Origin of the sequence: Chlorogloeopsis sp. ULAP02 (genome assembly GCF_038404745.2) — a bacterium.
Lineage (GTDB): Bacteria > Cyanobacteriota > Cyanobacteriia > Cyanobacteriales > Nostocaceae > Chlorogloeopsis.
This window is the reverse complement of sequence record NZ_JAYKTT020000075.1, coordinates 57,672-105,982: the sequence shown is the minus strand read 5'-3', so window position 1 is coordinate 105,982 and position 48,311 is coordinate 57,672. Positions and strand designations below refer to the sequence as shown.

Here is a 48,311-nt window from a genome sequence, read left to right as displayed (position 1 = left end):
AAACCAAGAATCCCCCTAATGGCCGCGAAGCGGAGTCGGGGGAGTGTCAATTAAACTAAAGCCTTTAACAATGCTTGAAGTTTCAGTTGTACTTCAATCAGTTCTTTATCTGGATCGGAACCTGCAACGATACCGGCACCGGCGTAAAGTCTGGCGCGATCGCCATCAATTAATGCTGAACGAATTCCTACTATAAATTCACAATTGCCATCTGCGTCTATCCATCCTAGTGGCGCAGCATATAAACCCCTCTCAAAGCTTTCGTAACGGCGAATTTCAGCACAGGCTACATCTGGTGCAGCCCCAGCAACGGCGGGTGTGGGATGCAGTTGTGAAACTATTTTCAAAGGATGGACTTGATCGGGAACTATGGCACTAATTGGTGTCCACAAATGCTGAATATTAGATAACTGTCGCAACCGAGGTGGTAAAACCTGCGGTAACAAACCAAGCTGTGATAGACGTTGAGTAATAAAATCAATTACCAGCAAATGCTCATGCCTTTCTTTTTCGCTATTGAGTAAGCGATCGGCATTGACAGCATCTTCAACAGGTGTTTTACCTCGTGGCGCACTTCCTGCTAAGGCATCTGTGATTAACTGCTGCTTATGAATACTGATTAAACGTTCTGGGCTAGCACCAATAAAGTTTTGTCCCTTACCATTACTTGTAGAAAAAATATAACAGTTTGGATGTAAATGCCGCAGGTTATTGAGAGAATTGAATAAGTTAAAAGTAGTTTTTGACTTAACATCCAGTATATCTGCAAGCACTATTTTACTCACATCTTTAGACTGGATTGTTTTTAATGCCGACAAAACTGAACGTTTAAATTTATCCGGTTGAGCAACAGATTTTTTATCAAATTTCGGTTTTTGGCAATCTAAATGGTAAGAATAGCATCCTAAAGAATGCAGTATTTCTATTTTTTCCCACAGAACATTTAATGTTCTCTTAATGCTGATATCAGCATTAATAATAGTATTAAAGACTAATATACAGCGGTCGCCTTTAACAGCAATTTGCCAACGGGGAAGAAAAACAGTAGCTGCTGAAAATGGATAATTTTCTTGGGAATTTATTTCAAAAAAACTAAAGCTACAAAAAAATATAGGTTTAGAGAAAGGTTCTTCTGTATGACCAAAATTAATAATATTGCTTAAACAATATTTGATAAATTCCTCAGACCTGGTAAATCGCTCATTGCCTTCTATTTGTATCTTTGCTACTGCGTCTATAGCAGCGATCGCTTCATTTTTACCCTTGTTCTCCCAATAAAAATTCAGTTGATTCGGGTGTGTCAGTTTATCGAGTACTAACAGCGGATCAACTGAGTCTATTTTCAGTGAAATAGTGGCTATTTGCGTGGAATTACTTTTTATACTTTTTTGCTGAACAGCAAAAAGGAAGTTGTACAGTTCTTTGTTATATACAAAGAAGTCTACGGTACATGGTGAAACTGTCATCACTAGCAGTTTAGTAAATTTTTGTGAATTTATCTTTATAAAGAATGGGAAATCATGGTCGTATTTCTACTAGGTAACATAAAGAGTCACAGTTTCACTAGCGTAGGAGAATTTGCAAGTGCGTAGTTTAGAAATACCCTGTTTATTCTTGAGCCTACTTTTGTCGAACTGTAAAAAGTTGTTAATTACCTCTTTGCAACTATACAAATCTATGTATGCAACTTTAACCTACTTGCTGTGATGATATGGAAATAGACTTAGCCAAAGCGAGGAAGACTAGCTAATCAAGGAGTTTTTGAGGGTTTCTTGGAGCAACAGCTTTTATCAAGATACTTGTAGATATGAGATGAGGGGTAAATGACAGGTAACTATACTCACATTTGGTGGAAGTATTTTGATTTATGAAGTAAGTAATATTTTAATAATTCGTAAAACACTATTTGTGTCTCCTTCCAAGCGTAGAATTATTCCATGAAGTTGATAGGTGGAATTGAATTAAGGTTGTTCAATGTCAGCAAATTTAATTAATATCACTAATAACAATCCAACTAATCGCAAATTATGGATGGCAGCGATTAAACCACCCATGTACAGTGTGGCTATGATGCCTATCTGGGTAGGAACTGCTGTAGCATTCACGGAAACTAAGATTTTTAATGTAGCAGTATTTTTTACTTTTTTAGCGGCAGCAATCTTAATTTTGGCCTGGGAAAACCTCAGTAATGATGTTTTTGATTCTGAAACGGGAATTGACAAAAATAAACATCATTCTTTAGTAAACTTGACCGGTAACAAGCTATTAATATTTTTGTTGGGTAATTTATTTTTATGTTTGGGCTTGTTCGGAATACTAGCGATCGCCTGGTGGCAACATGATCCAACAGTAATTGGATTAATTCTGGTTTGTTGTGTTTTGGGCTACCTTTACCAAGGGCCTCCATTTCGTTTAGGATATCAGGGTTTAGGTGAAATTCTCTGCTTTTTTGCTTTTGGCCCTTTAGCGGTGTCGGCAGCATATTACAGCCAAACGCAAACTTGGTCAATCCTCAATTTAGCAGCATCGGTGATAGTCGGCATTGCCACAACTTTAATTTTGTATTGTTCGCACTTTCACCAGGTTGAAGATGACTTAGCAGCAGGAAAGCGATCGCCGATTGTTCGGCTGGGTACGCAAAGAGGCGCACAAGTCTTGCATTGGTTTACTGGTAGCATTTACGTGCTCACTGTTTTGTTTGTAGTGTGGGGAATTTTTCCCGTGTGGACATTACTGAGTTGGGTGAGTTTACCCTTCGCGATTAAATTATGCCGTCACGTTCAAGAAAATCATTACCAGCCAGAAAAAGTCAGCAACTGTAAGTTCATTGCTGTCGCCGTGCATTTTTGGTGTTGTTTGCTGTTTGGTGCCGGATTTATGGTTTAAGACAGAAGACACAGAGCAGCGCGTTGCGGAGAGAAGCGCCGTGCGGGGGTTTCCCGGAGGCAAGCGTCTCCGGCTCCGCTCCGTTGTAGCGACTGCAAAGAGGGCAGACGGCAGAAGGGAAAAAAGTGAAGAATGCACTATAAATTCGAGTTTCGTCCTTACCAGCGGAAATTTGTGCGTGCAGTTGTCACCAACCATGGTATTTGGAAAATCCGTGAGGGTATTATTCTTCGCCTCACTGATGAATCTGGGAAAGTAGGTTGGGGAGAAATTGCCCCAATCGCCTGGTTTGGTTCCGAAACCCTAGAGCAAGCCTTAAATTTTTGTCAGCAACAATCGCCGCAAATCACAGAAGAGACAATTTTTTCTATCCCTGATGATTTACCTGCGTGTCAATTTGGCTTTGAATCGGCAGCTTGGGGAATAGAATACGGGGAAACGGGGACAAACAGACACGGAGACACAGAGACGCGGCGACGCGGCGACGCAGATTTTTCCTACTCTCACTATCCTCTTAATTACAGTGATTTGTTGCCTGCCGGAGAGGCTGCTTTGGAGGCATGGCAAAAGCTGTGGCAGCAGGGATATTCTACTTTTAAATGGAAAATTGCTGTTTATCCTACGGCTATTGAACTAAAAATCTTGGAATCACTTCTTCAAAGTTTACCAGTGTCTACAAAATTGCGTTTAGATGCCAACTGCGGATTGAGTTTTGAGGAAGCTAATTTATGGTTGGCAACTTGCGACAAAGTAAATGCTAATCATGAATCGCCAGTGAAAATTGAATTTATTGAACAACCCTTACCTGTGGATGAATTTTTGGCGATGTTGGAATTGAGTAGGCGATATCAGAGTGCGATCGCTTTAGATGAGTCAATCGCCACATTGAAACAACTTGAATACTGCTACAAAAATGGCTGGAGAGGAATTTTTGTAATCAAACCTGGAATAGTCGGTTCTCCTTCTCGTCTGCGTCAGTTTTGTCAACAGCATAAAATTGATGCTGTGTTTTCATCAGTGTTTGAAACAATAGTTGGTAGAAAAGCAGCGCTCCAACTGGCAGTAGAATTATCCCAACACAATCAGACAGTCGGTTTTGGCATAAACCACTACTTTGCTGAAGAGGATGCTGTTTGGCTGGAAAATCTATGGTAAAAACTTTAAAGCATCTTTTCGAGCAGGCATATTCCCTGCCTCATGATTGGTTAATTTGCGAACATAGCCATCAATTTCTACAGTTAACTGAAAAATTCTATTTAGAATTAAAGCAATTTTCGCATTGTCAAACACCACCAAAAATCATCTTAGCCGAACGCGAACCAGCACGGTTTCTAGCAGGCTTTCTTGCTGCTTGTGCAAGTAATAGTTCAGTTTTTCTTTGTAATCCCAATTGGGTAAAACATGAATGGCAACAAGTATTGGAACTTGTACAGCCAGATATTATTTGGGGAATAGAATTAAGAGGACACAGGGAGGTGGGGACGCGGGGAAGCGGGGAATTAAGAGGATGCGGGGAGAAGGAAACTCTTGGTAGATTCTCTGACTCTCCACAAATTATGATTCCTACTGGTGGTTCATCGGGAAAGATTAAATTTGCGATTCATACTTGGGATACACTGATAGCATCTGTACATGGATTTACAGAATATTTTCAGTTACACCAAGTCAATTCATTTTGCGTTTTGCCGTTATATCATGTCAGTGGTTTAATGCAATTTATGCGTTGTTTTATCACTAGTGGAAAACTAGTTATTTTGCCTTTTCAACAATTAGAATTTGGTCAATTAGTTAATATAAATCTATCAGATTTTTTCATATCTTTAGTACCAACTCAATTACAACGCCTGCTTCAAAACTTGGATTTAACTCAATGGCTTTCCCAATTTCAAACAGTTCTTTTGGGAGGCGCGCCAGCTTGGGATGAACTGTTAGAAAAAGCGAGATACTATCAAATTCACTTATCTCTTACCTACGGTATGACTGAAACTGCTTCTGGAATTGCCACTCTCAAACCTGATGATTTTCTTCATGGTAAAGTAAACTGTGGTCAAATTCTTCCCCATGCCAAAGTCACTATTTGTAGCGAACAAGGTGAAGTTTTACATACCAATCAGATTGGCAATATTGCTATTCAAGCTAAGTCTTTATACCTTGGTTACTATCCTTTAAATACTGCTTTTAGAGTAGCTAATTCTGGCTCAGTTTCTATTTTCAAAACAGATGATTTAGGATTCTTCGATAACGAAGGCTACTTAAATATTATTGGACGTAGTAGCAGCAAAATCATCACAGGTGGTGAAAATGTCTATCCCTTGGAAATTGAAGCAGCAATCAGAGCTACTGCGATGGTAACTGATATTTGTGTCATTGGAATACCAGATCAAGACTGGGGACAAGCTGTAACAGCCATTTATGTCCCCAAACATGAAAATACCTCTTTAGAGGAGATTCAAAATTTACTGAAAGATAAACTCAGTAAATTCAAAATTCCCAAATACTGGATTCCTGTACAATTTTTACCTCGTAATTCTCAAGGCAAAATTAATCGTCAACAGCTACAGCAAGAAGCCAGAGAATATCTAAAAATAAGGCAGAAGCCAGAGGAGCCACTGCGCCCTTGCGGGTTAAGCGCGTTGTAGCATGTGGCGTGACAGTAGGCAGAAGGATTTATGAAATTAAAGATTGTGTACTGTCTCTCGCCTCAAATCGCTTCTCTTGATTTTCTTCTTTCAGTGTTCTCTGCGTCTTTGCGGTTTATTTCCAACCATCTCATCACTGATTCAGGCAACTCTGTTCTATTTCTACTATTTGTCTCAATACAAACGTGTCTGGTTATAGCCTTAGAAACCATGACATCAGCAACTAAAATTTCGTAATTAATTTCAAATTTATCAACGCCTAGCTTTTGTGGCACTAAACTAATAGTTAACTTATCACCACAAAACATTGGTCTTAGAAAATCTACATTAGTATGAACAATGGGAAAAGCTAGAGAGGAATTACTAAAAAATTCTTTGAGATGAATACCTGATGCTTCTAAAGATTCTTCATACGCTTCATGACAAATACTTAAAACGTTGGCAAAGTAAACTACACCAGCGGCATCAGTATCTTGAAAGCGGACGGTGCGATGATAAGTAAAAGGCATGAGTCAATTTTCGCCAATTGTATAGATTTAATTTCTGAATATATCTGAATATAAAGCTCATAAACAAAATAGGGTATTAAAGATACTTTGGAATCAGGGGAAAGCAGAGTGAAACGGAATACTCTCAACCGCTTGATTTTGTTATTACTATCAACCCTGAGCGCAATTCTGTTCTCAACAACAGTCCTAGCGCAAACTGATATTAACATTAATAAAACTAATATTATACATTTTGGTAGTGATGTGATAGTTGCTCCTAAACAGACTGTGGAAAATGCTCTTGCCATCGGAGGGATGGTGACAATTCAAGAAGGAGCACGAGTCACCCAGACAGCGATCGCTGTTGATGGTGATGTGATTTTAGAAAAGGGTGCTCGTGTTGATGGCGATGTTTATACAGTGGGAGGATAAATTATTACAGTGGAGGGAGCCACCATCGGTGGTGCTTCAAGTACAGTTTTCGAGGATGGTAGATGGGGAATGCATGGTGTTCGGCAGGTGAATATTTTTGGCTTTGGTACAATACTGGCTTGGCTCTTGAGCAAACGGCGTTCGCGAGTCATTCAAGATGAACACCCATCATCCAATTAGGGGCGATCGCTATTTGAATATCCAAGGGCGCGATTACACGCCCGCAATGCATCTTCAGGTGTATCAACTCAAAGGATAATATATATCCTCAGAACAGGGATTGAGATAGGGACGCTGCAAATCAATGCCAAATTTAGCAAAATGTTTATAAATAGTTTGTATGCGTTCTTCAACAGAATTCTTGCCTTTTTGCCAAGCCTCCAATAAAGCGTTTGCAACGATTTGACAACGGTTTATACCAAAACTTTCTTCAGCAACAAACTTTTGGTTTGGTTCTTCGGCAAGACTTAGCCCAGGTGCTAAAAACTTTGTAAACAGGGGAGTTTCTGGATGAAAATGAGATTGGTGTTGTGCATATACGGCTTGTAAAACTCTCCTAACTGCGGGATAGTCGTGACGTTCAAAGTAAAGTACCCCTGAATCGTAACGTCCGTAAGCAGAGTAATTGTACGGAACTTGAAAACTAAAGGGAATAGATGCATCATTCAGTTCCAGTGTCAAGCTCTCCATCATCGCGATCGCTCCTGATGGAGTTAAATTCAAGTAAATTCGCCCTCTTCCCAAATCAGTGTCAAAGTTTGCTTGTACTTTTTGCCCAAGATTGCTGACTGCCACGTAGCAACCATATTGAAGTCGGTTCTTGGGCATCCAAATGTCAATAACATCTCCCACCTTGGCAGCTTGCATCGTTGGTTCTAAATGCCGAGCCTGCTTTGCAGGAGCTAGACTAACGCTTTCTATGTGCATCGTCAAGCCACCTTTAGTCACTGCTAAACTGCCATCAGGTTCTCGACGCAATACCTGCCAATCAGGATCAAAGTAACCAATGCCGTGATTGCTCTCGTGCAATTGCTCGTATAATTGCCTATCAATTCCCAAAATCGAGTTATTTTCTAAAGATTTATGTGGTAAATAATCTGTAGGCTCGGCTTTTAATGACAAGATACTTTGCAACGAACCGTTGTAATAAATACCGTAAATAAAATTTCGCAGTAGCAGAGTCAGATACTTATACTGTAGCTCTGTAGAATTTTTCTGAAATCTCTGTGCTAACTGACTTGGCAAGGCAAAGGGCTGATAATTGGGATGGCAAATGCAAAATTTAGATTCAATCTGGATATTGCTGGCAATATCGAGCAGTTCACGATCGCAAGAACCTAGCATGATTCAAACTTAAATACTTTGAGAGGAGCGTGGAAAAAGATGAAGTTAATTACGTTATACTCCACAGTTCCTACTTTATCCTGGACACTTAATACTTTTCTTAACACCCACGTAAACGGGTTTTGTTGTAAAAGACGCGAACTAAATTCTGTTCCTTGTTTGCTTGTGGATGTTTACTTAATTTTGTAAATGGTTTGACAATTTCTGATTCAGATAAACCAAAAACTGTCATTACAGATTCTTGGGGTTTCGTTAGTAAATCTTTGGCTACTTGGAGTATATAGACACTCATATTATCAAAGTGTCTGTCATCTTGAATACTGTCTTGAATATTTTGAATCAAAATTAAACCCGCAAATTGAACCACTCGCTGGATCAAGTCGTGCCGATACTCCAAAATCATGGGAAAAGCATTGAGATAAGCTTGGATTAATGCCAGTATAGAAGGCTGAAGAAATTCCAAAGGTGTAGCTGCTAGCTGTAGAGATTCTTCTAAGGTGAGCGAGGCATCTACGACTAGACTTTCTAGCCAAATTCTTAAATAACTTGCGACTAAAGTTCCTAAATCAAAGGCGGGTTCTCCCCAGGCACAAGCTTCCCAGTCAATTAGCCGCACCAGGCAGTTATCTAGTTGATTCCACCGAGAATGCACTAAAATATTTTCCAGTTTTAGATCGTTGTGAGTTAGACAACAAGGTTCCCATAAAGCTGCTAATTCTGCGATCGCTGCTTCTATGCTCTCGTAGCGTTGGTAAAGAGCATAAAATTTTAGTGCTTGGGTTGGAGCGTTACCGAAAATATCTAAATTAATTGACTCTATACCTTGAGCAGGATTGTAAAACTGATAGCGAAACTGCCCTTGAGGAGCAGTTGCCATAAAATCACGATACTCGCGGCGATTAAATGTGGCACGATGCAGCACACCCAAGCTACTACCAATAGCAGTAGCAATTTCTGAAGGGTAAATGTCGATTCTTTGATAAAAATCCCCAAGTTCTAAATATTCCGTTAGATAGTTGCGAATAAGGATAAAATTTTCCTCATCAAAATGCACAACTAACGACGCGATTTCTGCAATGTTTCCTAAAACTGGGAACTGCTGCAACAGTTGATGAAACAGCCATTCCTTGAAAAACTCTTGCGGAATGCGATGATCGTCAATCTGATGTTCCTGTTTGACTAGCAGTGTGCGATCGCCTTTGAGAGTCACCAGTAAGTTGGCATTTTTTTTGTTAGTCTCTGGCAAGTTTTTGGCTGATGCGCCATCTTCTAAGCTACACAGATCTGCTTTTTGCAAATACTGAATAACATTGTGAGAAGACAGTGTAAATATCATGTATATTTCCTAAATCGTAGAATTACTTAGAAAATTAGCAACGTTGTTATTAGCCTGATGTTACGCAGAGCTAAATAGCACAAACTTACAAGTATCATTAGTGATTGGTACTATCTATTAATATCCTATACCTTTAAGAAATACTTGCCAAAATGGCAATACAGCCTTTACTGTTACTTTAAATTTTTCTGTTGTATCTATTCAAATCTTTAAATACTTGAGTGAAATTACTGACGTATCTACAGGGTTTACAAATTGCGGTTTTTGATTTAGCGAAGTTGCACGAAGACAGTATGAACCATCACTACTAATTAAATTTAGCTGTAGAAATTTAGGTTAAATCTAATGATTTTTGACAACCTAAAAGCTTGAAAATAGTAGAGTAATTCACATCAAGACTTCTACCAAAAGCGTAGAGGCAAAGCCTCAAAACCCCAGTTACCAAAATCAACCTGGTAAAAAGACCTAGATACTCTACCCAGGGTGGAAGATATCAGGTAATCACTTATTTACTGCATCCTTCCCAAGCAATACTCATGCTTCTTCTTAAAAGAGCGATCGCAAATTTTTTCTGACTAACTCTCACACTGAAAAACATTTCTTGATCACCTCCATCAGTAGCAAAGAACTAAACAATAACTAGACAAAGCAAGTCGCTTGATAGTAAGCGTTTTTCTACACAAAAATATTAATTTACAAATAATAATTTCCGCAGTGTAGTAATTACTGATCCTGGACTCTAGGTCTCTAGAAATTTATGGAAATTTGTAAAATCAAAGAGAGTCAGATAGGTATAAATCAGCGTTGGGAACTGAATTCAACACTCTTTTTGAATTTATTGCAAAAAAGTGAAATCTATAAACTTAGTATAAATTAGCATAAGTAGTACAAAGACTACTTTGTGCCAATTGGAACAATATTCAGCAAAACAACCAATTTAAACGTAATATATGCCCTGTAAGATCCCCGACTTCTTAGAAAAGTCGGGAATCTGGGTTTTTAGTTTATTTAGAAAGCATAGTGCGGCTAATCACAGCCAATTTTGTTCAAAAAGCACTTTGATGTAATATAAATGTACTAATTATGAGTTTTGGAAAAGAGTTGCCATGAGAATTACACTATCTTCTGATTGCCACAAATTGGTGTACCATCACTGCCAGAGTTAACATACCCAAAATAATCATCAACCCAGCAGGCATAAACTTACGTGTTTTGGCTAATCTAAATGCAAAGACAACCAACAATACAGCAGTAACAATCGTTGCTAAAGTCAAACCCCAAGTTTGTCCTTGAAGCCGCATAAAAGCCGAGAAGATAAGTAGCAAGCCGCAGATGCTAGCACTAATCAGGGAAACATTGCTACTAGCATTGATGTAACCAATAATACCACCGATAATTGTGATGATACCGTAGATAAAGGCGGCAACAATATCTAAAGCCATTGTTAAAACCTATGTAGATTTTAATTTTACCGCAAGCGTCGGCAGACAATTTATCATAGCTATCTAGCTAAATAACTTAATCGATTGATGGATAATCAAGCAATCGCAAAGGTTCAATTCCTTCAGCGCCAAGCAGCATCCCTCTTACTCTACCAATCTGTTCTGCAAACAGAAGTGGGTGTAGCATTTGTAAATTTGTTGCAAACTATACGTTATACTGAGGCAGACGCGAGGAGTTGCTTACAAGCCTATGGTAATTACTTTAGATCCTTAGCAGCAATAAATCAAAATTGGGAGGAATATTTAGTAACTCAAATTCTCAAAGATGAGAATCCTTTTACAAAAAAAGCCCAACAGCAGAAATTTGCAAGTTTGCCTCCTGCTTTGGTAGCAGCAGTTAGACATGATTTACAAGCGCTGCAACATCTATATGAATGTAGCACTGCGACTTTGAGTGAGTGGGTGCAGTGTGTAGCGCATCTACCTGTGTCGCCAGTAGTGTGGTATAACGAGCAAAATGGGGTAGAAGCAATTGACGATTTACACTTAGTAGAAAAACTACAAAAGTTAGAAAATTGGACTGAGGCTGCACAAGACTTGGCAGATTATTATCACAAATTTGGCACAGGCTTATTTGCTGAGTTTAAAGCACTGCGGTGGCAATCTAGACAATTTATCGGTATACCCAATTCCGATCCTGTGAAATTGAGCGAACTAACAGGTTATGAGTCGCAAAAAGAAACTTTGTTAAAAAATACAAAGTTCTTATTATCAGGGCAAACAGCACTGCACATATTACTTTATGGTAGTCGCGGTTCTGGAAAATCTTCTTTAGTCAAAGCTCTGCTCAATGAGTATGGCGATCGCAACTTACGCTTGCTGGAAGTAGCAAAATCAGAACTGAAAGATTTACCGATAATTGTGGAACAGTTGCGAGGAGCGCTCCAGAAATTTATCATCTTTGTTGATGACCTTTCCTTTGAAGAGGATGATGATGCTTTTAAAGCATTAAAAGTAGTGTTAGAAGGTAATTTAACTGCACGTCCGCAAAACGTCGTGGTATATGCCACTTCTAACCGTCGCCATTTAGTGCGGGAGTTTTTTGCCGATCGCCCCGCTCCTAGAGATAACGATGAAGTTCACGCTTGGGATACCATGCAAGAGAAACTTTCGTTTAGCGATCGCTTTGGTTTAACTTTGACTTTTGAACCTGCCGATCAAAAAACTTATTTAAAAATTATCCGGCATCTTGCAGATTTAGCTGGAATTGATATTCCTGGTGAAGATTTAGAATACCAAGCTTTGCAATGGGCAACTCGTCACAACGGGCGCTCTGGCAGAACAGCAAAGCAATTTATAGACTTCTTAAAAGCAGATTTATCAATTTTTAATTCACGAGATAATTCACTTACAAACTAGTCATCTATTTTTCAGTCATCAATATAAATTCAATTTGTCAATCTAACTGATAACAAATGTGCATAAATAACAGTTCAAACTCTCCCTTACACTCAATCTATGCTCAAATCAAGCAATATGCAATCAGCAATGGTAAGCAATAGACTCATTTTAGGCATAGTTGCCTTCGGTATTAGTTTTGGTCTCAGCCTTGCTCTGACCTGGAATTTTGGTAAATCCTTAATTATCGGTTTAATCACCTTAATTGTGACTTATAGTGCCTTATTTGTAGAACAACAACAAAGAAATTATGAGATGCATGCTAGACGTGATTCGCTTCACAGGCGCATTCGAGAGCTTGAGGGATTAAAATCGCGTATGGTCGCAGAAATAAATCAACTTGAGTCACATCATGCTTTACTTTATCAAGAGTCAAACAAGTTCCAAAACCAAGTAGTAGAACGTCGAAATCAAAGAGATATTCTCAATCGGGAATTAAGCAGTTTTATTATCGAGAAAAAACAGCTAGAATCACAAATTAATTATTTGCAGGATGAAATTAGTAATCTGGAATCAACGAAACTAGAAATTAATAAATCTTTTTCCAATCTGAACGCGGAAAAAAGGCGTTTAGAGTTGAATTATAACGTATCTAAAGCCGAAATTAATCAGTTACAAACTCAAATTAGTGAACTTCAACAACATAAACAAGAGTTAGAAAGTAATTTAGTTTTACTTGGTAGGCTTAAACCTCAACTAGAAGAAAAGCTATACCAAATGAGAGTTAAAATTCATGAATTGGAAACAGAAGAAAAAAGACTGAACCAAGTCTTGCTAGATGCAAAAAGTGAAAAAGAAAATGTAGAATCTAATCTAAATTATTTACGTACACAAGTAACAGAGCAAGAAACTCAACTTCATCATTTACAAGAACAAGTCGTCTTGCTACAAGATGAACGAGATAATTTGCAAAGCCAAGTTTGGGAATTACTACAACAAACAGAAGTTCTGCACAACGACAACTTGCTTGAACAAGGACAAGAAGAAGAGGTAGATTTATTTCCTTTCGCTGAATTAATTGAACCAGTGGAAAATAGTAATTATTCTACTGAGATTGTGGAAATTATCCCAGAAGACTGGGTGAAATTTTTTCAGAAACTACCAAGTCATGAAATTCAAGTTCTCAAAGCGATTATAGAGCAGGAAAATCCTTATGCTGCTATTAAAAAAATTGCAGAAGATAACATCACAATGCCAAATTTATTAATAGATTCTATCAATGAGCGTGCCAATGATACTCTTGGTGAATTGATTATTGATCCAGATTCGGATACTCCACAAATTTATCCAGAGCATCAAAGCAACGTCGAAAGAGCGATCGCTGTCCATCAAGACATGATGGCGAGACTTACGTCATCAAATTAGAATTAACAGAATCACTAGTCACTGATTTAACCGTGAATTAGGGTATACCCTTCAAAGGGAGCGGCTTGAAAACTATACCTACCCTCAAGCTACAATAATGCGAAGTGAGGTGATCTACATGGCAAAGCTCAAAATCTCGAAAAAAGTATCTACTGCAATCATTAATTCTCTCAGTGCGGGAGTAGTGCCAAGAGTTGGGCTTGAACAAATAGCAGTTGGTAGAGAAAGAGAACTTAAAAGCCTGTTACAAAACCTCGATGACATCGCAGAAAGTATAGCAGCATTTCGCTTCATCATTGGCAACTATGGTTCGGGTAAGAGCTTCACACTACAACTGCTTCGTAATCGTGCTATAGAACAAGGTTTTGTAGTTGCTGATGCTGACTTATCTTCAGAACGCCGACTAGCAGGAACAAACAATGAAGGTTTGGCAACCTATCGAGAATTAATGAGCCACCTTGCCACAAAAACTCGTCCTGATGGTGGTGCTTTAGTCTCAATTTTAGAAGGATGGATTAATAAAATTCAGCAAGAAGTAGCCAAAGAAACTGGCATGCGCCCCAATGATAATGGCTTTGATGATCAAGTTGAAACCAAAATTAGAGAAGTCGTTCAATATATTGAAGATTTAGTTCACGGTTTTGATTTTGGTAACGTAATTATCGCTTATTGGCGTGGTTACCGCTTAGATGATGATGATTTAAAAAATGCAGCTTTGCGCTGGTTGCGAGGAGAATATAACACTAAAACTGAAGCAAAAGCAGCCCTGGGTGTGCGCATAATTATTGATGATGATAGTTGGTATGACTACATCAAATTATTAGCTAAGTTTGTAGCTGAAATTGGCTATAAAGGACTTTTAGTCTTGCTCGATGAAGCTGCACATATATATCAAATACCTACTACAGTTACACGCGAAAAGAATTACAACAGATTATTAGCAATATTTAATGACACCATGCAGTGTAAAGCAGAGCATCTTGGTGTTTTTATTGGTGGCACAACAAAATTTTTAGAAGATCCAAATCGTGGACTTTTTGCAGATGCAGCTTGGCGAAGACGCACCAAAGAAAGCCGTTTTTTAACTCAGGCTAACGTGCAAGAATTTTTAGGCCCAGTGATGAGACTTAACCCATTAACAGAAGAAGAAATCCTGACATTGTTGCAAAGATTGACTGAAATTCATGCGCTCAACTTTGGTTATGAGCAGACTTTAAAAACTCGCGATTTGAAAGACTTTATCCAAGAAATTGTCAATCGTTTGGGTGCAGAAGCATTACTAACTCCTGGCGAAATAGTACGAGACTTTATTAGCGTTTTGAATGTGCTTCACCAAAATTCGGGTATATCTTTTGGTGATTTAATTCATGGTACTAATTTTAAACCCACAGTCGCAGGTAAAGATTCAGATGTAGATGAAGATGATGTAGCAGAATTTAGTTTGTAAGAAGGCAGAAGGTAATCCCCACGAATAAATTTAATCGGGGGATTTAATAAAGTTACTTCGTTTTTCTTTTTCTCCATAAATAAATTTAAAAGGCAGTGCTCGACTAAGAAATTTGTGGATGCACATAAATGACTTCAACAACTTAGAAAACTGAGCGTCTCAACAATGGGGATAAGCAGAATTAGGAGATGCCAGACGCAATTGCAGAGGTTGTGATACTCATTCACGAGGTTTCAACACTCATTCACGAAGTTCCAACACTCATTCACGAAGTTCCAACACTCATTTACGAAGTTCCAACACTCATTTACGAGGTTCCAACACTCGTTCACGAGGTTCCAACACTCGTTCACGAAGTTCCAACACTCGTTCACGAAGTTCCAACACTCATTTACGAGGTTCCAACACTCATTTACGAGGTTCCAACACTCATTCACGAAGTTCCAACACTCATTTACGAGGTTCGTTAACGAATTACTGATAACCACAAATTGTAGGGTGAGCAATGCCCACTCCCTAATAGATTCGCCAACGCTATCATGATGCTGGGATGCTAGTTAAAACCCATTTAAACAAAGCTTCTGTCTTTAGATACTAATTATTCCAGGCAGAACTTAGTTAAATCAAAAAGATGCCGACATTAATAAGTATATAGTTAATGACTTTAAGTACTCAGTTAGATAATCTTCCATTCTTAGAGCACAAACCTTACAGCACATCCCCTTATTTGGGGTTAGTCTGCATAACCTTTTCTAAAGAGGTGCGCTATCGGACAATAACACGCACGCGTTACTTACAACTTAGTGAAGAACAACGCGCCAACACCCTCAAAGAACTTTATCGGGATAACTTGCAGCGTTTGGATAGGGCATTGACTTTTTGTCAACAGTACAAAATTCAACTCTATCGGATGCCTTCAGGTTTATTTCCGATGAGCGACATGGAAGACGAAATCGGCGCAAATATATTAGAGGAAATGAGTGCCGATTTAGCTAAGATTGGACAACGGGCAGAAAAGTTGAGGATCAGAATGGTGCTGCACCCAGATCAGTACGTAGTGTTGAGTTCTGATTCCAAAGAAGTAGTAGCAACAAGCATCAAGATTTTAGAACGCCACGCTCGCACGATGGATTTGATGAGTTTACCTCGTTCTGTTTGGTCTTTGATGAATATTCATGGCGGCAAATCTCAGCGATCCGAACAATTAGTGCGGGTTATTTTGGAACTACCAGAAAATGTTAAAAGCCGCTTGACTCTGGAAAATGATGAATATGCCTACAGTGCCAGTGAAATTTTAGCAGTCTGTAAAAGTGCTGGTGTGCCAATGGTGTTTGATGCCCATCACCATATTTGCCACGAAAATTTGGATAGTTACGATCATCCGAGTGTGGCAGAAATGCTTGCTGCCGCGCGAGAAACTTGGGCTAATCCACAGTGGCAGATGGTTCATATTTCTAATGGCGAGCAAGCTTTTAATGACAGAAAGCACAGTAACTTAATTACTGCCATGCCCAGTGTCTATTACCAAGCACCTTGGATCGAAGTGGAAGCTAAACAGAAAGAAGAAGCTGTTAACCATTTGCGATCGTGGTGGCTAATGCAGAATAATCTTTCATAGAGTAACTGTTTGCGTTTTTGCAATAAAAGCGCGAAATTTAAGATATGGCGATCGCAATCGATTTTGGTACAAGCAACACAGTTATTGCTCGTTGGAATCCTGTTACCCAAGAACCAGAAACTCTCAATTTAGCTGGTTTATCAGTTCAACAAAGTCTCAATCCGCCCCTAATTCCCAGTTTGCTGTATGTAGAAGATGCCGCCAAAGCAAAAGTTTTGGTAGGGCAACAAGTACGTGATCGCGGTTTAGATTTAAAAAACGATCCGCGATTTTTCCGTACTTTCAAGCGTGGTATTGGCACAGATATCCAAGGTTTTTTACCCGAATTAGATGGGCAAATAGTTACTTTTGAACAAGTCGGGCAATGGTTTCTCAACCGAGTGATTGAAGAATTAGCACCGATGCAAGGCGGTGTAGAATCTCTGATATTAACTGTACCTGTAGATAGTTTTGAAGCTTATCGTTACTGGTTGGGCAAAGTTTGCCAAGCACTACCTGTAGAGCAGGTGCGAATTCTGGATGAACCCACAGCCGCAGCTTTGGGTTACGGCATGGCAGATCGAGAAGTGTTATTGGTGGTTGACTTTGGTGGTGGAACGCTAGATTTCTCCCTAGTCAGGTTGGATCGCAACGTTCAAGTAGCCAGTAAACCTGTAGGATTTTTACTGAAATGGGGAAATAAATCTCTAGCTGAAACCTCTAAGCAAAAGGTAAAAACTGCTCGTGTGTTAGCAAAAGCCGGACAAAATTTAGGCGGTTGTGATATCGACAATTGGATTGTTGATTACTTTGCTCAAACTCAAGGTTTGACGGTAAGCCCCTTAACAATGCGGCTAGCAGAAAAAGTCAAAATTCAATTATCAAGCCAAACTCAAGCCAGTGAAGTTTATTTCAACGATGAGACTTTTGAAAGTTACGAATTAGAATTAAATCGCGATAATTTGGAGAGTATCCTCAAAGAACACTCGTTTTTTGAGCGACTTGATGACTCGATGACTCAGCTGTTGCAGCAAGCACGACGTCAAGGCATTGAAGTAGCAGATATTAATGCTGTGCTCTTAGTTGGTGGCACCGTACAAATACCAGCGGTGCAGACATGGATCAAGCAATATTTTGAACCAGACAAAATTCGCTGCGAACGCCCATTTGAAGCGATCGCCCAAGGTGCCTTACAGATAGTTCAAGGTGTAGAAATCAAAGATTTTCTCTACCACAGCTACGGTATCCGCTATTGGGATAAGCGTAATCATCGTCACAGTTGGCATCCGATTATTAAAGAGGGGCAGCCTTACCCGATGACTCAGCCAGTAGAGTTAGTCTTGGGTGCTTCTTTAGAAAATCAGCCCAGCATTGAATTAATTATGGGCGAATTGGGAGCAGATACAGGCAGTACGGAAGTTTATTTTGATGGCGATCGCCTAATTACTCGCCGTCTTGATAGTGGGGTTACTACCGTCAAACCCCTGAATGATCAAGATGGGGCAAGAACAATTGCTAAGTTAACACCACCAGGATTTCCGGGGAGCGATCGAATTAAAATTAGGTTTTTGGTTGACGATCAGCGCTTTTTGCGAATTACAGTCGAGGATTTATTGACAAATGAAACTCTACTGGAGAATCAATTGGTAGCGCAATTAAGTTAAGTTGAAGGCAGGGAGCAGAAGGAAAAAGTTTTTTTCATTCATGACGGCTACTTAGAAGATGTAAAGATACAAATCCCCGACTTTTTTGAAAAGTCGGGGATCTTGTTTGTCACTTTACTCCCTACCTACGCACCACTACCAAAGTACCAATCTCAGCCCAATTGAAAATTTTGCGAGCTTCCTTCACTGGTAGATTGACACAACCGTGGCTCACGGGAGTACCAAATCGGTTATGCCAAAAAGCACCATGAATAGCATAGCCTCGAAAAAAATACATAGTATAAGGAACATTAGGAATATCGTAGCCCGGCCCTCGCATTCTGGCAGAGCGGTATTTAGTGCTAATGAGAAAGTTACCTTTTTTTGTAGGAGTTGAGCGTTTACCAGTCGAAACTCTTATAGAATGAACAAGTTTATTGTCTTCCCATGCATCTAACCGTTGCTCGGATAAATCAATTACAATTTTCTTGCGGGGTTTTACTTGTTTTACTGTTTCGGGTTTGCTGAAGTAGTCAGGGTTGAATGAGCGATAGGAAAAGTGAGACACAGAAATGCGGGAATTCAAAATAGTAAAAGAAGTTCCCAATACTAACCCCGCAGACGCAAACAAAGCTCCTAACCAACCAACCCAACTGCTACCAACCAAGTTTGCCATTTGTGTATTACTTTCTAGCTTTTGTGCGATCGCAAACCAAGATTCAAACTATCTATGAACAACTACTGGTGTACCTATCGATGCCCAATTAAATAGCCATTTAGCGTGATTGGGTGCAACGTTTACACAGCCATGACTAACAGGTGTGCCAAATCTTCGATGCCAGTATGCTCCGTGAATGGCATAATTTCCTTGATAAAACATTGTATATGGAACGTTAGGAACGTCATAATCTCTACCGCGCATCCGAGTTTTCCTGAGTTTAGTTTGAATTTGAAAAACACCAGTACGAGTGGGAGTAGATTTTTTGCCTGTGGAGACAATGACTGCAAAAACAGGTTTTTTGCCTTCCCAAGCAATTAATTTTTGTTGTGAGAGGTTGATTTGTATCCAGCGTTTTTCAGTTTCTTGAAGATTGGCGATCGCTTGTCTAATCACCTGAGGTTTAGATTGCGCCCATATCTCCTGTGAACTGGTGCCAAAAATACTTATAGATAATGCCACACTCGCGAGGAGTGTTTTTGAGCAACGCACCCAATTCGGGGAAAGTAGATTTTTCATGACTGTTACACCAAGATGACAAATTTTTGGGAAAATTTTACTTTTCTCGCTCAGATTTTGACTCGATTGCTGCAACAGGCATGAGTTTTCTCATTTCATCCTATAGCAGTTGTCCAGATTCATAATTGTCAAAATGCACAGAATGGCTGCTTTATTCGTAGTAGCTCAAGTAGTAGTTTGGAATCTTTAAAGTCACTAACATGGTTTTCCCTCTATGAATGCACCAAGTACTCTTCATTCATAGAGTTCCCATTTTCAAGATCAAAAATAAAGCCCACCTCCGTGGGCTGAAATTCTTACAGGCTGAGGAGGCAGCCTTTGTACCCTACGGGTAGACACGTAGACGCGAAGCGGCTTCCGTTCAGCGAAGCTGTTCCCGTTCCCCGAAAGGGGTTCCCGCAGGGTAGGGTAGGTACGGCTTCCGTAGGTAGTGGCTTCTGTTTGCCGTAGGAGTTCCCGCAGGGTAAGTAGATATATAGCGACACCCTTCTAGGGTGTTGGATTTTAGTTACACCCTTAGTGAAGCCATCAAGATTTTCGCCTGCCTAGAAATTGCTTGCCAGTCTCCAACTTCTACAAACTGTTTGGGAAATAACTCACCGCTTAAACCCACAGCGATCGCTCCCGCTTGTAAAAATTCCCTTGCATTTTCTAATGTGACGCCGCCAGTAGGAATTAAAGGAATATGTCCTAATGGCCCTTGTAAACTTTTTATATACTTTGCCCCTCCTACTGCTTGCACGGGAAATACCTTGACGCAGGTTGCACCATCATTCCACGCACTTACAATTTCCGTAGGAGAAAGCGCCCCTGGGATAATAGGTAGATGTTGCTCAATGGCAACTTGAATCATAGCTCTGTCAACGTGAGGTGTAAATAGAAATTGTGCACCGGCGGAGATTGCTTGATGCATATGTTGCAAATTTAACAGTGTTCCTGTACCAATCACACAGTCAGGTAATTCTAAGCGGAGTTTACCGATTAACTCAGCGGCATTGGCACTATTCCAAGTAATTTCGATTAAATGCATTCCCCCAGATGCTACAGCCAAAGCCATGTGACGTCCAAGCTCTAGAGTTGAAGCGCGAATCACTGCGATCGCTCGGTATTTTTGCGCCAGGGTTAACCAAGGGTGATTTGACATTACTAAGTGTGAATTTAAAAAAATCAGTGACTGAAAATCTATATCAAAATTAATGTGGCGAAATGAGAGTGTGTAAACAATAAATACTTGAATCCTCTAACCACAGATAGATTTTATTAAAAAAAATGATTTTAATCAAAAAAAACAGTATCTAAGCGATTAATCGCGTCTGAAGGAGAGCTATTAGATCAAAACTAAAGAATATGGGATGTTGAGATATATAACTATGGAATACTGAGTAATTAAGCAATTTCATTCGCTAGCGAGAGGAAAACAAACAAATAAATTTTTAGGCTAGTTAAGGTATGAAGTTCTTTAAAAATTTTGGTAATAATTCTATGCCTCTCTATAAACTTGCAGACTTTGACCCTAACTACCGCGAAACTTTTGGTGGCGATGATATCCAAGGTTTGCCTCTCTATACTCAAGGAGGAACTAAAATTGGCACAGTCATTGATACACTAGTAGACGCAGATGGACGTTTTCGCTATTTAGTAATTGATAGCGAAGTAGATGTTACTAGCAAAAGAATATTATTACCTATCGGTCTTTCCCATATAGATTATAATGGCCGGCGCGTAACTGTAGATGGTCTGAGCAGAGAGCAAGTAATGCAGTTACCTGAATACAGAGACAACATGGCTGTTGATTATGATTATGAAGAACAGGTACGCAGAACTTATCGTCCTTTAGGAACCAATATAAATTATGATCGCGATTCTTATACTTATCAACAAGACGCAGACTTATACAATTTAAATGAACAGAAGCATCAAACTATTAAATTATATGAGGAACGTTTAATTGCTAACAAAAATCGTGTCAAAACTGGAGAAGTAGCTGTTGGCAAACACATAGAAACTGAAACCGCACAAGTTTCCATACCTATTGAAAGAGAGCGAATTGTAATTGAACGAGTCACTCCTACAGCAGGAGAAACAGTAGTTAATCCAAGCGAGCTTCAATTCCAAGAAGGAGAAGTAGCACGCATAGAAATTTACGAAGAAACACCTGAAATTCACAAAGAAGCATTTGTACGTGAAGAAGTTCGCGTTAAAAAAGTAGTGGATAGAGATACTGTTGAAGCTCAAGAAACAATTCGTCGTGAAGAATTAGATATCAAGACTGAAGGCGATTTACCGATAGATGAGACTGGTGCAAATAGAACTGACACAATTTAATCTTAATTGTTCTAATAAAGCAAAAAATTAGAACATACTTTCTAATTTAAATTGGATTTATGCAGGCAGATAAATTACTTATTTCTGCCTGCTTTGTTCTTATAAAATCGTAAATATATTCATAATTAAGAAAACTATAATAATCATTAAATTCTCTATGAGTTATGCTAAAAACATTAAAAATATGCCAATAGATTATATCTAGAAACAACTAACTCTTTCGTTAGAAAGATGGGTAAATTTTCATATTTGCTTAGTCTAGTATTGACAAGATAAAACCGTTTGGGAGAATTGACATGGCTCTTTATAAACTCACAGATTTTGATCCTGACTATAAAAACAGCTTTGAAGGTAATGACATCAAAGGAATGGGTGTCTATGCAGAAGGTAGTGATGAGAAGGTTGGTACTGTTAGTGATGTCTTAGTAGACGAAAATGGCCGTTTCCGCTATCTAGTAGTGGATATGGGCTTTTGGATTTTTGGTAAGAAAGTATTATTACCAGTTGGACGTTCCCGCGTAGATCGTGCTGCTGATCGCGTATATGCCATTGGTATGACAAGAGAACAAGCAGATAATTTACCTGAATACGACGAGCTACAAACTGTTGATTACGATTACGAAGAACGAGTACGCGGTGTATACCGTAATCCCGCAGCAGTAGATAAATCTGCTCCTCTAGAATCTTCTGCTCCTCTTGAAGGTGCTGTTGGTATACCTTATCAGCCCACTTCTACAGCATATACTTCCGCTGCTACTCCCGCTTATGATCGCGATAGCTATACATATGAACGGGAACCATCTTTGTTTGAGATGAATGAGCAAAATCACCAAACTCTCAGACTGTATGAAGAGCGGTTAATCGCCAACAAACAACGCCGTAAAGTTGGAGAAGTTACAGTTGGCAAGCATGTTGAAACCGAAACAGCACGAGTTGCAGTTCCGGTAGAAAAAGAGCGAGTAGTTGTTGAGCGAGTAACTCCACAAGATGCAGGTAGAGCAGTTGCTCCTGGTGAAGCTAACTTCCGCGAAGGTGAAGTTGCTCGTGTGGAAATCTATGAAGAAACTCCTGATATTCGCAAAGAAGCTGTAGTACGTGAAGAAGTCAGAGTCAGAAAAGAAGTGGAGCATGATACTGTTGAAGCTCAAGAAACAGTTCGTCGGGAAGAATTGGATATCAACGCTCCTAATTTGCCTATAGACGAGCGTGAAAGATAATAAAATCAGACTGCCTTAGCTTAGTTAGTAGTCTATAGTCCATTAAATATTCACTTTGGGCTATAGACTCAAAACTCATCACCAATCTAAATTAGTACAAGTAGAGTCCAATGAGTAGCTTTACTTGTACTAGTAATAGTAATAGATAAATAAATTTCTAATCTAGAAAGCTGTCTCAAAAAACTTTCAACAAGAATCTGAGATATTTGAAATACTAACTTATAACTACTTACTTAATAAACAAACAACTTATAAAATAATCGATTATGTTTTCTAACTCTATTACTCCCAACAAAGAACATATTAATACTTTGCTTAATAATTTAATCAGAAGGATTAGAAATTTTGCGGTATTAGATAAGCACGGTAAACTTATAGGGAGAGTAAAAGATTTAATTCTTGATTTTCATCATCAACTCAATTTGATGGTTTCTCAAATTTTGGAACATCAAGATGGAGATGTAAAGCCTAAAGAAGAAAATCACCATTACTTTCTATTATCTAGTAAGCTAATCAAAAGAATTGACGTAGCAACAAAATCGGTATTTCTAGACATAGAACAATCACAGTTAGAGCATATGCCAGAATATTACCAATCCGAAATAACTGACGGTACTCAAAAGTTAGAGCAAACTAACACTACCGAAATTATTAATTCACAAGCTCAAAGTCCAACTTTAGATTTTAAGGCTTCAGAAAATGTAACTGAAGAAGAAATTGTTCGTTTGCTAGGAGAAAGAATAATTGTTGACCGAAACAAGCGGAAAGTAGGTGATGTAATTGTTCGTAAAGAAATTGAAACTCGGATAGTACAAATTCCAGTTAAATATGAGAAGCTTATTGTTGAACAAGTAAGCCCAGAACATAAACAACTCGCTGAAATTAATTTAAGTCAAGAGGAACTTTCTAGTATTGAATTAACAGAGTTAGAGCAACCTACTGTTAACATTCTGGATGGTAATTTAACTGTGAGTGGTGATTTTAATTCGCCTAAAATTGCTAGTTTACTTCTAAATGCGATCGCTTTAGAGAAAAATCACGGCTGTAAGAAAGTACGAGTAACTATTTCTGTTGAAGATGAGGAAAACAGACAAAAATACCAGGAATGGTTTGAACGTACATCAATTAGGTAGATAATGGGTGACAGGAGACAGGAAACGGAGGATTACTTGATTCTACTCTTCACCCATCTTGTCTTCTATGTAGAAAAATAAAATTTACTGAGAGAGCACCGTTGTTCTATTTCTCGTTACTAGATTGAGCCTGGTAACGAGAGTTGTTTGTGGTAGCTTTAGGCTCTTATACTAAAGGTAATAAAATTTCAAATTCAGTGCCTATACCAACTTCTGAACGTAAATGAAATTTACCACCATGCCTTGCTGTGACAATTCTATAACTTACTGCTAAACTAGTTTCTTTATCAGCCCTTTTTTCTACCGAAAAAGATTCAATTATTTGCTGTTGAAACTCTTTGGACATACCGGGGCCATTATCAGTGATACGAATTGAAACCCAACGAGAATCGGGTATTTGTGGGTTATGGGATGGTTGAGAAATGACTGATGTGTTAATCTCAATTCGAGGAATTTCGACTTTTCCATCCACAGCTTGATTAAGCTGAAGTCTTACTGCCTCATCAAGTAAAACATCTACAGCTTGGCTCAAAATATTCATAAACACTTGGTGAAGTTGACCAATAAAACAATATACAGGTGGAAGATGACCATAGTTTTTAATAACTTGAATTTCTTTTTTGATCCGGCTATTTATTAGTAGTAAAATATTGTCTATACATCTGTGTAAATCTGCTGGCTTGGGATAAACTTCATCGATATGGCAAAAATTTTGTAAACTGGTGACAAGTTTTTTTAATCTTTCTGCACCAGTATATACACTAGTAAGTACTCGTGATAAATCTTGTTCGATAAAATCAAATTCAATCTCCTCTTTAAAATAAATAATTTCTTTAGTAAGCTCAGGAAATGTTTTTTCGCAAACTGCTATTAATTTAAGCAGATCCTGGCTATATTTCGATATATAAGTTAAGTTACCCCAAATAAATCCTACCGGATCTAAAATTTCATGGGCAATTCCATCTACTAATCGCCCTAAGCTTGCCATCTTATCATTTTGAATCATTTGAATTTGGCTGCGTTCATAACGTACCTGAGTTTCTATGCCCCGAATTTGCCAGCAAGCAATATTCAATTCCTGTACATCTAATAAAAAGTAAATATCAGATTCTGTTTTTACAACTACTGGTTCTGCCATCAATTCAGGCGATCGCCTCATTGCTAATTGCATAGCTGCCAAAATCGATGTACTATCAGCAAGCAATAGAACTGGTGTACGAGCATAGCTGTAAAAAATAGCTAGTGATTGCTGAAAAAACAACTCTTGTCCGTAAGGGCGAATAAATAATTCCAGCAATCTCCGCCGCGAAATCATGCCAGTGTAATTTCCCTCTTCTACTAAAACTACTCCCGGCAAAAGTGGGTATTTTTCAAATACTTTCGCCACCTCTGCCGCTGTAGCGCTAGTTTCGACTTGGAAGTTATAAAGCTGTAATTCCTGGAGAGTAGATTGTAAATTTAGATCGCGATCGCTACCACCAGACAAAAATGGTGGTGATATATCTGGACGAAACTTTTGTGTCATTGAGCACCCTATTTCTTCTAATCTTGAGAAACAATAAGCTAACATTTTAGCCTCTGTCTTTATTGATTATCGAAAAATAGAGAATCATAAATAAAATTACTTAAGTATTTTTTTAATAAATAGTATATTTTTTGCTAGTGCATAGGTACCAAGCAATGTAAATACCCGATTGTGGCTAATAAATCTTAATCATTGTTTACACTTAAGAATCTAAGTGTAAGAATTGTATTTATTTATATACAAGCAATTATTCACTTACTATAATTTCTCCCATTTTGGTATTGCAGTTTGAAAATTATTGTAGTAGAACCTCAAAACATAGTTTGCATAAATAGCCATTTACTCATAATCAGTAATAAGTAGTTGTGCAAAATAGATTATTTATTAAGGTAAGGGAACTTTGTAAAAGGTAAGGAAGACATCGATTTGATTCCTTTTGAACAACAACTAAATATTAATGTATGGGTGCTGAACTATCTATGTTCCTTACCTCTTGGAAAGAATGTAAACTATTGATGAAAATACGTAGACAGCCAGATCAGATTGAGTTAGTTTAATATAAATATAAGAAAAAGTAATAAATTAGAATAGCTACTGAAGTTCTCAAATAGGAACCATTTTTGAACTTTCGCTATCTATGTATAGGATTCATTGATAAACATAGCTGAATTAAAACAAAGTATCCATGCTCAGTAGTGGTTTGCAAGCTTTCAATGCTTATCTGACAAACCGAGTATTTACCGATAGTTTAATGGAACTTTAATTATCTGCACTTGTTTGTAATCCCCATTCCGATAGAATGACTTGGCAGAACCTTAAAATTCAAAACCGCTTTTGACAGCGACGCCCATGAATCAATTTAACAATGGTTTTACGCTATTTCTGAGTCTGCTAGTCGAGGCGATGCCTTTTCTACTGCTAGGAGTGTTTTTCTCCAGTTTGCTGCTATTTTTTGTTGATGAGCGCAAATTGGCAGACAAAATGCCTAAGAACCCACTTATAGGTGCGTTAGTTGGCAGTATGGTAGGCTTTTTGTTCCCGGTATGCGAGTGTGGTAACGTGCCAGTAGCGCGGCGGTTATTGATACAGGGAGTACCGACACCAGTGGCAATTGGCTTTTTGCTAGCAGCACCAACCATTAACCCAATTGTCATATGGGCAACTTGGACAGCATTTCACGACCAGCCAGAAATAGTAGTATTACGTGTAGTGTTTTCCCTATTGATCGCCACTATTGTTGCCTTCGTCTTTAGCTTTCAAAAAGACTTGACTCCTTTTGTTCAACCAACAATCGCTCGTTATTTAAAATTTAACTCAGCCTCAAAAACACAATCACAACGTGGCTCCAAAAATTATCAAATACAGCAGCAAGTAGGCACATCTGCCCTATTACAGTCAGGCACATATCTATTGGGAGCAGGGCAAACCGTGCGTTTAGAAACTGCTGCTGAAGCCACAGCTTCTAGTTACGGTAAACCCTTAGCAGCGAAACTTCGCCTCGTAATGGAAAATACTATTCAAGAACTGCGGGAGTTAGGGGGAGTACTAGTAATCGGTAGTGCGATCGCAGCGGCTATTCAAGTGCTAGCCCCTCGTGAATTAATTCTAAGTCTAGGTGCAGGGCCAGTTAGTTCTATTACAGCTATGTTGGTATTAGCGGCAGTGGTATCAATTTGTTCTACCGTCGATTCCTTTTTTGCTCTGTCATTTGCCTCAACCTTTACCAGTGGTTCCCTATTAGCATTTCTAGTATTTGGCCCAATGATTGATATTAAAGCTATTGGTCTTTTGTTATCAATATTTAAACCCCAAGCTATCTTTTACTTATTTGCTTTACCAGCACTATTGACATTCTTGTTCACTCTTACACTTAATTTGTACATCTTTTAACTTGTTTTAGTTTTTTGTTCGTTTTTGACTAGTGACAAAAAACAAATAACCAATGACTAATAATCCGAATCGTAAAAATAGAATTATCAACAGGTTACTTTCCTGGCTAGATGTTTTGGCAATCGCTGCTTGGGGTATTTTACTGTTGAAATATTGGTTAACTAACAAATTGAATTTGTTGATTCATCCAAATTTTTTTGGATTAGTAATAGTAGCTGCTTTCTGCTTGCTAGCTGTTAGTATTTTCCGAGCCAAAGAACTCTTACTCCTATCTCGTCGTGAAGCGAGTACTAATGTCCAACACATAACTTTGTTTCCGCCAGGCTGGGGTAGTGCTTTCCTATTAACATCAGCTATTTTAGGCTTCATCATCACACCCCAAGTATTTGCTAGTGACAAAGCACTGCAAAGAGATTTGAGTGAGTTATTAGGTTCAACCCGCGTCAAACCCCAAGCGTTTCGTGCTGCTGTTCCTCCTGAGGAGCGATCGCTAGTAGATTGGGTACGGATGCTAAATGTCTATCCAGAACCAGATAGATATCAAGGAAATAAAGTCAAGGTACAGGGATTTGTGATTCACCCACCACAACTAGGAAAAGAACATTTATTATTAGCACGATTTGTTTTGACTTGTTGTGCGGCAGATGCTTATCCCGTAGGATTACCTGTCAAATTGTCAGAAACTCGCGAACAATACCCCCCTGATACTTGGTTGGAAGTAGAAGGACAAATGGCTACAGAAACACTAGCGGGTAAACGCCAGCTGACAATTGTTGCTAACTCACTCAAAAAAATTCCTCAACCTAAAAATCCCTATAGTTATTAGTTAGTGGTAAAGAAACTATTAACTACTGTACGGGCGGGTTTTGTAGAGTAACTTTCGGTTCCAACCGACAACTTATCTTCATAAACCCGCCCCTACTATCTACTAACTACTATCAACCAACCTATTTGCCAATGACTACTAAAAAAGCATTTTTCCAACCACTAGATCGTGTGGCGATCGCTCTCATGTTGCTATTAATTGCGATCATTGGGCTACTGATATTGCAAGGTGATGCAGTTAAAGCTAATGTCAGAGAATTTACTTGGAAGCACGTTCAAACAGAAGAAAGAGATATATCAACGAATGATACCTCCCAAGACAAAAAAATAGGGGCAGAATATAAAACCTTTATCCTCACCTTTAGTCGTCCTATGGATACTAAAAGCGTAGAGGAAAATTTGAAAATCGAGCCTCCCCTCGCAGGTACAATCAGTTGGGCTGGGCGACGTATGGGTTATACCTTTATTACCCCAGCACCCTATGGAACAACTTATAAAGTACAGCTAAAAGACGCGAAGGATAAATTTGCCGCTCAAGGTGGTAGAAAGAGTGTTATGCAACCTTTTACCACCACTTTTAGCACACGCGATCGCATCCTTCTTTATATTGGAGCAGAGCAAGAAGATCAAGGCAGATTAGTTCTCTATAACTTGACACAAGAGCAAAAAAAGATACTTACTCCCAAAGACTTGGTTGTATTAGACTTTCAGCCATTTCCAGATGGGGAGAAAATTTTATTTTCTGCTCGCCCTGCTAACAACCAGGATATATTGTCGGCTCAATTATATAAAGTGACTACTGGTTTTGCTGCGCCTTATCATCAAAATGCAGAATCTGCCAGTAAAGTTGATTTAATTTTAGATAATAAAGAATATCAAAACTTAAAATTTGACTTATCACCTGATGGACAAACTATCGTCGTTCAACGGGGAAATAAAAATAATCCTAACGACTTTGGCTTGTGGTTTATTCCAGCGAATCTAGACAATGCTGGAAAAAATGCCCCGCAACGCCTGCAAAGCCAACCGGGAGGAGACTTTATGATTACACCAGATAGTAAAGCTGTAGCAGTTGCTCAAGGGCAAGGAACAGCAATTTTGCCTCTGCAAGCAGATGGTACAAAACCCCTAGATTTTTTCCCGCAGTTTGGATTAGTACAAGCCTTCTCACCGGATGGTTCCCAAGCTGCAATGGTTAAGTTTAATACAGATTATACGCGAGACTTGTTTTTAGTAACCAATCAAGGCGTCCAGAAAAAACTGCTAACCACCAAAGGTTCAATAGTCAACTGCCAATTTGATACAGCTTCTCCAACTCTTTACTGCTTGCTCACACAGCTACTACCAGGAGAATATTATCAGGAACAGCCATATCTAGTCGCAATTGATCTCAAAACTGGCAAGCAGAAACCGTTGTTAGTGCTACCGCCCGATCAGCGGAACGTGAAAATGAGTTTATCTCCTGATGGTTTAGGGCTATTATTTGACCAAGTAGTGCCGCAGACAACTCCTGTCACATCACCAGATGCCCAAGTTTTAACCACAGAAGATGGAGAAGTGATCACCACTAGTAGCCTGTGGTTGATGCCCCTGTTGCCCATAATCGATGCTCAGGAGGCTACAGAATTGAAACCAGAACAACTTCCTTTAGTTGGATTTCATCCCCGTTGGCTTCCTTGATAATTGAGAATTGTAATTGTTCACTGATTCTCTTCATCACCCACATTTTGGAATTAGCACTTGTGAAATAATCAAAAATGGCAGGATTGTCAAATTTTGTTTTTTTGCTGGTCGTGGTGAGAGAAAGTTATAACTAATTTAATTAAGACAACTCTTACTGGGGAGCAGGCGAACTTGCCTTCTAAAGTAGATTTTGAAAATACAGCACTGACAACTCAGTCGTGCTGCTGGATTCTCCAATCAATTAGTTTGAAGCTGGTGGGTGAATAGTGATGAATGAAGCAGACACCCCAAATAACGGGAATTTCCTTAAACCCCTAAATCCTGCCAATGTTGCACAACCGCAACAAACCAGTTGTCCTTTTGATTTCGTTGGGCATCCTACAAACAAGACAATATCGTACTTGCCACTGCTGGCACCAGCCCAAGAGCAGCAATCTCAAGCAGAAGTAATTGATGTCTCAGAGTGCGATCGCTCACCTACTGAAGAGTTACTTCCACATGTCAGCTCTTTATCAGTTGTTGACACACAACTAGCAAGCGATCGCGTACTGGAATTAAATCAACTGCCATTTGAGCAGACAGAATCTGAGCAAGATTGGATTGCCGAACCCGATCAACAAGAACAAGAACTAGTAGGAGCCGAATTTCAGCAACTGCTGGCATTAAATGAGGAATTGCGTTCTGCCAACAATGAATTATACGAACAAGTAGAACTTTTAAAAGCAGCCTTAGCTGAGTCAGAAGAAGCTTTGCAGTTACAGACAAAGCGTTCAACTATTGCAGAAACAATGCTCAAGCAACAAGCTCAAGAGCTTGCTGCCACCCAAGAGCAAATCAACTCACTGTTTCAGCAGTTAGAAACTGCCGTCTCTACAGTTCAAACTCAGGAAATTTTCATTGAAAGTTGCAAAGGGCAGCTAGAAATTAGCCAAAATCGCCTTGCCCAGCTAGAGCGCGAATGTGCCTTACTTCAAACTAAACATAATGAACAGTCTCACCAGCTATTGCAATCAGAAAATTCTTGTCGAGAGTTGCGTTCCCGGCTAATGCGGCAGCAACGCCAAACCCTACAATTTAAAGCAGCTTTAGAAAAATGTTTGGACACAACAGTTCCGAGTTATGATTCGTTAGAGGATAATGCTCAAACTAGTGTAAGTAATAGACACACCACGCACTCTAAGCAAGCTAACTCTATTTTCTCAAATCAACGACCAATTCGACCTTGGTCGGCAGAATCAGAATCATTTGAGGAGCAATCGAGCAAATTATGGAAGGAGTTTAACTCACCTCCACATCGATGGCAGAATCCTACCACTCCTATTCAATCATCAGCTACAGATAAATTAGGTGAGCAAGCTCCACTGACTGCAAACCAACCAAACATCGAGCCAGAAATTAATAGTTCTACTCCACCTGCAACAGTTTCATCTTCAGAGCAGTCAAATCTAGAAGAACAACTAAATAACCTATTCCAAACATTTTTTACAGTTCAACCTGTATCTACACCACCGCAGCCTACGGCAGCAGAAGGTGTAGAAGCAGATGTGGAAGAAAGTGATGAAATTCTGCCACAAACAGAAAGTTTTGCTACATCCTCTGATGTGAATGAAGAATCAGTGAATAACGACATTACCAACCATGATACTAATTCTGAAGACAATCAGGATGATGGGATAGAGACTCCGCAATTGTTGCCCCAGGATTCACCAGGAACATCTGTGCCTCAACAACCAGCTGACGACTCTGCCCATTCTCATTCACCTTCTCCATTACTTTATCCCCAGCGCCCACCCAAAGGACGAAAATCTTTGGCGTCTGTCGAACTGCCGAATTTTCGCCCAAATGAAGGCAGAGGGCAAAGAGAAGTCCGTAGACGCGGTAGCGACTTCCCGCAGGGTACGGAAGCTTCCTCCGAAAGCGTTGCTCCTCCAAAGGAGGCTCGGAACTTCGGAGGGGCAGAAAGCAGAAGGGAAACCCCATAAATGAATTAAGGGGTTTCAGCTTTTAATTCTGTGTTCTGAAAAAATAGCGAATCTGATTGCCCGTTTTGTTGTATGAATCAACTCTTGTTCAGGGACTCCAAATAAAAAAACACTTAACCAATCGAACAGCATAAACCTCTGTGTTTTTTATTTCTCCATGTTCTCAGTCTCTGTAGTGGTTTGTTTATTTGGATAATTTCATTCTTGGAAATCCCTTAATTAACAATTGACTTTTGAAGTTGTTGTTCGGTAGTTTTTTTGACCACTTTGTTATCAGGGTGACCTTTACCTGCAAATAAACTATAGTTGATTGCTAACAGTTGTAACCACAATGCTGGATAACGGAGTTCCAGCCAAGGACGGAACCTGCGCAGTAAATTTGGTAACCATCCACTCAACAGGGCAATAGCTAGAGAATGACGAGTAAAGTCAAAATAATTACTTGTCCACCGTAGTAAATCCTTAGCTCCAGCTAATTCCCAAATCCATAGTAGTAAAGCGGGGTTTTTTCGAGCTGCTTTCAGCGCTAATCGGTTAAAAGTCAACCAATCAAATCTGTCTTTAATAAAATCATCTGCAACTTCTTGTGATTCGTCTGCTAATAACCCAAAGAAGTTATTAAGCATGGCATTGATACGCTCTGGTGGTAAATTTTTTCCAGTGGGAACCATCATGCCTTTAGAAAACATCCAAGTCACAGCAATATTATTTTGGAAGGCACGAATTCGGTTGAGGTGTCGTACAGAAAGTAGATTGTATTTGAGAGCAACATCTAAAAGAGTGGTAAGGCGTTCTAAATTACGGACTAGGGAACCAAAGCCTGTGAAAACTAGAGGAGATTGAAGCGATGCTGCATCACCAATCGCAATTAACCTGTCGAATGCAACTGTGCGATCGCGACTATCTACACTAAAATGTCCCGGTATGTAACCAAATGTCGCCTTTTTCCACACCAATTCGTCTAGATCGCAGCGTCGATATTCAGGCAAAATTGTAAAAAAGTCTTCATACATTTCTAAAAGAGAACCGGGATTTTTGGAATTGACTTCATGATAGTGAAACAAATAAATTGTCAATTCTTGATTTGCTCCGGGGAATAATTCCCAAATTAACTGTCTACCCCTTGAGATATCACCGTGGCTATTCAAAACATCTCCGTACTGGGAATCCCACACTCCTGGTTCAAATCCACGCTCAATGACTGCCCCTACCGTTGGGCAAACACTGTCAAAAGCGCGACCTCCATTTAACTGCCAGGCGATCGGTGAGGCAGTTCCCATCGCATCTACTAGCACTCGTCCACTAACTTGCTTTTCTGAGCAATTGTCTAAGTTTTGAACAGTAACAACAACTTCCGAAGTATAAATATCAGCTCTAATAAACTCTGTCTTCTCCCAAATTTCACCACCTGCTAATCGTAGCTTTTGTCCACATAGCAGCAGTAATTTTTCGGAATCTAAACCTAAATTCAACACTGTGGGAGTGTGCAATATAGGCGCTTTCAGGTTTTGGGGAACATAAGCATCAAAAAATTTATTAAATCCATCTTTGTACTCTCGCGCAATTATTGATTCAACTTCGGCAGAAGTAAGCAAACCCAAGTTTATCAAGCTTTGAATTTCATCGCGGGAAATGTTCCATTCCCGGTTCATTCGCCCAAAAGGTAATCGTTCTATCAGTAAAACTTTATAACCAAGTTTTGCCATTACTGCTGCATGAATCACACCCAGTGCGCCACCGATGTAGATGAGATCGTAGGAAGAGGACATGGGGATGCGGGGACAATTAGACGCGGAGATACTTTCTCTGCCTGCATCTTTTTCCTTACTGTGAGAAAATATCACCTGCCGTGGCTTTTGGGGATTGCGCACACCTTGACGCCAGCGTTGTTCCCACCAGTACACCCGCTTGAGATCGTATTCTCCATTCGGTATTTTCTGAAAGTACTTAACAGTGAGAGGGTAATAGGGAGCTAACGCCTCAAAAATAGATTGCTCAGACAAATCAATTGCTGGTGGTTCGGGGTAGTAATGCGGAAAGCAATTTCTGATCTCAGTAGTGAGGCGTTTGAGAATTTGCTTTTCTTGAGGTAAGGGTTGACTTGACCAACGAAACACTTTTAAATAGGTTGTTCGCTGCACTGACCAGACAAAAACAGAAAGTTCGCTGGGTAGGTTTTCCGAAATACTCCCCTCACTCACTGTATTTCCAGTCATTCTCAGACGAAAGCCATCTGGCGTCATGACTTTTTCCCCTGTTCCCGGTTCAAATTCAGCTTGCAGCCATTTGCATACAGCTGATGTATCGGGGATAGGAATTTCTAGGTAAAGTATCTCTTTCATGTTTTTTCTCATCTCCGACAAAGATATTCACTAAGACAGATTAAAAAGAGAGCAAATTTACGCTAAAATGCGCCCTAATTATTGAATGAAAATTCGGTAAAGAAATTTTAAAAGTTTATCAAAATAATTGTTCATTTTTGATCTCTGTAAACTTCCGCCATGAATTATCCCATCCCAGATAGCACTCAAGAAATTATTGCCTTACGGCAAAAGCCAGTAGATGAAGAATTAGTTGCTATGGCGATCGCTGGTGTAGTCAAAATTGTTCGCGCTCAAGGACAATCCTTAGACGAGTTAACCGCTCAAGTATTAGCAGAAGACAGCGTACTGGATCGGCAGCAACGGCGCTGGCTAAGTCAAGTAGTTGCTCAAGCCTGGAAAAGTTTTTCTGAGAGTGCTTAATTAAGGCACAGCATCAAGATTAGGATTGTTCTGCCACTGTGCCGTAAGTAGTTAGAAATTAGCAAAAAGTTGCCAATCACCCTTTGTGGTGTGGGAGTATAAATCGTAATATATCTGGGATTGGCACTTGAACTAGTTAAATTTTAACTTGACGCCCTCATCATCGCTTCAGCCTGTTCAGCTTGTGAATGTAGCAACAAACCGTATTCTAGTCCTTCTACTACTGCTTGATAGGAAGCCACCAGAATATTTGGAGAAACTCCAACAGTCGTCCAACGTTGGTGACTATTACCAGACTCAACCATGACGCGGGTTTTGGCTGATGTACCCGTATGCCCGTTAAGAATTCGCACTTTATAATCTGTTAGTTCAAAAGCAGCTATTTGGGGATAGAAATTCACTAAAGCTTTGCGTAAAGCTGCATCCAAAGCTGCAACCGGGCCGTTTCCTTCGGCTGCTTCTAAAATATCCTTACCATTGACAGCAACTTTAACAGTAGCAAGAGAGCTTGTGGTTTCTTCTTCCTGCACCAAATCACAGTGAACCTGAAAACCCTTGATTTCAAAAAATTGCTGACGATTTCCTAAGGCTTGGCGCATTAATAACTCAAAACTTGCCTCCGCCGCTTCAAATTGATATCCTTCACTCTCCAATTCCTTTAAACGTTCGAGAATTCGCTGTGTTGTCGGGTTTTGCTTGTCTAATTGAATCCCAAAGCAGCGGGCTTTCGCCAAGACATTACTGACTCCAGACTGTTCAGAAATGACAATGCGACGGCGGTTTCCTACTTGTGCTGGTTGAATGTGTTCATAAGTCAGAGGATTGCGTTCCACCGCTGATACGTGGATGCCACCTTTGTGAGCAAACGCCGATCTACCAATAAATGGTGCGTGTTCGTCAGGAGCAAGATTTACAACTTCACTGACAAAGCGGCTAGTTTCAGTTAGTTGGAGAAGCTGGTTTTCTTCTATACATTCGTAACCGAGCTTCAACTGCAAGTTGGGAATTAACGAACAAAGATTAGCATTGCCGCAACGTTCGCCGTATCCATTCATCGTACCTTGTACCATTGTTGCCCCTGCCATCACTGCCGCCAGAGCATTAGCAACAGCCGTATCAGAATCATTGTGAGTATGAATGCCGATTTGAATCTCGCTGGAAGTTGCCTTAATCACATCTGTAACTATTTGCGTAATTTCATGGGGCAAAGTACCGCCATTTGTATCACATAAGACTACCCATTCGGCACCAGCAGCGATCGCCGTCTCTAAAGTTTGCAGAGCATAACTGGGATTGTGTTTATAACCATCAAACCAGTGTTCGGCATCGTAGATAATGCGACGTCCTTGAGCACGTAAATACTCAATAGTATCCCGGATCATCGCTAAATTTTCTGCTAAAGTAGTCTTGAGTCCTTCTGTCACGTGTAAATCCCAAGACTTACCAAATATAGTTACCCAATGGGTACCAGCAGCAAGGATTGCTTGCAGCATTGGTTCAGATGCCGCAATTTTGTGGGGACGACGAGTCGAGCAAAAAGCTACAACTTCAGCTTGCTGGAGGGGTTCTTCTTGCAACTGCCAAAAAAATTGTACATCTTTGGGATTTGCCCCCGGCCAACCACCTTCTATGAAAGGAATACCCAGTTGATCCAGCCTCCTGGCTATGCGTAGCTTATCTTCAATTGATACTGATAAGCCCTCACGCTGAGTGCCGTCTCGTAAAGTGGTGTCGTAGATCCAAATTTGGGGCGAAGAATTTACGGTCATAAAACTGTGACTTGAAAGACAACTTTAAGACAATGTGTCAATATCCAAAAAACAGCCAGTTTAGTCATCCAAGATGCTCAAGGTACTAGCTCAAGAAAATAAAATTGAGTGCTTGCGCGGAGACAGTGTGAAGAAAATTTTGCTGCAAAATAGTATTGACCTCTACAATAGCGGTGCTAAGGTAATTAACAATCAGGGAATCAGCATTTGCTGTGTGCAATTCGACGTTTCAAAAGTTAAGCAAAGGAAAACAGCATATTGGCGCTGCCATAAACAGCGCTCCTACCTCCTCATTCTCCTACAATAAACCTGTGTTGAACTAATCAAACTCAGGTTATAGGGACTTTGCCAGATAATTACAAAGTTTGATGGATGTTTGGAGAGTAGATCTTTAACTAGTGTGGATACTAAAAGGAGAAAACAACATGGGTAGATGGACACCACTAATTTTGATGGCTGGAGGTTTAGCAATTTTGCTAGGTACCTTGCTGGGCATTAACTTTCCGATGGGCGGACAAAACACCGCTCAAGCTCCGGGAAATGGTGGTAAAACATCGCGAGTTCTGCCTGCTAATATCAATGTTAATAGTACGGCAGCAGGTACTGCTTCTGAAAATAACACCAGGAGTAACGCATCACAGAGTAATACTGCTGATGACACAGTAACTGAAACCACAACTGCTCAAAATACAACTGAAACCACAACCGCTCAAAATACAACTGACTCAGTTAACACTACAGACGACACTCAATCAAACAATTCAAACCAAAATAGCGAACCAATTCCAGCTTTGTGGTAGCGCTTACCATTCATTGGTTAGCACTTATGAGTTACCTGTTATGAGTGATGAGTTAGGAGTTAGGAGTTATTTAGTCAACAGTCCATAGTCAGCAGTAAAAACCGTAACTAGTGACTCTTGACTACTTAACTTTTTTGTGGGTGCTTTGAACGAGATAATGTATGTTTGCCCTACCACTAAAATCAGAAATTTCATCACCCCTACTAACTCTTGACAATTAACTACTGAATAATGAATAAAGATGTTTTGATTATTGGTGGCGGCATTATAAGTTTAGCTATCGCTGTTGAACTGAAACTACGCGGAGCAAAAGTCACCATCTTAAGCCGCGACTTTCACTCTGCCGCCACTCACGCCGCAGCCGGAATGCTAGCACCAGATGCCGAAAAAATTGTCCATCCAGCTATGCAGGAGTTGTGCTGGCGATCGCGTTCTATTTATGCCAACTGGACGCAGAAACTAGAACAAATCACTGGCTTGAATACTGGTTACTGGCCTTGTGGTAGTTTAGCACCAGCCTTGGAAGAAGAGGGGGAGAAAGGGAGACAGGGAGAGGGGGGGAAAAATAACAATTTCTCCTCATCCCCCACTACCCCATTCCCCCACTCCTCCTCTCCTGCCTATTGGCTAGACAAAGAAACCATTAACCAATATCAATCAGGATTGGGTGAAGAAGTAGTCGGTGGTTGGTGGTACCCCGAAGATGCCCAAGTAGATAATCGTGCTTTAGCAAAAGCTTTACTGAGTTCAATACGCTCTTTAGGTATTGAGTTGAAAGAAGGAACTACAGTAGAAGGACTTCAGCAGCAACAAGGACAGGTTGTAGGTGTACAAACCAACGCTGGAATTTTGCATGCCGAACATTATATTTTAGCCGCAGGTGCTTGGTCAAACCAATTGTTTCCCCTACCAGTGCGTCCAAAAAAAGGGCAAATGCTGAGTGTGCGATTGCCAGAATATCTGACAGAATTGCCTTTGACACGTATTTTATTTGGTGATGACATTTACATTGTGCCTAGACGCGATCGCCGCATTATTATTGGCGCAACCAGCGAGGATGTGGGCTTTACCCCCTACAATACACCCATAGGAATTCAAACTTTACTCCAACAAGCGATTCGATTATATCCCCAAATCCAGCATTATCCAATTGAGGAATTATGGTGGGGATTTCGTCCTGCTACTCCTGATGAATTACCGATACTGGGAAGTAGCAATTGTCAAAATTTAACTTTGGCCACAGGCCACTATCGTAATGGTATTCTTCTCGCACCCATTACAGCGGTATTGATTGCCGATTTAATTGAGCAACAAAAATCCGATCCCCTCCTTTGTCATTTTCACTACTCGCGTTTCCAGGCTCAATCATCTACCCCTGCCCAAATGCTTACACTCTCCAATCATCACTCGCCATTACAGCTAGTTCCCAATGCGCTTCCTATTCAAGATTCACCACTTGTCATTGCTGGCAAATCTTTTACCTCTCGCTTAATGACAGGAACAGGCAAATATCGTAGTATTGAGGAAATGCAGCAAAGTGTCGTGGAGAGTGGTTGCCAAATTGTTACTGTTGCCGTCAGGCGTGTGCAAACCAATGCTCCCGGACATGAAGGTTTAGCTGAAGCACTAGATTGGACAAAAATTTGGATGCTGCCAAATACTGCTGGATGTAAAACAGCAGATGAGGCAATTCGAGTTGCCCGTCTGGGAAGGGAAATGGCAAAACTTCTTGGGCAGGAAGATAATAATTTTGTCAAATTAGAAGTAATTCCCGACTCTAAATACTTACTACCAGATCCAATTGGCACTCTACAAGCAGCAGAACAGTTAGTCAAAGAAGGCTTTGCCGTTCTACCTTATATTAACGCCGATCCCATACTGGCAAAGCATTTGGAAGAAGTAGGCTGTGCTACTGTCATGCCCTTAGCAGCGCCTATAGGTTCCGGGCAAGGGCTGAAAACTGCCGCCAACATTCAAATCATCATCGAGAATGCTAACGTCCCCGTAGTAGTAGACGCTGGCATTGGAGCGCCATCTGAAGCAGCCCAAGCGATGGAAATGGGCGCAGATGCATTGTTGATTAATAGCGCGATCGCTTTAGCCAAAAACCCACCCGGAATGGCACGCGCAATGAATCTGGCAGCGATCGCAGGTCGTCTAGCATATCTTGCTGGTAGAATGCCAACAAAAGATTACGCCAGTCCTTCCTCACCTATGACTGGTACAGTCACGAATTAGGGGATAGGGACTAGGGACTTAGGGATTAGATTCCCGGGATTTTAGATTTCTCGTTACCAGGTTCAACCTGGTAACGAAGGTTTGTGTACTGCCGCCTCCAGGCATATCCTCTCCTTTGTCCTCTTCTAGCCCCTAAACTTTTGTAACGAATTATCTCTGATGGGTAAGAGTATATGTTGCATTTATGTAACATTAAAAAAATGAGAAGAGTAAGGAATTGATTCATGCCCTATACGACTGAAGAAGGTGGACGTTTAAACAATTTTGCGCGTGAACCTAAAGTTTATCAAGCAGAACCTCCTACTTCACAGCAAAAGCGCAATTATGTCTTTTTGGGAATTGCCGCAATGGTTCTGGTTAGTGGTTTAGTTTTCGTTGCCTTCTCTGTTTCTAATCTTAGTTAGTAAAAGTTTTATTGATAAATTAATTGACATTACATATCTCCTGTCAGGTTCCAAACTTTATCGGAACCTGGTTTTTTATTTGTTACAATTGAAACAGATAAAGGTATAGTTTTATACTTTATTATTGATGTCTAAAACAATTAATTTATCCTGAACAGGATAACAATATATTTGCAAATCTTAGTCAAAATCAGAATTATAGACTGCTTGCATATGTCCCCAAAGGGAATGTACACTGCATTTTGGCTCTTTAGCCGCCATGAGCGTGAATGAAACAGCACATTCAGATAAATTTGTATGGAATCGGCAAGTATACCATCGCCTAAAACTTGCCCTTAGCCTCGGTTTGCGACGACAAATTTTTTTAGCAATATGTGATGATTTAAACCTGAGAAATCAAGTAGCGGCACGTTTGCATTCAACTTTGGCTTATCCAGTTGGGCAAGTGCTATATCAGCCTTCAGAAATCCAAGAAGCCAGTACACCAGCTTATCCGCGATTAGTCACTTTACGATTGAACTTAAGCGATCCTAACCCCATAGCTCAGATCAATCAATGGCTAGTTAATTATCCACCACCAATAGTAGGAGCATCAAAAGATAGTCCTGGAAGATCACTACCAATACCAGGTTTTCAAATTGTAGGTGTTGAACAGTTAACCAGGCAACCAGTAGCAGTACAGCGTTTATTTTTACATTATTTACGCTTAACCGAACAGCATTTCTCAAGTCCAGAATTCAGCCGTTTTTTAGAATCTAGTTTATTGTTGTGGGTGCCGCGCCCTTGGTTATATGCCATTCAGCAGTCAGCACCACAATTTTGGCGTTGCCGCACAGGTGTGTTTGTGTTTGCTGGAGAACCAACACCAACTACTAATAACAGAAGTTCACCAGAACGTTTGTCTAGTTATCAAAGTTTGGATTTAGGCAGTTTTGAGCAATCTGTTTTGGAAGAATCTCTCTTTGAAGTAGATTTTGATTTTCAGCCACAGTCACCAGTCGTCAATCGCAAAGATAAAATCCCAGAAACTCCTGTAAGTACATCAGAAATATTGATACCAGAAGCACTGCAAGAGGAACTAACACATCCAGTCAGTGTTAATAAAACTAGCTCAGAGCCGAAATTTACACACATCAGTCAGGAATTAACGGAATTAATACAAGCCACAATTAATAATACTGATCATGCGATCGCTCAAAATCGAGACGAGAGCGTACAAGCGCAGCAACTTTTGGAAGAAATTGATGCATTGCACTCAAAACAGGCTTTACCAGAGACAATTGCAGCAGCTTATCATCGCTTAGGGAACTTATATCGCCTGCGAATCGAGCAAGGGCAGGCAAACATCGAAAACATGATGGTAGCAATTCTTGCCTATCAAGAGGCAATTACTTATGATGAAACTTCACCCCATGTACCAGATATTTTAAATGACTTGGGAACACTTTACTGGATGTTGTATCGTACACCACCCAATTCTGAAGAGGGGCAATCTTACATAGAACAGGGAATTGAATTTTATCAGTTAGCTTTGAAGTTAATTTCGCCCGACACGCACTCAGAAACTTACGCTCGCGTGCAAAATAATTTAGGGACAGCTTACGGTGACTTGGCACGTTTTAAGAATCCAGTCAAAAACTGGCAACAAGCGATCGCAGCTTATACTGAAGCAGTGCGCTTCCGTACCAACAACATCGAACCATTGAAGTATGCTGCCACTCAAAATAATTTAGGTACTGCTTATTGGCATTTAGCGCAACATACTCAATCGGCGGAAAACTTGCATAAAGCGATCGCAGCTTACAGTCTTGCCCTAAATTACTATCACCCAGAACAGGAACCGCTTAAATATGGCATGATCCAAAACAATATCGGTACTGCTCACTGGAATTTAGCACAATACGATAATCCAACAGAACATTTGCGACTGGCAGTGAAAGCATATGGGGAGGCGTTAAAATATCGCACTCCTGCTAATGTTCCTGCCGCCTGTGCTGCCACGCAAAATAATCTTGGCACTGCTTACTGGAATTTAGCAAACCAATCGCAAACAACAAAGGAAGAACGGCAGCAATTCCTCAAACTTTGTATCAAAGCCTATGAAGAATGCATCGCTATTACTAATTCACTCAGCGAAGATAGTTTAAGCTTCGATATATTTGCCACTCACAATAATTTAGGATTAGCTCATTATCAACTAGCAACCGATCAGTCTTTAAATGCTTATAAAGCCTCTCGCTCTCAACATTTAGAAGCAGCATTAGAAAATCATTTACAAGCCTTAAATAGATTAACAAATAAACAGGACTCTTATCAAACCACATTTACTTATATAGTCAAAACTATTCGCGCTTTTCATAATGAGTTAGGAATTAAAGGACAAAATCTTGCCTTATCAAAAGTTCCCAGTCATTTATTATCAGAAATTATGCCCAAGCTGTAATTGAAGAAGAATACAGAATACCTGCGGAAGTCCTACGCGCCTACAGAATGAAGAATTTCTTCTGAATTCTGGCTTCAAGAATTTTTCTTCTGGCAACTGACGCCTCTATTCTATTTAGATAAGTCACTCAAAAAACTCCGGCTTTTTTAAAAAATCGGAGTTTTTTGTTGTCAGTTTATTTAAGTTGACTTACTTAATAGTTTATTTTTATAGCAACAGCCAAAGTTGTTAGGACATCAACAGATGATAAAACTTAAACATCAAAAGAATTTTAACTCTGTTCCCTGTCACCTGTTCTCTGTCACCTGCTATAATTGCCAGTTTTTTATTAACTATTAACCACCAATTCTGGTATCACAGCAAAAGTTAAAACTGTTTCATCTATTCCTTTTAGTTCTAATGGGCTACCTTTAATAATTTCATCTTCTTGTAAATAATCTGCAACAGCAGCAGAAACAAGTATGGTACCAGCAACAGCAGCTTGTTGTAATCTAGCAGCAATATTAACACTAGGGCCTATAGCTGTATAGTCAGCACGTTCAATACTACCAAACATACCTACCACAGCCGTACCTTGGTGAATGCCACAACGAAACTCTACACTTTTACGTTCAGTGGCATCAAAAATTCCCTGCTCTCGCCAACGTTGGTTTAAATTTTCTAGCGATCGCAGCATTGCTCTGGCAGTGTTAACAGCACGCCTAACTTGTTCATTTGGCGTTAGTTCTTCTGGTGCTCCAAACAAAGCTAGGATAGCATCTCCCATAAATTTATCCACACTGCCACCATTGTCAAATACCGCTCTCGTCATAACTTCTAAATATTCATTTAGCAACTCAGCTACTCGCCGCGATCTCAAGGTATTTGCTAGCTGAGTAAAACCGACAATATCACTAAATAAGACTGTTATTAAACGTGGTTCTGGGCGTAAATCCAAAACTAAATCTCCAGCGGCAGCTTTTTTAACAAGAGCAGGTGGCAAAAAGCGCTTAAGTACAGATTCTGTCAAATAAGTGTTTAACTCTACTACTTTTCGTTCGTTTTCCTTTAAGGCTAAGAGGTTTCGCACCTCTGCCAAAAGTTCGCGATCATTAAATGGTTTAGCTAAATAAGCATCTGCACCACGCTCTGCACCCTCAATCCGAGTTTCTTCATCAATTTTCGCTGTCAGCAAAATGATTGGTGTTCCTTTCAACTTTTCTTCATTGCGGATCATCCGAATCATTTCCATACCTGACACCACAGGCATCATTAAATCGCTAACAATTAAACTAGGCAAAATTTTCTTGGCAATCTGAAATCCTTCTGAGCCATTACGAGCTGTCTGTACTTGGTAGCTGCTATTACGTAAAATCCCAGATACATAAGTACGCAGATCTGGATTGTCATCTACAACTAGGATTGAGGAACCAGGGGTTAGAGGCTGGGTGCTAATGACTTGTTCTTCTCCAATCCCCTCTTCGATCAGTTCTAAATCTGCCAATTCCACAGCAGCACGACTAATATTAACTTCCACAGAGGCTTCCAGCAATTGCTCTTGAGCAAGATGAGTGCTACCAGACATCAGCCAGATGCTAAAGGTTGTACCTTCACCATAAACTGATTCCACGGTGACTTTACCGCCGTGAATTTCCACCAGTTCTTTGACTAAAGCTAAACCCAAACCAGTACCTTCATAGGAACGATTTTCTGAGCCTTCAGCTTGGCGGAAGCGTTCAAACAAAAGAGGTATTTGTTCTTTAAGAATACCGATACCAGTGTCTTGAACTTGTAATAAACAACTTTCACCTTGAGGCTGCACTCTAATAGTAATAATGCCGCCTTCGGGAGTAAATTTCATCGCATTGGATAGGAGATTGTAAACTACCTTATCGAATTTTTCCATGTCCAAGTAAACCTCAGGACATTCAGCCATTTCAGTAACTAAATGCAATCCCTTTTTTTGGCAGTAAGGACGAAACGACTCAACGATTTGGCTGACAAATTCAACTAAATCGCAAGGACGAAAACTAGGCTGCATTCGCCCTGCATCTAAGCGTTGTAAATCGAGAAGTTGATTTACCAGTCGCAGCAGGCGGCGGGAGTTACGCAGAGCGATCGCACTTTGTTCGTAGGATAATCCCTCCTTTGAGACTACAGCAGATTCTAATGGCCCTTGAATTAAGGTGATAGGTGTACGAAACTCGTGAGAAATATTTTGGAAAAATTCGGTTTTTTGTTTGTCTAACTCCAGTAAACGTTCAGCTTGTTCGCGAGTTTTTTGGTACAAGTGAGACTGCTGTACTGCGATCGCTGCTTGTGCTGCTACGGCTTTGGCTAACTCAATCTCAAACGGCAGCCATTGTCGCACACTATTACCCTCGCGTAATGTAATGCTACCAATGGTTTTGCCATCAGCAAGCAAGGGAACTACCATCAGCGATCGTGCTGGTAATCGCAAAGGCAAATCGGCTCCCTTGATTTGTGGAGGACACTGCCCCATATCACCAATTACCACTGGCTGTTGTGTCCGCAACATTTCTTGTAGAATTTGATTCTCTTTTATAGGTGTTTGTGATAAGGGTAAACTCTGATTGTCAGCATAGTTAGTATGACTTAAATTTTCTGTTTCAGAATTTTTATAACTGTCATATAAGCCCACGCAGTGAACAAACTCATCTTCTTGTGTCCATAAAGACAATACACAACCGTCCACTTGTAAAGCTTGCCCTAATTGATAAGTAATAGCTGCAAAGATATCCTGCGGATCTAAACTAGAGCGAATGGCACTAGTAATTGTATTAATTAAGGCTTCACGTTGAGCAAGAGCACGTACTTGCTCATAAGCATAAGCTTGAGATAAAGCTAGGGCTGCCTGATCTGCTACCATCATCACCAACTGCACCTCGTCTTCACTCCAAGCACGGGGCTGGTTACACTGATGCAGTGCTAGCACCGCCATCAGTTCTTGTCGGCAAACTAGCGGCACTACCAAACTAGAACAAATATTAGCTTCAGCAAAAGCAGCAGCACGAGTTTGGAGTTCGGGAGTGTCACCTTGGATGCGTTCATCGCTGGTAATATCTTGAATTACATGTACTTCGCGCGTTTCCCAAACTGTCTGCGCTAAAGAGGAGTGGGAGACAAGGGCAAGGGGTGAGGAGTGAAAATTCTCTACGGTAGCCTCCTCAACACAAGGAACTTCCACACGGGGCTGCCTTTCCTGTTCTATTTTCTGAGCACCTGTCCATACTCCAAGGGAAGCCGCCCAAAGAGGATCTGCGATGGAGGCAATCTCTGAACGCGGCTGTTTCTCCCACTCTTCTATTGTTTGAGAGAGCGTTTTTTGGTAAATAAATCTTTCATCTACCAATCGATTATTTTGAAATGGACGTAAGAGGCAGACATCTACCTCCAACATATGGCCTACGGTATCCACAATTGTTTGTAGAATTTGCCGATAGTCTAAGGCACCACGAATCGTATTGGTGACGGTATTTAGCAGCGATTCCTGACGAAGTGTGCGGGTTAGTTCACGAGTACGGGCTTTCAGGACATTATGAGTATCCAAAGCTTGACGTACCACCGCTTTAAGTTCTTCTGCCTCCCACGGTTTTGTGACATATTTGAATACTTTACCAGAATTGATCGCTTCTACCAGATCTTCGACATCGGTGTAGCCAGTTAAGATGATGCGAATAATGTCTGGATACTGAGTTGCTGTTAAGCTCAAAAATTCAGTACCGCTCATCATCGGCATTCGCTGATCGGAGATGATTACTGATACATCTCCCTCTTGCGAGAGTAGATTCAATGCTGCTGGCCCAGAACTGGCCCTCAACACCTTATAATCGCGATAAAAGGTGCGGTACAGCAAGTCAAGGTTGTCAGGTTCGTCATCGACAACCAAAATTTTAGGCTTATAGTTTGCTTGGGATTTCATGCACCGCTTTCCTGCTGCAAAGGCAGTCGGATAAACAATAATCTGATCAGGTAAGGACGAAACTGAGTCAGGTAAGAGCAGAGCATTTTGACTTTATGAGCCGTTTGCTGACAAAATTGCTGACTGAAAGAGGTTTGCTCACAACTATTTACCTCCGACGACAACTATTTGATACCATATGCATTGCTCCAATTTGGTTTCAATATCCGGTTGAAGTTATATATGCTGCATATTAAGTTTTCCCGTCATAGCACCGACACTAACACTTGCAGGTAAATTTTATTTATGGCTGTTTTTGTCAAAGCAAAAACTTTACAATCATAAGCTAAAAAACTAGGTATAATATATAGCTAAATTAACACTTAAAATTTAGTTATCAGCATCTTGGCAAGACAAGGGGCAGCTAGGTAAGGAATGCTAAATGAGGGATGATAAATGAGAGACTAAGAATTATGGAACATTAGTTACTATCACCCCTATTCTCTAGCAGTTAGATTATGCTTCAATCAGTCTCTAACTCTTAAAACTAAGTTCAACAAACTAAACTGTTTCAATTTTTCACATAAGTTGAATGGTGTTTTAGGATATTGGAAAGGATTGTTGTTCAATCAATTCAACACGAAACTAACCTTGACATCCTGGTTTTTAGACCCATTCCACCAAGAACCGCTCGTTATAGCCGCCGATCAAGCTTCCTGCCATTTCCAAGTCCGCGCGGCTACAGCTGCTGATTTGATCGGTGTTGCTCAAATTATTGCCGAAAGCTTTCATTCCCAAAAAGGTTTCTGGGGATGGGCTTTCCCGCTACTACGTTTAGGAATTTACGAAGATTTAAGACATCGCTTGGCATCAGCAGCACCCCATCATATGTGTTTGGTTGCTGTTGATACTACTGGTGGTCTAGCTGATAACTTAGTTGGTACTGTAGAGTTAGGTGTGCGATTTAATGATGCTTGGACAGAAGTTGGCAGGAGTTTTCCTTATCTGTCTAATTTAGCGGTTCACCCCAAATACCGCAGGCAAGGTGCTGCTTCACAGCTGCTTATAGCCAGCGAAAAAATAGTTCGAGAATGGGGATTTGAAGAGCTATATCTCCACGTTTTGGAAAACAACTATCAAGCACGTCAGCTTTATTTCAAGCAGGGATATCGAGTACACAAAGTTGAACCTAGCTGGAATATATTTTTCTTGAAGCGATCGCAACAAATATTATTACACAAACATCTTTTAGCTGAGTAATTAGCTGTTTATTTGCTTTTGGATCGTCAATACCAACTTTGACACTAGCTTTGCTAGGAAACTTATATAAGTTTAGTTAATCGATGAAAACTTTCATCTGGTTGAGCTTCTAGCCTGTTATAGCCAAATTCAATCACTTTTCAACTAATTTCTGCTTTGGCATTTTACACACCACTATACTAAATTAGTTAAGATTGATGTATATATAACTCTATGGCTATTAAACAAAAATTTTATAAACTTACTAAGTTATTGAGTAATTAATGATGAAGTTAAAGAAGTTCTTGTTTTGCTTTTGCTGACAATAATTTTATCTAAACTTTGAACTATATATACATTTATTAATATATTCCCAAAAAAGTAAATATATTATTAGAAGATTAGGAAAAATTTATTTTTGATTTAAGCTTAATAATGTGAAAAATGTTTCTGTATATAAATATAAGTATTTTTGATAGTAAAACAGATGAGATTTGCTATAACAGTAAAAACACTATTGATAGTTATTAAAGTCCTCATAATATCTTTGTAACTTATATATTCATCTTTATAAAAACTTTAATAAAATACACTTATGCTAGCAGACAAATCAATTTAAATCTCATAAAATTATGGTTACTCAATGACTGGACAGAGCCTATATTATTTTTTATCTTAGTTCAGTTGACTTCAAAAGTTAATAATTAAGATAAGAAAAAAGCTTTAATTAAATAACAATCTATTTTAAGTGCAAGCAATTATCAAATTCATTTTCTTTTTGGGAAAAGATGGATAGCGAAAAGCGCCGACGCTATCAGACTGCTATGGTATCTACCTATTATCCTGACAGAAGTTTCCTCGACTATATCGTCATGCCAG

Annotated in this window: 37 protein-coding genes (1 of these 37 only partly in view); 25 read left to right on the top strand and 12 right to left on the bottom strand. The window is 39.8% G+C overall.

Going from position 1 to position 48,311, the window contains the following annotated elements:
* Positions 1-50 precede the first annotated feature (50 nt).
* Complete coding sequence (locus U2718_RS26675; protein ID WP_341997075.1) at positions 51-1,466, bottom strand: isochorismate synthase; 1,416 nt, start codon at positions 1,464-1,466, stop codon at positions 51-53.
* Between the two features lie 508 nt (positions 1,467-1,974).
* Between U2718_RS26675 and menA the strand changes: the two genes are divergently transcribed.
* The 3 genes from menA (at position 1,975) to U2718_RS26660 (ending at position 5,525) form a co-directional block, all read left to right on the top strand.
* On the top strand, positions 1,975-2,886 hold the full coding sequence (menA, locus tag U2718_RS26670) for a 2-carboxy-1,4-naphthoquinone phytyltransferase (protein WP_341997077.1): 912 nt from the start codon (positions 1,975-1,977) through the stop codon (positions 2,884-2,886).
* Positions 2,887-3,018: 132 nt separating this feature from the next.
* Positions 3,019-4,041 carry an o-succinylbenzoate synthase gene (locus U2718_RS26665; protein ID WP_341997079.1) on the top strand — a complete coding sequence of 341 codons (1,023 nt, stop codon included), beginning with the start codon at positions 3,019-3,021 and terminating at the stop codon, positions 4,039-4,041.
* Entirely contained in the window at positions 4,035-5,525 is a 1,491-nt protein-coding gene (locus U2718_RS26660) for a 2-succinylbenzoate--CoA ligase (protein WP_341997081.1), read from the top strand. The genes U2718_RS26665 and U2718_RS26660 overlap by 7 nt, the downstream gene beginning before the upstream one ends.
* 62 nt (positions 5,526-5,587) lie before the next feature.
* Here U2718_RS26660 and U2718_RS26655 read toward each other — a convergent pair whose 3' ends face one another.
* On the bottom strand, positions 5,588-6,034 hold the full coding sequence (locus U2718_RS26655) for a thioesterase family protein (RefSeq protein WP_341997083.1): 447 nt from the start codon (positions 6,032-6,034) through the stop codon (positions 5,588-5,590).
* Between the two features lie 108 nt (positions 6,035-6,142).
* Between U2718_RS26655 and U2718_RS26650 the strand changes: the two genes are divergently transcribed.
* Positions 6,143-6,445, top strand: coding sequence for a hypothetical protein (locus tag U2718_RS26650; RefSeq protein WP_341997085.1), 303 nt, complete (start codon positions 6,143-6,145; stop codon positions 6,443-6,445).
* A 9-nt stretch (positions 6,446-6,454) separates the two neighbouring features.
* On the top strand, positions 6,455-6,625 hold the full coding sequence (locus U2718_RS26645; RefSeq protein WP_341997087.1) for a hypothetical protein: 171 nt from the start codon (positions 6,455-6,457) through the stop codon (positions 6,623-6,625).
* A 63-nt stretch (positions 6,626-6,688) separates the two neighbouring features.
* Here the strand turns inward: U2718_RS26645 and U2718_RS26640 are convergent, their stop codons facing one another.
* The 3 genes from U2718_RS26640 to U2718_RS26630 all read right to left on the bottom strand — a co-directional run bounded on the left by U2718_RS26640 (position 6,689) and on the right by U2718_RS26630 (position 10,567).
* Positions 6,689-7,789: a T3SS effector HopA1 family protein gene (locus tag U2718_RS26640; protein ID WP_341997089.1), complete on the bottom strand. Its 1,101-nt coding sequence runs from the start codon at positions 7,787-7,789 to the stop codon at positions 6,689-6,691.
* Between the two features lie 100 nt (positions 7,790-7,889).
* Positions 7,890-9,125: an aminoglycoside phosphotransferase family protein gene (locus U2718_RS26635; RefSeq protein ID WP_341997091.1), complete on the bottom strand. Its 1,236-nt coding sequence runs from the start codon at positions 9,123-9,125 to the stop codon at positions 7,890-7,892.
* A gap of 1,118 nt (positions 9,126-10,243) precedes the next feature.
* Complete coding sequence (locus U2718_RS26630) at positions 10,244-10,567, bottom strand: TMEM14 family protein (RefSeq protein WP_341997093.1); 324 nt, start codon at positions 10,565-10,567, stop codon at positions 10,244-10,246.
* A gap of 87 nt (positions 10,568-10,654) precedes the next feature.
* Between U2718_RS26630 and U2718_RS26625 the strand changes: the two genes are divergently transcribed.
* The 6 genes from U2718_RS26625 (at position 10,655) to U2718_RS26600 (ending at position 18,098) form a co-directional block, all read left to right on the top strand.
* Positions 10,655-11,986, top strand: coding sequence for an ATP-binding protein (locus U2718_RS26625; RefSeq protein ID WP_341997095.1), 1,332 nt, complete (start codon positions 10,655-10,657; stop codon positions 11,984-11,986).
* 117 nt (positions 11,987-12,103) lie between these two features.
* Positions 12,104-13,390, top strand: coding sequence for a tellurite resistance TerB C-terminal domain-containing protein (locus U2718_RS26620; RefSeq protein ID WP_341997240.1), 1,287 nt, complete (start codon positions 12,104-12,106; stop codon positions 13,388-13,390).
* 118 nt (positions 13,391-13,508) lie between these two features.
* On the top strand, positions 13,509-14,837 hold the full coding sequence (locus tag U2718_RS26615) for an ATP-binding protein (RefSeq protein WP_341997097.1): 1,329 nt from the start codon (positions 13,509-13,511) through the stop codon (positions 14,835-14,837).
* A 188-nt stretch (positions 14,838-15,025) separates the two neighbouring features.
* Entirely contained in the window at positions 15,026-15,307 is a 282-nt protein-coding gene (locus U2718_RS26610) for a hypothetical protein (RefSeq protein WP_341997099.1), read from the top strand.
* Positions 15,308-15,495: 188 nt separating this feature from the next.
* Entirely contained in the window at positions 15,496-16,455 is a 960-nt protein-coding gene (gene uvsE, locus U2718_RS26605) for a UV DNA damage repair endonuclease UvsE (RefSeq protein WP_341997101.1), read from the top strand.
* Between the two features lie 44 nt (positions 16,456-16,499).
* Positions 16,500-18,098 (top strand): Hsp70 family protein, encoded by a 1,599-nt coding sequence (locus U2718_RS26600; protein WP_341997103.1) that lies wholly within the window; start codon positions 16,500-16,502, stop codon positions 18,096-18,098.
* Positions 18,099-18,219: 121 nt separating this feature from the next.
* Here U2718_RS26600 and U2718_RS26595 read toward each other — a convergent pair whose 3' ends face one another.
* The 3 genes from U2718_RS26595 to U2718_RS26585 all read right to left on the bottom strand — a co-directional run bounded on the left by U2718_RS26595 (position 18,220) and on the right by U2718_RS26585 (position 20,458).
* Positions 18,220-18,753, bottom strand: a complete 534-nt coding sequence (locus tag U2718_RS26595; protein ID WP_341997105.1) for a L,D-transpeptidase — start codon at positions 18,751-18,753, stop codon at positions 18,220-18,222.
* Positions 18,754-18,801: 48 nt separating this feature from the next.
* Positions 18,802-19,314: a L,D-transpeptidase gene (locus tag U2718_RS26590; protein ID WP_341997107.1), complete on the bottom strand. Its 513-nt coding sequence runs from the start codon at positions 19,312-19,314 to the stop codon at positions 18,802-18,804.
* Between the two features lie 508 nt (positions 19,315-19,822).
* Positions 19,823-20,458: a bifunctional 4-hydroxy-2-oxoglutarate aldolase/2-dehydro-3-deoxy-phosphogluconate aldolase gene (locus U2718_RS26585; RefSeq protein ID WP_341997109.1), complete on the bottom strand. Its 636-nt coding sequence runs from the start codon at positions 20,456-20,458 to the stop codon at positions 19,823-19,825.
* Between the two features lie 338 nt (positions 20,459-20,796).
* On the opposite strand from U2718_RS26585, the gene U2718_RS26580 reads away from it, so the two are divergent.
* The 3 genes from U2718_RS26580 (at position 20,797) to U2718_RS26570 (ending at position 23,989) form a co-directional block, all read left to right on the top strand.
* Positions 20,797-21,639: a DUF2382 domain-containing protein gene (locus U2718_RS26580; protein WP_341997111.1), complete on the top strand. Its 843-nt coding sequence runs from the start codon at positions 20,797-20,799 to the stop codon at positions 21,637-21,639.
* A gap of 296 nt (positions 21,640-21,935) precedes the next feature.
* Positions 21,936-22,856, top strand: a complete 921-nt coding sequence (locus U2718_RS26575; protein ID WP_341997113.1) for a DUF2382 domain-containing protein — start codon at positions 21,936-21,938, stop codon at positions 22,854-22,856.
* 266 nt (positions 22,857-23,122) lie between these two features.
* Positions 23,123-23,989, top strand: a complete 867-nt coding sequence (locus U2718_RS26570; protein WP_341997115.1) for a DUF2382 domain-containing protein — start codon at positions 23,123-23,125, stop codon at positions 23,987-23,989.
* Between the two features lie 166 nt (positions 23,990-24,155).
* Here the strand turns inward: U2718_RS26570 and U2718_RS26565 are convergent, their stop codons facing one another.
* Positions 24,156-25,514 carry a sensor histidine kinase gene (locus tag U2718_RS26565; RefSeq protein ID WP_341997117.1) on the bottom strand — a complete coding sequence of 453 codons (1,359 nt, stop codon included), beginning with the start codon at positions 25,512-25,514 and terminating at the stop codon, positions 24,156-24,158.
* Between the two features lie 849 nt (positions 25,515-26,363).
* Between U2718_RS26565 and U2718_RS26560 the strand changes: the two genes are divergently transcribed.
* From U2718_RS26560 to U2718_RS26545, 4 genes are all read left to right on the top strand, one after another.
* Entirely contained in the window at positions 26,364-27,404 is a 1,041-nt protein-coding gene (locus U2718_RS26560; RefSeq protein WP_341997119.1) for a permease, read from the top strand.
* Between the two features lie 52 nt (positions 27,405-27,456).
* Positions 27,457-28,230, top strand: a complete 774-nt coding sequence (locus U2718_RS26555) for a TIGR03943 family putative permease subunit (protein WP_341997121.1) — start codon at positions 27,457-27,459, stop codon at positions 28,228-28,230.
* Positions 28,231-28,361: 131 nt separating this feature from the next.
* A complete protein-coding gene (locus U2718_RS26550; protein WP_341997123.1) occupies positions 28,362-29,909 on the top strand; it encodes a hypothetical protein in 1,548 nt (515 codons plus the stop codon).
* Positions 29,910-30,181: 272 nt separating this feature from the next.
* Positions 30,182-31,894 (top strand): hypothetical protein, encoded by a 1,713-nt coding sequence (locus tag U2718_RS26545; protein ID WP_341997125.1) that lies wholly within the window; start codon positions 30,182-30,184, stop codon positions 31,892-31,894.
* A gap of 215 nt (positions 31,895-32,109) precedes the next feature.
* On the opposite strand, the gene U2718_RS26540 is transcribed toward U2718_RS26545, so the two are convergent.
* A complete protein-coding gene (locus U2718_RS26540; protein WP_341997127.1) occupies positions 32,110-34,236 on the bottom strand; it encodes a flavin-dependent dehydrogenase in 2,127 nt (708 codons plus the stop codon).
* Between the two features lie 159 nt (positions 34,237-34,395).
* Here U2718_RS26540 and U2718_RS26535 point away from each other — a divergent pair, with 159 nt between their 5' ends.
* Positions 34,396-34,638, top strand: a complete 243-nt coding sequence (locus U2718_RS26535) for a hypothetical protein (RefSeq protein ID WP_289788864.1) — start codon at positions 34,396-34,398, stop codon at positions 34,636-34,638.
* A 143-nt stretch (positions 34,639-34,781) separates the two neighbouring features.
* On the opposite strand, the gene cimA is transcribed toward U2718_RS26535, so the two are convergent.
* Positions 34,782-36,407: a citramalate synthase gene (cimA, locus tag U2718_RS26530; RefSeq protein WP_341997129.1), complete on the bottom strand. Its 1,626-nt coding sequence runs from the start codon at positions 36,405-36,407 to the stop codon at positions 34,782-34,784.
* Between the two features lie 425 nt (positions 36,408-36,832).
* Between cimA and U2718_RS26525 the strand changes: the two genes are divergently transcribed.
* The 4 genes from U2718_RS26525 (at position 36,833) to U2718_RS26510 (ending at position 42,292) form a co-directional block, all read left to right on the top strand.
* Positions 36,833-37,207, top strand: a complete 375-nt coding sequence (locus U2718_RS26525; protein ID WP_341997131.1) for a hypothetical protein — start codon at positions 36,833-36,835, stop codon at positions 37,205-37,207.
* A gap of 231 nt (positions 37,208-37,438) precedes the next feature.
* Positions 37,439-39,445: a glycine oxidase ThiO gene (gene thiO / locus U2718_RS26520; protein ID WP_341997133.1), complete on the top strand. Its 2,007-nt coding sequence runs from the start codon at positions 37,439-37,441 to the stop codon at positions 39,443-39,445.
* A 224-nt stretch (positions 39,446-39,669) separates the two neighbouring features.
* On the top strand, positions 39,670-39,849 hold the full coding sequence (gene psb34 / locus U2718_RS26515) for a photosystem II assembly protein Psb34 (RefSeq protein WP_341997135.1): 180 nt from the start codon (positions 39,670-39,672) through the stop codon (positions 39,847-39,849).
* 259 nt (positions 39,850-40,108) lie between these two features.
* The gene (locus U2718_RS26510) at positions 40,109-42,292 is read left to right on the top strand and encodes a tetratricopeptide repeat protein (RefSeq protein ID WP_341997136.1); all 2,184 of its coding nucleotides are present in this window, start codon (positions 40,109-40,111) and stop codon (positions 42,290-42,292) included.
* A gap of 328 nt (positions 42,293-42,620) precedes the next feature.
* On the opposite strand, the gene U2718_RS26505 is transcribed toward U2718_RS26510, so the two are convergent.
* The gene (locus U2718_RS26505; RefSeq protein ID WP_341997139.1) at positions 42,621-46,214 is read right to left on the bottom strand and encodes a response regulator; all 3,594 of its coding nucleotides are present in this window, start codon (positions 46,212-46,214) and stop codon (positions 42,621-42,623) included.
* A gap of 630 nt (positions 46,215-46,844) precedes the next feature.
* Between U2718_RS26505 and U2718_RS26500 the strand changes: the two genes are divergently transcribed.
* A complete protein-coding gene (locus tag U2718_RS26500; RefSeq protein ID WP_341997143.1) occupies positions 46,845-47,453 on the top strand; it encodes a GNAT family N-acetyltransferase in 609 nt (202 codons plus the stop codon).
* A gap of 767 nt (positions 47,454-48,220) precedes the next feature.
* Positions 48,221-48,311: the beginning of a hypothetical protein gene (locus U2718_RS26495; RefSeq protein WP_341997145.1), read on the top strand. 464 nt of this gene lie beyond the right edge of the window; 91 of the gene's 555 nt are visible here — the first part of the coding sequence; the start codon lies at positions 48,221-48,223; its stop codon lies off the right edge, out of view.

Excerpts from the sequence above, each read along its gene's own strand:
- U2718_RS26675 (WP_341997075.1), bottom strand. The coding sequence starts at position 1,466 with ATGACAGTTTCACCATGTACCGTAGACTTCTTTGTATATAACAAAGAA.
- menA (WP_341997077.1), top strand. The coding sequence starts at position 1,975 with ATGTCAGCAAATTTAATTAATATCACTAATAACAATCCAACTAATCGC.
- U2718_RS26665 (WP_341997079.1), top strand. The coding sequence starts at position 3,019 with ATGCACTATAAATTCGAGTTTCGTCCTTACCAGCGGAAATTTGTGCGT.
- U2718_RS26660 (WP_341997081.1), top strand. The coding sequence starts at position 4,035 with ATGGTAAAAACTTTAAAGCATCTTTTCGAGCAGGCATATTCCCTGCCT.
- U2718_RS26655 (WP_341997083.1), bottom strand. The coding sequence starts at position 6,034 with ATGCCTTTTACTTATCATCGCACCGTCCGCTTTCAAGATACTGATGCC.
- U2718_RS26640 (WP_341997089.1), bottom strand. The coding sequence starts at position 7,789 with ATGCTAGGTTCTTGCGATCGTGAACTGCTCGATATTGCCAGCAATATC.
- U2718_RS26635 (WP_341997091.1), bottom strand. The coding sequence starts at position 9,125 with ATGATATTTACACTGTCTTCTCACAATGTTATTCAGTATTTGCAAAAA.
- U2718_RS26630 (WP_341997093.1), bottom strand. The coding sequence starts at position 10,567 with ATGGCTTTAGATATTGTTGCCGCCTTTATCTACGGTATCATCACAATT.
- U2718_RS26625 (WP_341997095.1), top strand. The coding sequence starts at position 10,655 with ATGGATAATCAAGCAATCGCAAAGGTTCAATTCCTTCAGCGCCAAGCA.
- U2718_RS26620 (WP_341997240.1), top strand. The coding sequence starts at position 12,104 with ATGCAATCAGCAATGGTAAGCAATAGACTCATTTTAGGCATAGTTGCC.
- U2718_RS26615 (WP_341997097.1), top strand. The coding sequence starts at position 13,509 with ATGGCAAAGCTCAAAATCTCGAAAAAAGTATCTACTGCAATCATTAAT.
- U2718_RS26610 (WP_341997099.1), top strand. The coding sequence starts at position 15,026 with ATGCCAGACGCAATTGCAGAGGTTGTGATACTCATTCACGAGGTTTCA.
- uvsE (WP_341997101.1), top strand. The coding sequence starts at position 15,496 with ATGACTTTAAGTACTCAGTTAGATAATCTTCCATTCTTAGAGCACAAA.
- U2718_RS26600 (WP_341997103.1), top strand. The coding sequence starts at position 16,500 with ATGGCGATCGCAATCGATTTTGGTACAAGCAACACAGTTATTGCTCGT.
- U2718_RS26595 (WP_341997105.1), bottom strand. The coding sequence starts at position 18,753 with ATGGCAAACTTGGTTGGTAGCAGTTGGGTTGGTTGGTTAGGAGCTTTG.
- U2718_RS26590 (WP_341997107.1), bottom strand. The coding sequence starts at position 19,314 with ATGAAAAATCTACTTTCCCCGAATTGGGTGCGTTGCTCAAAAACACTC.
- U2718_RS26585 (WP_341997109.1), bottom strand. The coding sequence starts at position 20,458 with ATGTCAAATCACCCTTGGTTAACCCTGGCGCAAAAATACCGAGCGATC.
- U2718_RS26580 (WP_341997111.1), top strand. The coding sequence starts at position 20,797 with ATGCCTCTCTATAAACTTGCAGACTTTGACCCTAACTACCGCGAAACT.
- U2718_RS26575 (WP_341997113.1), top strand. The coding sequence starts at position 21,936 with ATGGCTCTTTATAAACTCACAGATTTTGATCCTGACTATAAAAACAGC.
- U2718_RS26570 (WP_341997115.1), top strand. The coding sequence starts at position 23,123 with ATGTTTTCTAACTCTATTACTCCCAACAAAGAACATATTAATACTTTG.
- U2718_RS26565 (WP_341997117.1), bottom strand. The coding sequence starts at position 25,514 with ATGACACAAAAGTTTCGTCCAGATATATCACCACCATTTTTGTCTGGT.
- U2718_RS26560 (WP_341997119.1), top strand. The coding sequence starts at position 26,364 with ATGAATCAATTTAACAATGGTTTTACGCTATTTCTGAGTCTGCTAGTC.
- U2718_RS26555 (WP_341997121.1), top strand. The coding sequence starts at position 27,457 with ATGACTAATAATCCGAATCGTAAAAATAGAATTATCAACAGGTTACTT.
- U2718_RS26550 (WP_341997123.1), top strand. The coding sequence starts at position 28,362 with ATGACTACTAAAAAAGCATTTTTCCAACCACTAGATCGTGTGGCGATC.
- U2718_RS26545 (WP_341997125.1), top strand. The coding sequence starts at position 30,182 with ATGAATGAAGCAGACACCCCAAATAACGGGAATTTCCTTAAACCCCTA.
- U2718_RS26540 (WP_341997127.1), bottom strand. The coding sequence starts at position 34,236 with ATGAAAGAGATACTTTACCTAGAAATTCCTATCCCCGATACATCAGCT.
- U2718_RS26535 (WP_289788864.1), top strand. The coding sequence starts at position 34,396 with ATGAATTATCCCATCCCAGATAGCACTCAAGAAATTATTGCCTTACGG.
- cimA (WP_341997129.1), bottom strand. The coding sequence starts at position 36,407 with ATGACCGTAAATTCTTCGCCCCAAATTTGGATCTACGACACCACTTTA.
- U2718_RS26525 (WP_341997131.1), top strand. The coding sequence starts at position 36,833 with ATGGGTAGATGGACACCACTAATTTTGATGGCTGGAGGTTTAGCAATT.
- thiO (WP_341997133.1), top strand. The coding sequence starts at position 37,439 with ATGAATAAAGATGTTTTGATTATTGGTGGCGGCATTATAAGTTTAGCT.
- psb34 (WP_341997135.1), top strand. The coding sequence starts at position 39,670 with ATGCCCTATACGACTGAAGAAGGTGGACGTTTAAACAATTTTGCGCGT.
- U2718_RS26510 (WP_341997136.1), top strand. The coding sequence starts at position 40,109 with ATGAGCGTGAATGAAACAGCACATTCAGATAAATTTGTATGGAATCGG.
- U2718_RS26505 (WP_341997139.1), bottom strand. The coding sequence starts at position 46,214 with ATGAAATCCCAAGCAAACTATAAGCCTAAAATTTTGGTTGTCGATGAC.